This window comes from Phycicoccus sp. Soil803 (assembly GCF_001429685.1).
Classification (GTDB): Bacteria; Actinomycetota; Actinomycetes; order Actinomycetales; family Dermatophilaceae; genus Pedococcus.
The window spans coordinates 1-57,671 of the sequence record NZ_LMST01000005.1 but is presented as its reverse complement, the minus strand read 5'-3'; the positions used below and the strand labels follow the sequence as shown (position 1 = coordinate 57,671).

The 57,671-nt window shown below is 65.2% G+C and carries 40 protein-coding genes and 4 pseudogenes (1 of these 44 running past the window's edge); 19 read left to right on the top strand and 25 right to left on the bottom strand.

Annotation, left to right across the window (positions count from 1 at the left end; all coding sequences use genetic code 11):
* Positions 1–434: the 5' end (the start) of a xylose isomerase gene (gene xylA, locus ASG95_RS20600; protein ID WP_057379074.1), read on the bottom strand. It extends 745 nt beyond the left edge of the window; only the first 434 of its 1,179 coding nucleotides appear in the window; the start codon lies at positions 432–434; the stop codon falls past the left edge of the window.
* A 68-nt stretch (positions 435–502) separates the two neighbouring features.
* Positions 503–1,546 carry a Gfo/Idh/MocA family protein gene (locus ASG95_RS20595; protein ID WP_235544299.1) on the bottom strand — a complete coding sequence of 348 codons (1,044 nt, stop codon included), beginning with the start codon at positions 1,544–1,546 and terminating at the stop codon, positions 503–505.
* A 202-nt stretch (positions 1,547–1,748) separates the two neighbouring features.
* On the opposite strand from ASG95_RS20595, the gene ASG95_RS20590 reads away from it, so the two are divergent.
* The gene (locus ASG95_RS20590) at positions 1,749–3,383 is read left to right on the top strand and encodes a DUF5597 domain-containing protein (RefSeq protein ID WP_057379072.1); all 1,635 of its coding nucleotides are present in this window, start codon (positions 1,749–1,751) and stop codon (positions 3,381–3,383) included.
* 162 nt (positions 3,384–3,545) lie between these two features.
* On the opposite strand, the gene ASG95_RS20585 is transcribed toward ASG95_RS20590, so the two are convergent.
* The 5 genes from ASG95_RS20585 to ASG95_RS20565 all read right to left on the bottom strand — a co-directional run bounded on the left by ASG95_RS20585 (position 3,546) and on the right by ASG95_RS20565 (position 9,157).
* Positions 3,546–4,172, bottom strand: coding sequence for a TetR/AcrR family transcriptional regulator (locus ASG95_RS20585; protein ID WP_057379071.1), 627 nt, complete (start codon positions 4,170–4,172; stop codon positions 3,546–3,548).
* Positions 4,173–4,275: 103 nt separating this feature from the next.
* Positions 4,276–5,166 carry a carbohydrate ABC transporter permease gene (locus ASG95_RS20580; RefSeq protein WP_200962021.1) on the bottom strand — a complete coding sequence of 297 codons (891 nt, stop codon included), beginning with the start codon at positions 5,164–5,166 and terminating at the stop codon, positions 4,276–4,278.
* Positions 5,166–6,092 (bottom strand): carbohydrate ABC transporter permease, encoded by a 927-nt coding sequence (locus ASG95_RS20575; protein ID WP_057379069.1) that lies wholly within the window; start codon positions 6,090–6,092, stop codon positions 5,166–5,168. Before ASG95_RS20575 ends, ASG95_RS20580 begins: the two co-directional genes overlap by 1 nt.
* Positions 6,093–6,097: 5 nt before the next feature.
* Positions 6,098–7,435 carry a sugar ABC transporter substrate-binding protein gene (locus ASG95_RS20570; RefSeq protein WP_082593367.1) on the bottom strand — a complete coding sequence of 446 codons (1,338 nt, stop codon included), beginning with the start codon at positions 7,433–7,435 and terminating at the stop codon, positions 6,098–6,100.
* 198 nt (positions 7,436–7,633) lie between these two features.
* Complete coding sequence (locus ASG95_RS20565; protein ID WP_200962020.1) at positions 7,634–9,157, bottom strand: GH1 family beta-glucosidase; 1,524 nt, start codon at positions 9,155–9,157, stop codon at positions 7,634–7,636.
* Between the two features lie 237 nt (positions 9,158–9,394).
* Here ASG95_RS20565 and ASG95_RS20560 point away from each other — a divergent pair, with 237 nt between their 5' ends.
* The gene (locus ASG95_RS20560; protein WP_057379067.1) at positions 9,395–11,746 is read left to right on the top strand and encodes a glycoside hydrolase family 3 N-terminal domain-containing protein; all 2,352 of its coding nucleotides are present in this window, start codon (positions 9,395–9,397) and stop codon (positions 11,744–11,746) included.
* Between the two features lie 65 nt (positions 11,747–11,811).
* On the opposite strand, the gene ASG95_RS20555 is transcribed toward ASG95_RS20560, so the two are convergent.
* On the bottom strand, positions 11,812–12,444 hold the full coding sequence (locus ASG95_RS20555; RefSeq protein ID WP_057379066.1) for a TetR/AcrR family transcriptional regulator: 633 nt from the start codon (positions 12,442–12,444) through the stop codon (positions 11,812–11,814).
* Positions 12,445–12,805: 361 nt separating this feature from the next.
* Here ASG95_RS20555 and ASG95_RS20550 point away from each other — a divergent pair, with 361 nt between their 5' ends.
* The 4 genes from ASG95_RS20550 (at position 12,806) to ASG95_RS20540 (ending at position 18,231) form a co-directional block, all read left to right on the top strand.
* Positions 12,806–14,710 carry an alpha-L-rhamnosidase C-terminal domain-containing protein gene (locus tag ASG95_RS20550; protein ID WP_057379065.1) on the top strand — a complete coding sequence of 635 codons (1,905 nt, stop codon included), beginning with the start codon at positions 12,806–12,808 and terminating at the stop codon, positions 14,708–14,710.
* 878 nt (positions 14,711–15,588) lie between these two features.
* Positions 15,589–16,200: a TetR/AcrR family transcriptional regulator gene (locus ASG95_RS20545; RefSeq protein WP_057379064.1), complete on the top strand. Its 612-nt coding sequence runs from the start codon at positions 15,589–15,591 to the stop codon at positions 16,198–16,200.
* A 63-nt stretch (positions 16,201–16,263) separates the two neighbouring features.
* Positions 16,264–16,440: a hypothetical protein gene (locus ASG95_RS21540; RefSeq protein WP_157582514.1), complete on the top strand. Its 177-nt coding sequence runs from the start codon at positions 16,264–16,266 to the stop codon at positions 16,438–16,440.
* Between the two features lie 6 nt (positions 16,441–16,446).
* A complete protein-coding gene (locus ASG95_RS20540; protein ID WP_057379063.1) occupies positions 16,447–18,231 on the top strand; it encodes a family 43 glycosylhydrolase in 1,785 nt (594 codons plus the stop codon).
* Positions 18,232–19,279: 1,048 nt separating this feature from the next.
* On the opposite strand, the gene ASG95_RS20535 is transcribed toward ASG95_RS20540, so the two are convergent.
* The gene (locus ASG95_RS20535; RefSeq protein ID WP_235544292.1) at positions 19,280–20,410 is read right to left on the bottom strand and encodes an endo-1,4-beta-xylanase; all 1,131 of its coding nucleotides are present in this window, start codon (positions 20,408–20,410) and stop codon (positions 19,280–19,282) included.
* 513 nt (positions 20,411–20,923) lie between these two features.
* Here ASG95_RS20535 and ASG95_RS20530 point away from each other — a divergent pair.
* Both ASG95_RS20530 and ASG95_RS20525 read left to right on the top strand, forming a co-directional pair.
* Complete coding sequence (locus tag ASG95_RS20530) at positions 20,924–21,727, top strand: DeoR/GlpR family DNA-binding transcription regulator (protein ID WP_057379082.1); 804 nt, start codon at positions 20,924–20,926, stop codon at positions 21,725–21,727.
* Between the two features lie 40 nt (positions 21,728–21,767).
* Entirely contained in the window at positions 21,768–23,513 is a 1,746-nt protein-coding gene (locus ASG95_RS20525; protein ID WP_057379061.1) for a DUF5605 domain-containing protein, read from the top strand.
* A 373-nt stretch (positions 23,514–23,886) separates the two neighbouring features.
* Here ASG95_RS20525 and ASG95_RS20520 read toward each other — a convergent pair.
* The 7 genes and pseudogenes from ASG95_RS20520 to ASG95_RS20490 form a co-directional block, all read right to left on the bottom strand.
* Positions 23,887–25,400 (bottom strand): annotated as a pseudogene (locus ASG95_RS20520) (alpha-N-arabinofuranosidase).
* Positions 25,401–25,657: 257 nt separating this feature from the next.
* Positions 25,658–27,094: a cellulase family glycosylhydrolase gene (locus tag ASG95_RS20515; protein WP_162259444.1), complete on the bottom strand. Its 1,437-nt coding sequence runs from the start codon at positions 27,092–27,094 to the stop codon at positions 25,658–25,660.
* A 1,587-nt stretch (positions 27,095–28,681) separates the two neighbouring features.
* Positions 28,682–29,542, bottom strand: a complete 861-nt coding sequence (locus ASG95_RS20510; protein ID WP_235544290.1) for an ABC transporter ATP-binding protein — start codon at positions 29,540–29,542, stop codon at positions 28,682–28,684.
* Entirely contained in the window at positions 29,539–30,552 is a 1,014-nt protein-coding gene (locus ASG95_RS22180; protein WP_057379081.1) for an ABC transporter ATP-binding protein, read from the bottom strand. The genes ASG95_RS20510 and ASG95_RS22180 overlap by 4 nt, the downstream gene beginning before the upstream one ends.
* A 5-nt stretch (positions 30,553–30,557) precedes the next feature.
* Positions 30,558–31,418, bottom strand: a complete 861-nt coding sequence (locus tag ASG95_RS20500; protein ID WP_082593371.1) for an ABC transporter permease — start codon at positions 31,416–31,418, stop codon at positions 30,558–30,560.
* A 5-nt stretch (positions 31,419–31,423) separates the two neighbouring features.
* A complete protein-coding gene (locus ASG95_RS20495; RefSeq protein ID WP_157582511.1) occupies positions 31,424–32,470 on the bottom strand; it encodes an ABC transporter permease in 1,047 nt (348 codons plus the stop codon).
* Positions 32,471–32,528: 58 nt separating this feature from the next.
* Positions 32,529–34,148 carry a CocE/NonD family hydrolase gene (locus ASG95_RS20490; RefSeq protein ID WP_162259443.1) on the bottom strand — a complete coding sequence of 540 codons (1,620 nt, stop codon included), beginning with the start codon at positions 34,146–34,148 and terminating at the stop codon, positions 32,529–32,531.
* 254 nt (positions 34,149–34,402) lie between these two features.
* Between ASG95_RS20490 and ASG95_RS20485 the strand changes: the two genes are divergently transcribed.
* Positions 34,403–34,909 carry a TetR family transcriptional regulator C-terminal domain-containing protein gene (locus ASG95_RS20485; protein ID WP_162259442.1) on the top strand — a complete coding sequence of 169 codons (507 nt, stop codon included), beginning with the start codon at positions 34,403–34,405 and terminating at the stop codon, positions 34,907–34,909.
* A gap of 62 nt (positions 34,910–34,971) precedes the next feature.
* On the opposite strand, the gene ASG95_RS20480 is transcribed toward ASG95_RS20485, so the two are convergent.
* The 3 genes from ASG95_RS20480 to ASG95_RS20470 all read right to left on the bottom strand — a co-directional run bounded on the left by ASG95_RS20480 (position 34,972) and on the right by ASG95_RS20470 (position 40,018).
* Positions 34,972–36,672, bottom strand: coding sequence for an ABC transporter substrate-binding protein (locus ASG95_RS20480; protein WP_157582510.1), 1,701 nt, complete (start codon positions 36,670–36,672; stop codon positions 34,972–34,974).
* 254 nt (positions 36,673–36,926) lie between these two features.
* Positions 36,927–38,273 (bottom strand): AMP-binding protein, encoded by a 1,347-nt coding sequence (locus ASG95_RS20475; protein WP_255358360.1) that lies wholly within the window; start codon positions 38,271–38,273, stop codon positions 36,927–36,929.
* A 149-nt stretch (positions 38,274–38,422) separates the two neighbouring features.
* Positions 38,423–40,018, bottom strand: coding sequence for an amidohydrolase (locus tag ASG95_RS20470; RefSeq protein ID WP_235544283.1), 1,596 nt, complete (start codon positions 40,016–40,018; stop codon positions 38,423–38,425).
* A 236-nt stretch (positions 40,019–40,254) separates the two neighbouring features.
* Between ASG95_RS20470 and ASG95_RS20465 the strand changes: the two genes are divergently transcribed.
* The 6 genes and pseudogenes from ASG95_RS20465 (at position 40,255) to ASG95_RS21090 (ending at position 47,769) form a co-directional block, all read left to right on the top strand.
* Positions 40,255–40,887 (top strand): TetR/AcrR family transcriptional regulator, encoded by a 633-nt coding sequence (locus ASG95_RS20465; protein ID WP_057379052.1) that lies wholly within the window; start codon positions 40,255–40,257, stop codon positions 40,885–40,887.
* A 121-nt stretch (positions 40,888–41,008) separates the two neighbouring features.
* Positions 41,009–42,598 carry an amidohydrolase gene (locus ASG95_RS20460; protein ID WP_162259441.1) on the top strand — a complete coding sequence of 530 codons (1,590 nt, stop codon included), beginning with the start codon at positions 41,009–41,011 and terminating at the stop codon, positions 42,596–42,598.
* Positions 42,599–42,843: 245 nt separating this feature from the next.
* Complete coding sequence (locus ASG95_RS20455; protein ID WP_082593352.1) at positions 42,844–44,244, top strand: FAD-dependent oxidoreductase; 1,401 nt, start codon at positions 42,844–42,846, stop codon at positions 44,242–44,244.
* Between the two features lie 81 nt (positions 44,245–44,325).
* Positions 44,326–45,063, top strand: coding sequence for a cupin domain-containing protein (locus ASG95_RS21675; RefSeq protein ID WP_162259440.1), 738 nt, complete (start codon positions 44,326–44,328; stop codon positions 45,061–45,063).
* A gap of 11 nt (positions 45,064–45,074) precedes the next feature.
* Positions 45,075–46,502 (top strand): aminobutyraldehyde dehydrogenase, encoded by a 1,428-nt coding sequence (locus tag ASG95_RS20445; RefSeq protein ID WP_057379049.1) that lies wholly within the window; start codon positions 45,075–45,077, stop codon positions 46,500–46,502.
* A gap of 280 nt (positions 46,503–46,782) precedes the next feature.
* Positions 46,783–47,769, top strand: a pseudogene (locus ASG95_RS21090) (hypothetical protein).
* 664 nt (positions 47,770–48,433) lie between these two features.
* Here ASG95_RS21090 and ASG95_RS20425 read toward each other — a convergent pair.
* The 3 genes from ASG95_RS20425 to ASG95_RS20415 all read right to left on the bottom strand — a co-directional run bounded on the left by ASG95_RS20425 (position 48,434) and on the right by ASG95_RS20415 (position 51,778).
* Positions 48,434–48,826: a hypothetical protein gene (locus ASG95_RS20425; protein WP_057379045.1), complete on the bottom strand. Its 393-nt coding sequence runs from the start codon at positions 48,824–48,826 to the stop codon at positions 48,434–48,436.
* A 170-nt stretch (positions 48,827–48,996) separates the two neighbouring features.
* Positions 48,997–50,403: an NAD(P)/FAD-dependent oxidoreductase gene (locus ASG95_RS20420; RefSeq protein WP_255358358.1), complete on the bottom strand. Its 1,407-nt coding sequence runs from the start codon at positions 50,401–50,403 to the stop codon at positions 48,997–48,999.
* Positions 50,396–51,778, bottom strand: coding sequence for an FAD-binding oxidoreductase (locus ASG95_RS20415; protein WP_057379044.1), 1,383 nt, complete (start codon positions 51,776–51,778; stop codon positions 50,396–50,398). Before ASG95_RS20415 ends, ASG95_RS20420 begins: the two co-directional genes overlap by 8 nt.
* Positions 51,779–51,875: 97 nt before the next feature.
* Here ASG95_RS20415 and ASG95_RS20410 point away from each other — a divergent pair, with 97 nt between their 5' ends.
* From ASG95_RS20410 to ASG95_RS22500, 3 genes are all read left to right on the top strand, one after another.
* Positions 51,876–52,553, top strand: a complete 678-nt coding sequence (locus ASG95_RS20410; protein WP_082593349.1) for a TetR/AcrR family transcriptional regulator — start codon at positions 51,876–51,878, stop codon at positions 52,551–52,553.
* Positions 52,554–53,656: 1,103 nt separating this feature from the next.
* Positions 53,657–54,790: an endo-1,4-beta-xylanase gene (locus ASG95_RS20405; protein WP_082593347.1), complete on the top strand. Its 1,134-nt coding sequence runs from the start codon at positions 53,657–53,659 to the stop codon at positions 54,788–54,790.
* A 1,247-nt stretch (positions 54,791–56,037) separates the two neighbouring features.
* The gene (locus ASG95_RS22500) at positions 56,038–56,187 is read left to right on the top strand and encodes a LacI family DNA-binding transcriptional regulator (RefSeq protein WP_082593344.1); all 150 of its coding nucleotides are present in this window, start codon (positions 56,038–56,040) and stop codon (positions 56,185–56,187) included.
* Positions 56,188–56,430: 243 nt separating this feature from the next.
* Here ASG95_RS22500 and ASG95_RS22250 read toward each other — a convergent pair whose 3' ends face one another.
* The 3 genes and pseudogenes from ASG95_RS22250 to ASG95_RS22240 form a co-directional block, all read right to left on the bottom strand.
* Entirely contained in the window at positions 56,431–56,637 is a 207-nt protein-coding gene (locus tag ASG95_RS22250) for an NAD-dependent epimerase/dehydratase family protein (RefSeq protein WP_255358359.1), read from the bottom strand.
* A 59-nt stretch (positions 56,638–56,696) separates the two neighbouring features.
* Entirely contained in the window at positions 56,697–57,020 is a 324-nt protein-coding gene (locus tag ASG95_RS22245) for an NAD-dependent epimerase/dehydratase family protein (protein ID WP_255358357.1), read from the bottom strand.
* Between the two features lie 68 nt (positions 57,021–57,088).
* A pseudogene (locus ASG95_RS22240) lies at positions 57,089–57,190 on the bottom strand (NAD-dependent epimerase/dehydratase family protein); the annotation flags it as partial.
* A 215-nt stretch (positions 57,191–57,405) separates the two neighbouring features.
* Between ASG95_RS22240 and ASG95_RS22170 the strand changes: the two are divergent.
* A pseudogene (locus ASG95_RS22170) lies at positions 57,406–57,671 on the top strand (glycoside hydrolase family 3 protein); the annotation flags it as partial.

Here is a 57,671-nt window from a genome sequence, read left to right as displayed (position 1 = left end):
TACTCGCTGCCCTCGCGGCCGCCCCACATGACGAACGTGGTGGCACCGAGCTCGGCAGCGAGGTCGACGGCGCGCAGGATCTTGCGCAGCCCGAATCGGCGCACCCCACGATCATTTGACGTCAGGCCACCATCCTTGAACACCGGATGGCTGAACGTATTCGTGGTGACCATCTCGATCACGAGACCAGCCTTGTCGGTGGCTCCCCTGAACCTGTTGACGATCTTCGCAGCTGTAGCCGCGTCCGCGTCGAAGGGGAACACGTCGTTGTCGTGGAACGTGATACCCCATGCGCCCAGTTCGGCGAGCTTCTCGGCATACTCCCATGGGTCGAGCGACGGGCGACTGGCCGAGCCGAACGGGTCAATGCCGGTCCAACCGACGGTCCAGAGGCCGAATGAGAACTTGTCCTGGGCGGTGGGCTGGCGAACCATGTTGCGCTCCTTGAGTGATTGGTTGAGGACCGGGCCTGGTGAGAACGACGGATGAACGGGACTGGTCATCAGGCGTCCTTGCTCTCGCGATCGGAGCCCTGATTTCGGGCGGCGTTGCTCGCGAGGGCGACACGAGCGACATCGATCGTGTGCATCACGTCGACGATCTCTGCATGCGGATGCAAGGGTGACTCGAGCCTGCCCTCGGCCACGTACGAGGCGAATGCCGTGGCCTGCAGCCCTATCCCGCCGTTGGACTGAGCGAGTCGCTCATCGCTGAACACCCCCTGCTCGCCATCCCAGGCCGCGCCGCGGGTCACCGTCACGACAGATGGACCGAAGAACGGGGCATTGATCTTGATTCCGCCCTCGGACCCGCTGACGGCCGCAACAGTGGGGAGCTGCGAGGTGATAGAGGTGGACACGAGCGCGGCCGCGTCCCCCTTGGTAAGCAGGAGATGTGCACGGGCATCGACACCACCGGGACCAAGGGTTCCCGCTACGTCCATTCGATCCGGACTACCGAGAATGGAGGAGGCGAATGAGATCGGGTAGATGCCGGCGTCCAAAAGAGCGCCGCCTCCGAGGTCGGGCGCCCAGAGGCGACTCGAGGGATCGGACGGCGCGACGAATCCGAAATCGGCGGTGACGAGGTGCACGTCGCCGATGATCCCTTCCGCAATCACCCGCCTGATCAGGTCCGACTGCGCGAGATAGCGCGTCCACATTGCTTCCATCACCAGCACACTGGCTGCAACACCGGCTGCGCAGATCTCGTCCGCCTCGTTCGCGCTCATGGCAATGGGCTTTTCGATGAGAACGTGCTTTCCGGCGGCGATAGCCGCGAGAGCCTGCTCCTTGTGGCACGGATGCGGTGTTGCGACGTAGACGACGTCAACTTCAGGGTTGCTCACCAGTGCGTCGACGGTCGGGGCCACGGTCGCGATCCCGAGCTCTGACGCGAAGGCGCGAGTCTTTAGGTCGTCTCGAGCCGTCACGGCGACGACGCGTTGCCGCGTGTTCTGTGCGACTGCGCGCACAAATGAACGGGTGACTCCGGTTCCGATGACTCCCCAGCGCAACGAGGGCCAGACTGAGGGGTCTGGCAGCACAGGGACGGGAAGGGTGAGCGGCACGGTCAGCCTCTGGTGAGCGTAGGTGCGGTCGGAGCAGTCGGACGGTGGCTTCGCTAAGCGGATTGATGCTGAGTTCGTGGCTGATACTACAGCCAAAACTGTACGTCTGCTACATTTTCCAAGGACATGTTCGGCCGCCGACCAATCCCCGAGGCCGGACCGAGAGGAGTCGACGCCCGTGGAAAATCAGGAGACCACCCCGCCCATGGCAGAGCCCGACCCCCCGGTACCTCATCTGGCAACCATCGGCGGGCAACGACGTCTCATCGTTGACGGCAGACCATTCCTGATCTTGGGGGGCGAGCTGCACAACTCCTCGAGCGGCGGCCCACGAGCGATCAATGAAGCATTTGACGCCCTGGCCGGACGCAACTTCAACACCGTCCTGGCGCCGGTCACCTGGGAGACGATCGAGCCATCCGAAGGAGAGTACGACTTCGGACTCGTCGACGAACTGCTCATGTCCGCTCGCCGCTCAGGGCTCCGGCTCATCCCGCTGTGGTTCGGGGCTTGGAAGAATGGCACATCCGCCTACACGCCTTCGTGGATCAAGACCGATCCCGCGCGTTTTCCCCGGACCGAGCTGACGTCCGACGCCCCAGCCCTACAGGTTTCACCTTTCGGAGCAGCCATCCAGGAAGCCGACAGCAAGGCGTTTGCCGCCCTGATGCGCCACCTGCGCACGGCTGATGCGAAGACCAGAACAGTGATCATGGTGCAAGTGGAAAACGAGGTTGGCCTGCTCGGCGATTCTCGCGATCGGAGCCCCTCTGCCGCTCGACACTTCGATGGGGAGGTGCCTCAGGAGGTGTATGGGGCTCTCGAGTCTCATCCTGATCTTCGCCTCGCCTCCTTGTGGGATGAGCGCGGTTGCGAGCGACAGGGAAGCTGGAGCGCCGTATTCGGTGAGTCGACAACCACCGACGAGGCCTTCATGGCCGTCGGCTACGCCCTTCATATCCAAGCCGTCGCTGCCGCTGGAAAGGCGCAGTACCCACTCCCGATGTTCACCAACGCATGGCTGGACAGTGACATCGACGTCCCCGGGCTGCCGCTCACCGGCGGGCAGCAACCAGGTACGTATCCCAGCGGTGGCCCCCTCCCCCACGTCGCCGGACTATGGCGGCAGTTCGCCCCATCGCTGGACCTCATCGTCCCAGACATCTATTTCGGGAGTTTCACAGACATCTGCCGCAATTATTGTGGTGTCGCCGAAGGGCTGTTCATCCCCGAGATGAGGAGGGACGAGCAGGGTGCGGCGGACGTTTTCGTCGCCATCGGGACCCATGGCGCCATAGGAACCTCGCCTTTTGGCGTCGACTCCGTCCACGGGGACGAGGGCAAGGCACTGTCCGACGCGTACGGCCTGCTTGACTGCGTCGCTTCGCTCATCGTCCACCACGAAACAGTCGGCGTGCACTTGGATGACGACCACCCTGAAGCTGAGATGGCCTTCGGCAGCTATGTGCTGACTGCGCGACGTGAGACTGGCCCTGGTGCGTCCGTGCCGGTCAATCGGGGCTACGGCTTGATCATTCAGGTCGAAGCTGACGTCTTCATCGCAGCCGGCCGCGGCCTCCACCTCACCTTTCGGCACCGCGATGGGCAGCATGCGGAGCTTCTTCATACTGAGCAGATCGCAGGGCGATCCCCCAACTATGAGGCCATTCGGGTACTCAACGGCGACGAGACGCTAGGCGGCACGTCAGTCGTTCTCGACTCCCTCTCACCCTCCCCTCCGAATTCATTTCCGATTCCGCGCGCCCGACTAGGCGTTGGACTCGTCCGCTTTCGGCTGCACTCCTTGACCTAGGAGATGCAAAAAGACACTCCTTGACCTAGGAGATGCAAAAAGACGCTGACTACGGTGGGAATGTCGGGAGCGACTCGTCTCCGCAGTTGCGCCCCAACCCCGATCACGGGATTGCGTGAGTGGACGAGGTCTTGCCGGCCTGCAGGGACGGGTCCTCTACAGCTAGCTGTCGATCAAGGCTCCTGGTGACCACGAGGCGAAGAACATGCTCATGGCCTGCTCCATGTCCGTAGACGGATCGATTAGCCATTGGAGCTGGATTCCGTCCCACGCGCCGATGAGTAAGCGACTCAGGACGTGAGGATCACGTGAACGCTGTACACGACCGCGCATTTGGTCAAAGGCAAACGCGCGCGTGAGCGCGTCAACCTTCCTGGTGTACCGATCCACGAACCAGGCATGCGCCGGGTGGCCGGGTGCAGATGATTCTGTTGAAAGTATCGCAAACAGTCTGAGCAACTCGGGCCGACCCAGGTTTGAGCGCACTCGCTGCAAGGTGGCATGGGCGACCCCACGCTCCCTGCAGGCAGAGCCGAAGTCGAACTCCTCGTTGCCGTTCTCAGTGTTGTCCGCCCGTTCGAGCACCGCCTCCAGCAGCTCAAACTTGTGGCCGAAGTGATGAGCGATGCTCGTCAAGCTCAAGTCAAGCTCGGCGGCAATGTCTCGCAGCGACCCCGCGTGGTAGCCGTGAGTGGCGAAAACTGTTGTGGCAGCGTCGAGGATCTCAGTGGAGCGTTGCTCCGACTTGGCGTACCGGCCGCGGACACCGCTGCGGTTTCGCCTGGTCATGACCGCAGCTCAGACTTCTGAGCTGCGCGAGCTTCACCTTTCAGCGCCGAGGGGTTCCTATCACCCGCCGGGCGTTGGTCACAACGGCAGCGGTGGGGCGTCATCAGCCTTTAACCCCCGATCCCAACGAGCTGCGGATGAAGTAGCGCTGGGTGAAGAAGAAGATCAGCAGTACGGGAAGGATGTACAACGTCGCCGCAGCCGCCTGGACGGTAGGTATGACGTTTCCATGCGGATCTTGATACCAAGCCGTGATGGCGACGGACAGAGTCGTGCGGTCCAGATCGAGGAACAGGGCTGGCGCGATGTAGTCGCCCCACACCCAGGTGAAGGACAGCAAAAACGACGTGATGAGCACCGGACGAGAAAGAGGCAGGAAGATCTGGACGAAGATGCGAAGCCACCCGGCCCCGTCGACGATCGCTGCGTCCTCGAGCTCGCGGGGGATCGCGGCAAAGAACTGCCGGAACAGGAAGACCAAGTACGGCGATGCGGCCAGGCCCCAAAGCACCCAAGGCCAATACGTGTTGATGAGGCCGATCCGGGAGAACAGCACGTAGGTCGGAAGAAGCGTCAGAATTTGTGGAATCATCATCGTCGAAATCACGACGAGGAACAGAGCCTTCTTTCCAGGTGCCCTGAACCGGGCGAATCCGAAGCCAACCGCCGCGCTGGACAACGTGATCAGGATAGCGTACGTCAATGCCAAGAACATTGAGTTTCCTGCATAGCCAATGAAATCCATGTCATTGAGCGCGGACGTGAAGTTGTTCCACTGCGCATGCTCGGGGAGAATGGATGGCTGAGACCCCCATTCGGCCGGAGTCTTCAGTGCGGCGAGCACCAGCCAGAGAAATGGACCCACGAAGAAGGCCGAGAATACGAGGATCGCGACGTACGCCCAGACCTGTCGGTCCTTTGGCCTCGGCTTCATGGTCTTGGGCCTGCTGACAACTGTCGTTTTCACACCAGGCCGTCGATCAGTGATTGCCATCACGCAGCCCCTTCCGCCTCGGTGTCAACTTCGTAATAGACCAGGTTTCGGCTGAACCGCATCAGCAGAATGGTGAAACCGAGAACGACGAGGAAGAAGGTCCACAGCATCGCAGACCCGTAGCCGAATCGATTGTTCAGAAAGAACTGTTGATACACCTGAACCATGAATAGGCGATTACTGTCGGGGACTGTCCCGACCCCCGCGATGCCGCTGGCGCTGGTGAGCAGCAGCGGCTGGACGAGCACCTGCAACGCCGCGATGACGCCGGTGATCACCGCAAAGAGCACCACTGGCGAGATCATCGGCACCGTCACGTGACGGAATATTGTCCAGCGACCGGCGCCGTCCAATCTGGCGGCCTCCTCGAGCTCTACGGGGACTCCCTGAAGCGCGGCAAGCATGATGATCATGCCGCCCCCCACGCCCCACAGCATGAGGACGATGAGGGCGTAGAAGGCGGTCGGTCCGCCGAGCCAGTTGATCGGGCCGATCCCGCCGACACCCAAGATGGCATTGAGGATGCCGGAATCCTTGTTGAAGACGAGCTTCCACATGATGGCCATCGCGACCACCGGCACGACTGAGGGCAGGAAGAAGATGGTGCGCCACAATCCCACTGCCCTCAGTCGCCGGTTGATCAGAACGGCCAGGAATAGCGACCCGCCCACGCTGAGCGGCACCACGATCGCGGTAAAGGCAACCGTCCGTATGAGCGCCGCCAGGGCATCGCCGTCATGGAACAACTCCGAGTAGTTGCGCAGACCCACCCATTTCCAGCGCGGCGAGCTCCCATCGAAGTTAGTGAGGCTCACAAGGAACCCGTATGTCATCGGCGCCGCCGTGAGGAGCACGAAACCGATTACCCACGGGGAGACGAACGCATAGAACACCTTCTTCGGGGTTCGAGTCCACTTGCGCGCCATGGTCGTCAGCCGATCTGGTCTTTGCCCTGCTTGAGGGCCTTGTTCAACTCGTCGGTCAGGGCTGCACAGGCGTCCTGGACAGTCATCTTCTTGGTGATCGCAGCCTTGAGGTACTTGTCGATGGTGGTGTTGAGCAGGTCGACCGAGATGTAAGGCGAGTCAGGCAAGGCCACCGCATACTTAAGCTCGTTCTGCGCAGTGGCGTACGCGGCCTTCTGGTACGGCAGCTCCTGCGGCAGCTTGGACATCAGGGAGCTCAGTCCGGGCAGGCCCCATCCGCTAGCGGCTCGCGCCTGAGCAGGCGGTCCCGCCATGTAGTACTCCATGAGCTTCCACGCAGCATCCTTGTTCTTGGCCTTCTTCGGGATCCACCATCCCTGACCGGAGTACGTCGGGTTCGCTCGCGTGTCACCCATGACTGGTGCCGGCGCCATCTTGACGGTCTTCAGGGCATCTTTTGCGGCGAAGTTGCCGCCGAACCAATAGCCGTCCTGGGTGATGGCCATCCTCTTGGCTGCGAACGTGGAGAAGTCCGATCCGTCAGGCAACGGGTTCAGCGACGTCGGTCCGACCCCCGCTTGCGCGAAGTCGACATACCACTGGAAAGCTCGACGAGCCTCCGGAGAGTTGAAGTTGATCTCAGTCAGGTCATCGTTGTAGAGATGCCCACCCTGCTGGAGGATCATCGCCGACATCGGCCCGTACAAGGTCCATGCCCACTCCAGACCCAGACCGTACGTCTTGGTCTTGCCGCCTTCCTTGGCGGTCAGTTGCTTGGCGATCTTCAGGAGATCGTCATATGTCGTTGCCTCGGTCTCGCTGAGGTGGGGAACGTTCGCCTTGTCGAACAAGGCGGTGTTGTACCAGAGGGTGGCATCCTGGCTCCAGTCCTTGACGATGCCGAAGAGTGGACCCTTTCCGCTCTGCTTGCCGTCCCACCGGAAGCTGTTGTTCACCGGCGCGAGGTCGCTCTCCTTGAGAACGGTGCTCTTCTGGAGGTATGGCGTCAGGTCCGTAGCCAGTCCCCGCGCGTTGATGTTTGCGCTGCCCACCGCGCCACCGACGGCGACGTCGGGCGGGTTTCCGGCTGCGAGCATCGTGTTCAGGCGGGTCGCGTCGGTCAGGATGAGCTTGACCGTGATGCCGGGGTTCAGCTTCTCGAACTCGGCGATCTGCTCCTTGCTGAGGTCTTGCGCCCCAGCCATCAACGTGACCGTCGACGAGCCTGCCTGACCGGACTTCCCCGCTCCGCCGCCGCTGCTGGTGCATCCCGCGAGCATGGCTACGGTCGTGGCGCCTGCCATGACGGCGACGAACCCCCGACTCTTCACAGCCCTGTACATGTTGACCTCCTTGTGAACATGGAGGGCGGACCGGTGAGTCGCCCTACCGGAGGAGCGTAGACCCAAATTAGTACGACTGCAACAATTTTGTTCAACCAATTTTGTCGCGTCGTCCGATGCGCACACGTGGAGGCCAGCCGGTTCCGTAGCCCGGGGTCGCAAGGACTGCTCAGACCACTCTTCCGTTCGCGCTGGACGTCACACGGCAGCTGGCCGGCCATCCTCTCGGCCGACCAGCTCCGGAACGGTACGGGTCTCGCAGAACTCGGCCAGCCAGTGGGAACTGAGCTTCGGGATGCGCTCCAGCGTTTCGTAGTCGACCCGAACGATCCCGAAACGGGGACCGTACCCCTCGGCCCACTCGAAGTTGTCCAGCAGCGACCACACGAGGTATCCGACGACGTTCGCCCCTCTTTGCCGGGCACGATGAACAGCAGACGCGTGGTGGATGAGGTAATGCGTCCGGTCAAGATCGAGCACCGCGCGGACGTTGTCCGCCTCGATCTCCACATCGTCGAATGCAGCACCATTCTCCATCACCATGACGGGCAGGTCCGGATACTCCCGAGCGAGGTCCACGAGCAGGTCTTCGAGCCCGCGCGGTTCGATGCCCCAGTCCATCGCTGTCCGATCGAGACCCTCGCGCCGCACGATCTCGATTCGTTCCGAGGCCGGGAACGGCGTTCCGCCGGCGCTCTCGGACCCCGGCACGAAGTCGCGATTCAGGCGCACGTGCATGATCTCGTAGTAGTTGACCCCGAGCAGGTCGATCGGTTGGTGGCAGATGTCGAGATCGCCCGGTGACACAAAGCTCCAGTCGGTGAACGGGCGCATGTCCTCGATCAGGTCTGCGGGGTACTCCCCATGCAACATCGGGCCGGTGAACGCCCGGTTGGCCACGGCGTCCATACGGCGCACGGCCTCAGCGTCGTCCGGGGTCTGCGGCTCGATCCGAAAGATGTTGAGCACCACCGAAACCTGAGCCTCCGGGTTGCTCACGGTCCGGCGTAGCGCCGCCACGGCGAGCCCGTGTGCCAGGTTGAGGTGGTGCACCGCCTTGAGAGCGTCGGAATGCTTCTTCACCCCGGGCGCGAACGCCCCACTGCCGTAACCGGAGTACGAGTTGTTCCAAGGCTCATTGTGCGTTGACCAGATGGCGACGCGATCACCGAGGGCGGCACCAACGATCTCGGCGTACCTCTCGAAGGCGTATGCCGTCTCGCGACCCCGCCAGCCGCCGTAGCGATCTTCCAGCGCTTGAGGGAGGTCCCAGTGGTTGAGGGTCACAATCGGCTTGATGCCGCGGGCGATCAGGCCGTCCACGAGGTCGGAGTAGAAGGCAAGCCCCTCAGGGTTGATGCCCCCTTCGCCTGTTGGCATCACCCGGGACCACGAGATCGAGAATCGGTAGGCGTCGAGGTTCAGCGACGACATGAGATCCAGGTCGGCGCCTACTCGGTGGTAGTGGTCCGCGGCCACGTCCCCAGTCGCTCCGCCGGCGATGTTCCCGGGAGTGTGGCTAAAGGTGTCCCAGATCGACGGACCGCGGCCACCCTCATCAAATGCCCCCTCGATCTGATATGAGGCGGTCGAGGCGCCAACGATGAACGCGGGCGGGAACAGCAGCTCCCCACGCGTGATCCGGTCTTGATAAGGACGGGGTGGCAACGTCTCGAGCTCGGGACGCGCCGGAAGGGTCTCCGTCTGGGGCGGGGTGTTCATCGCTTCCTTCGCGTGTTGATGGCTGCACTGTGGCGGATCCGCATGAGCGACGGCGGCCCGAACAAAATGTAGCACTCGTCCGCATTTCGGGATCGCGAGTCCTCGCTGGCGTTACGATAAATGTAGCATCCGTACGGCTTTCGCCGTCAGGTCGCCCGGACTGCCGCCCGGCTGGATGCCGGATCATCGAGTTGAGCCACCTCGGCAGACCCGTACCACCAGGAAGGACGTTCACCGATGGAGCACCACCCCTACCGTGACCCCTCACTTTCCGTCGAGCTACGAGTCCAGGACTTGCTGGGCAGAATGACCCTCGAGGAGAAGGCGGCTCAGACGGCGGCCCCCTTCGGGGCGGTCGTTGATGTCCACACTCCTCCGGAGACGGGGTGGGGCAGCGCGACCGCTGCACTGTCCACACTCGGGCTGCCACCCCGCGAAGCGGCACGTATGGGCAACGAGCTGCAGCGAAAGCACATCGAGGAAACGCGCCTGGGTATTCCCATTCTCTTGGCGGAGGAGGCCTTGGTCGGTTTCAAGGTGCGCGACGCGACCATGTTTCCGGACGCGATCGCCCAGGCCGCGACCTGGGAGCCCGAGTTGATCGAGGAGATGGCCAACACAGTCGGCGCCCAGATGGCGAGCCTCGGTGTCCGTCAGGCTCTTTCTCCGCTGGCGGACGTGGCGCGGGACCCCCGGTGGGGTCGTGTGGAAGAGACCTATGGCGAGGAACCGTACTTGGTTGGGTCCATGGCCACCGCCTTCGTCCGTGGACTTCAGAACGCCACAGGCAACGCGCCGCTCATCGCCACCCTCAAGCACTTCATCGGCTACAGCGCGAGCGACGGCGGACGGAACACGGAGGCGGCGCAGCTGGGTCAGAACGAGTTGCGAGAAGTGCATGCAACGCCGTTCGAGAGGGCGATCCGCGTAGGAGGCGCGCAGGGTGTGATGCCCTCGTACAACGCCATCGACGGCGTTCCGGTGACAGGCTCGAGGGCCTACCTGACAGGCCTGCTGCGTGATGAACTTGGTTTCGACGGACTGGTGATCTCCGATCTCGCAGCTGTCTCGCAGCTCTTCAGCAAACACGGCACCGCTGAGGACGGCTCCCAGGCACTGGCCCAGGGGATACGAGCCGGAGTGGACCTGAATCTCGAGAACGGGGTCTCGTCGGACCAGATCGCGCAGGCCGTCCGATCGGGCCTACTCGCGGAAGCAGATCTCGACCGTGCCGTGGCCAACGTTCTGCGTGCGAAGTTCGCGATCGGCTTGTTCGAGCACCCCTATGTCGACGTTGACGAGGTGCCGGAGACGCTCGACTCAACGGAAGAGCGCCGGCTCGCGCGCACCATTGCTGAGAAGTCAGTTGTGCTCCTGCAGAACGACTTCGTCGACGGCGCACCGCTTCTTCCTCTGACAAACACCCCCCGTACGATCGCGGTGATCGGCCCGAACGCCGATCGGCCGATGGGTCAGCTGCCCAACTACAGCTATCAGGTGCTCGACAGCATCACAAAGCGGTTCGCCCTTGCTGCAGACCCGCAAGCGCGGATGGAGGACCCCAGCACTGCTGGCGCAGACGATGCGCAACTTCTCATCGAGTCCGTTCCGATCGTCACATTCGTCGAGGGCATCCGGCGACGGGCCGGCGACGACTCGACGGTGCTCTACCAGCGCGGCTGTCCTGTAGCCACGGAAGACCGGTCCGGGTTCGAGGCAGCCGTGAGGGATGCACGCGCCGCCGATGTCGCAGTGGTCGTCGTGGGTGATCAGGCCGGAATCAACTCACTCGGTACCGTTGGAGAGGGCCTTGACAGCACCGATTGCGAGCTCCCAGGCGTGCAGCGAGAACTGGTAGAGGCCGTCGTTGCGACCGGCACCCCGACGGTCGTCGTGCTCAGTCACGGTCGCCCGTATGTCCTGGGCTGGATGGCTGAGCAGGTGCCAGCGGTCCTGACTGCCTTCTTCGGCGGGGAAGAGGCTGGAAATGCAGTTGCATCCGTCCTCTTCGGAGACGTCAACCCAGCCGGACGGTTGCCGATCGCACTGCTCAGCTCGGTTGGGGCAGCGCCAATTCCATACTGGCGAACGCTGCAGCCTGAGGCATACGTCGACGGCTCGACTGCGTCGGTCTTCCCCTTCGGTCACGGATTGAGCTACACGCGCTTCGACTACCGTGACCTGGTCGTGGCCTCGGCTGACGTGCCGACGGACGGAGTGGTACGGCTTTCATTTACCGTCGCCAACACCGGTGAGCGCGCCGGTGACGAAGTGATTCAGGTGTACGGTCACGACGTCGCGGCGCGCACGGTCCGCCGGGGCCGGGTGCTGGTCGCCTTCCGTCGCCTCAGACTCGAACCCGGTGCGGCCGCAAGAGTGAGCGCCGATGTGCCGGCGAGCATGTTTGCACTGTGGGATGGCTCGAACGGTTGGGTCGTTGAACCAGGGGCCATCCAGTTCTTCGTCGGAGCCTCCTCGGCCGACATCCGGCTTCAAACCGCCGTGACCCTGACAGGGCAGGAGCACCTTCCGGGGGCCGATCGTGCCTTGGAGAGCCCTGTCACGATTGAGCAAGGCGAGTTCAGGTAGGCGCCTTCCGAGGCGATGTGTGCGCTGCGGCAGTTCGACAAGGCTCGACAACGACTCGGCGTCATTCAGGACTCTGCGGTCATGGCCTCGGGTATGCACCACATGAAGAATGCCTGCATAGCGCTCTCCATGTCGGCCGAAGGGTCGATGAGCCACTGCAGTTGGATCCCATCCCACGTGCCGATCAGCAACCTGCTGAGCAACTGGGGATCACGCGCACGGTCGATTCGCCCCTTCGACTGGTCGTAGGTGAATGCCGCGGCGAGCGACTCGACGTGACTTCGGTAGCGACCGATGAACCATTCGTGGGCGGGATGGTCGGGTGCGGACGACTCTGCCGCCAGGATCGCCAGGAGTCGGAGCAGCTCCGGGCGTTCGAGGTTGGACCGTACCCGCGACATCGTGGCCAGCGCGACCCCGCGCTCAGTGCAGTCGGCATCGAAGTCGAAGTCGGCGAATCCCGTGCCGACAGTCTCGTCGGCCCGCTCGAGGACAGCTTCGAGGAGCGCGAACTTGCTGCCGAAATGGTGGACGATGCTCGTCAAGCTCAAGTCGAGCTGACGTGCAATGTCCCGCAGGGACCCACCGTGGTAGCCGTTGGTCGCGAAGACTGTCGTAGCGGCCTGGATGATCTCCTTGGACCGTTGAGCGGACTTGGCGTACGGGCCCCGAACGCGGGGCGATTTCGTCGCAGTCATGTCAACGACGATAGTCGGCGGATCGCAGCCCGGGTGGTGTCACGAGGAAGTTGAAGGCGGCGGCGGTCAGCACGTGATCGTCAGGGCGCGGTCAGCCGTCTAACGGCCTTGCTGGAAATCGAGCAGGAAGTAGAACGGGTTGGCCGGCTCATCTTTGGTGCGCCCTTAGCCGAAAGCGACCGCAGTAGTCATCGCGCGAGCCGCGTTCGTAGCCGAGGCCTTCGGCGACCCGGCGGTCGTCAAGGGAGGCAGAGAACCACGAAGACGTGCAATCAAAACCCTTCACTTGACAGGTAATTGGCACTACGTTCCCTCCATGGCCCGCCTTCTCCCCCAGCTCCTGGTGTTCTCTCTCGCATCTGTGGTCGCCGCCTCAGGTCCGGCCCTGGGGGTCACGCCCGATGGTCACGGCGACTGGAGGACGTTCATCGAAGCGCCCGCGACCCGCGACCTCTCCCCGACCGGTGTGGTGTCAACCAGCGGAAACGTCCGGAACGCCACAGCCCTGACCACCGCGGACGATACCGACTCGATCACGCTGAGCTACGCCGAGGGCGGGCCCGCGCCGGTCATCGTCCTGGACTACGGAAAAAACGTCGGCGGGACGACCTCGTTCGACGTGGTGTCGAAGTCCGGTCTGCCGACGCTGCGTTCGTCGTACAGCGAAACACTGAAGAACCTCAGCGAGACCGGCGACTACACCAACCAATTCAGCCCGACGACCCTTCGCTACGACACCTTCCCGGTCACCAGGGTCGGGACGATTCAGGGCTCCGGGATCCAGGGTGCCGAGCGGTACCAGATGATCACCCTGCTGACCCCGGGAAGCGTGACGCTGAGTCGCGTCCGGATCCACTTCACCGGGGAACTCGGGACCGCCGATACCCTGCGCGGCCATTTCCTGTCCAGTGACGACACCCTCAACCGAGCGTGGTACGCCAGCGTGTATACCGTCAATCTGAACCAGATGATGCCGGGCGGGAGCAATGGTCCACTTCACCTGCTCCTCGACGGCGCCAAGCGCGACCGGTCGGTGTGGAGCGGCGACATCTTGGCTAGTGGCCCCACGGTGTACGCCGCCCTAGACCCGGTCTACGTGCGTGACTCCATCCAACTACTGGGCGAGCACCCGGCGACCGTGGCCGACTACCTTTTGCCGGCTGTCGGCACAAGCGCAGTCCCGGGCCCGATGCCGGGTGTCTGCCAACCCAACGTGGAGACCCCGGCCTGCATGACCTTCTCGATGTCCTACTCGACGGTGTTCGTGCCGGTACTCGCCGACTACGTCCGGTACACCGGCGACATGACGTTCGCCGCCGAGCAGTGGGCCAACGTCGTCCGCGTTCTCGCCTGGACCGGGCAGCAGCGCGACGCCAAGGGCCTGATCACCACCACCTCGACCAACGGCAAGGACTGGAAGGTCGACGACCACACCGGCGAGGCCACCTGGAACAACCTGATCTACTACGCGGCGCTCACCGACGGGGCGGAACTCGCGTCAGCGCTGGGTCGCGACGCAGCGGCATCCGCCTGGCGGACCCAAGCCGCGGCCCTGCGCACCGCGATCAACACCCACCTGTGGAACCCGACAACCGGGGTCTACGACATCAGCGATAGCAGCAACGGAGCCATCGCCCAAGACGCGAACACCTTCGCGGCGCTCACCGGCGTCGCCGACCCGGTCCGGTCAACACAAATCCTCGGCGTTCTCGACAAGCGCCTGCAGCATGCGCGCGGGCATCTCGCGTACGCCGAGCCCGCGCCAGCGGGAGAGGGGCAACAGCTCTCAACGATGATGTCTGGCTGGGAGGTCATGGCCGATCTCGACGCCGGCCGGACGACCGCGGCTCTGGACCTGATCCGCCGCGAGTGGGGATACATGCTGCGCCAGGACCCCGGCGGCACCACGTGGGAGAACATCCCGATGACCGGCGACCTCGACGGCGCCCACAGCGCCGCCCATTCGTGGGGCAGTCTGCCGGCTGCAGCGCTGTCCCGCTACGTGCTCGGCATTCGCCCCACCACCCCGGGCTTCGACACCTTCGTCGTCGCGCCGCAGCCGGGTGACCTGAGCTGGGCCGCGGGGGACGTGCCGACCCCTTACGGCCCGGTCAGCATCAACTGGAGTCAAGGGGCGGGCTGCCGCTACACCGTCGACGTGACCGTGCCGCCCGGCACCACAGCGACCGTGTCCATCCCCGGGGGCAAGACGATCTCCGGAGTGACGCCAGGCGACCACCGATATATGGGGCAGCCGGCCTGCTGATCACCGGACAGGGAACGCCCCGGCAGCCATCGAGGACGAAGGCGAGGACGTCGTGGTCGAGACCGAGCCACCCCCGCGCGGCCAGCGCCGCACGGCCCGCGCGGCATCGGACTCGCGCTGAACCCGACCTCGACCTTCGTTCTCGGCATTGACGTCAGGTCCCGGACCTTCCGACTATGGTCACCGACGCCTTGCATCGCGAGGTCGGGCACGCCGAGGACCGCCTCGCCCCAACCACACTTGAGAAGGATCCGCCACCGATCCCATCGCTCGCGGGACGGGCCCTCAAGCAGGCGGGCGCCCGCACCACCAACGCGGGGCCCGCATGGCGACGCGCGGTCATCGTCGTCCGCTCCTTTCCCCGCAGCGCTGCCATGGTGGATCCGATCCGCGAGGGGCTCGAACGTGGCGCCATTCCGGACACCATAGGGCCGCCTCGAGGTCATCCTGGGCGAACTCGGCGACCGTCCGAGGTCCGCTGAGCCGTGGCACTCGCCCGGGGAGGAGGGAGGGGTGGCCGCGGGTGCACCGGCCGGCGAGGTTACTAAGTCTGCCGTTCCGGCCATGATCTTGCCGGTCGTGGGTCCTCGCCCCTCGCTTCGTACTAGTCGGCCGATGAGGCGGGTAGCGCCGAGGAGTCCAAGAAGGTCGGACCGGTATTGGCGGCCATGAAGGTCCTGCCTATGGCCACGAACTGGTCCGCCTCATCACGACTGACCAGACATGACCCCGGTGGTGAGCAAGGCCGACCTCGCCGCGAGTTCTGGCCTGGCCAGCGTCGTCGGCGGTGCTCACGCCCTATTCCGCAAGCCTGCCAGAGCCATGGATTCAGTTCTTGCTTTCTCGCGTCCGTCACTCTCTGCGCTACCGTGTCGGCCGTGTCGTCACGTACGGGAGCCCGGGGCCCCTACCGCAAAGGGATCGAGCGACGTCGGGAGATCATCGCCGCCGCGGCCGAGTTGTTCGCCGAAGACGGCTACAAGAACTCCTCGGTGCGCGAGCTCGCCCGCCGGCTCGGGCTGACTCAGGCCGGCGTTCTGCACCACTTCTCCGACAAGGAGGAGTTGCTTGTGGAGGTGCTCGAGCTGCGCGACACCTCGGTCTCGGAGTACCTCGCCGCCCTACCGGACACCGATCTTCCTTCACGATCGCGCGCTGTCGGCCGCTACTCGGCCCAACATGAGGGCCTGACCTCACTGTTCATCATGCTTTCGGCCGAGGCGATCGACAGCGACCATCCGGCACACGACTACTTCACCGAGCACTACCGCGCCACGGCGGACGTCGCCAACCGACTGCCTGAGACCGACTTCCCCGATCCACACGACGGCGTCATCAGCGCCGATCTAATTGCCACGCTTGAGCGTGCCGTCCAGGACGGGCTGCAACTCCAGCGCCGCTACCGCGAGGACTTGGACGCCGAGGCGGCCCTTGACGCGTTCTGGCATCTGGTGGCGGCCGCACGCCACGCCTGGGTGATCCAAGATTGACCCGCCGGCAATTAACCTTTCAGGTGATAGGTTTTTGAATGTTCGCCGTCGAAAGGTCATCCCATGTCCCCTGAGGGGTTCACTGCCGGGGACGTTTCCCTACCCTTCGACTTCCTCCTGCGGGCGGTCACCGCGGCCTACCAGGACTTCCAGACCCTCGACCGGCTGCCGAGGCTGAGATCCCACTGGGTCGCCGAATCCTGCGCCAACCGTCGAGTCGCACTGCGCCCCGAGAGCTGAGCGGCAATGTGCGCCATCGTCTGCAACCCCGTCGACCTCCCCTACCGCTACCAGGACGTGCGCTCCGGTTCACCGGTGGAGGACACCGGCCTCCCGGCCATGACTCGGTCTGTCTACCGGGAGGGCGCGGACCCGTCCGTCGTTCTCTTCCGCGGCCGCTTCTTCATGTTCGTCTCCATGTCGCGCGGATTCTGGCACTCAGTCGATCTGGTCACCTGGGAGTACTTCCCCACCGACAAGCTGCCGGCGCTGGACTACGCGCCGGACGTGCGCGAGGTGGATGGCGCGCTCTTCATCTCAGCCTCGCGCCGCGACGATCCCTGCCCCTTCTTCCGCAGCACCGACCCGCTGGCCGACGACTTCGAGGAGGTGACGCCCGGGACGTTTCCGTTCTGGGATCCCAACCTCTTCTGCGATCACGACGGCCGCACCTATCTCTACTGGGGATGCGACAACATCACTCCCATCTTCGGTGTCGAGCTGGATCCAGCGACCTTCGAGGCGCGCACGGAGCCCGTGGCGCTCGTCTGGGCGGACACGTCCACTCACGGCTGGGAGCAGACCGGCGAGGACCGCGTGATCGGGGAGCCGAGCAACCAGTTCGAGCGGATCACACGCGATCGTTACGGCACCGACCCGTTCGTCGAGGGTGCGTGGATGACCCACCACGAGGGGCGCTACTACCTGCAGTACGCCGCCCCCGGGACCGAGTTCAACACCTACGCCGACGGCTACTACACGTCGGCCTCGCCGCTCGGCCCGTTCAGCTACGACCCGCACAGCCCGTTCTCCCTCAAGCCGGGTGGCTTCATCACTGGCGCCGGCCACGGGAGCACCTTCCAGGATCGCCACGGCAACTGGTGGCACGCCGCCACGATGCGGATCTCGATGAACCATCCCTTCGAGCGCCGCGTGGGCATCTTCCCCGCAGGGTTCGACAACGACGGGGTGCTCTTTTGCAACCAAAGCTTCGCCGATTACCCTATGGTCGTCCCCGACCGGAAGTTCGATCCGTGGACCGAGGCCAGTCCGCGCTGGATGCTGCTCTCCTTCAGGGCGGACGCGACCGCCTCCTCGTCCCTCGAGGGCCACGGCCCGAAGCTCGCGGTGAACGAGGACGCCCGCTCGTGGTGGGTCGCGGATGGTCCCGGCGAGGGCCAGTGGCTCCAGGTCGACCTCGGAGAGACGAAGATCGCATACGCCGTACAGATCAACCTCGCCGACCAGGCGCTCGGCGACCTGGCACCGGGCTGCGCCGACCTCGGTCCGGTGAGCGCGGAGGTGCGGGGGATCTACCCGGACTTCGAGCCGGCGATCGTCGACCTCGAGCTGTCCTTCGACGGGTCGACCTGGACCCGCGTTCACGACCCGCGAGGCGACGACCGGGACGCTCCCCACCGATTCGTAACTCTGGCCGAGCCGATGCGGGTGCGGCACGTCCGGATCACCGCGCGGCGGCTCCCGTTCGACGGCCCGTTCGCGGTCAGCGGGCTGCGCGTCTTCGGCGTCGGCAACGGGGTTGGCCCCGCCGCTGCCACGGTCTGCGCCACCCGGTCGGGCCCCACCACCGCAACGCTCGAGTGGGACGCGGTCGCCGGCGCCCACGGCTACAACGTGCGCTACGGCCTGGCGCCGACCAAGCTCTACAACAGCTGGATGGTGTACGACGAGACGCGGCTCGACCTGCGTAGCCTCAACGCGGGCTCGGACTACTGGGTCGCCGTCGACGCTTTCAACGAGAACGGCGTGACAGCGGGCGAGCCTCGGCAGGTGATCTGCCCGCACTCCTGAAGCACCCATGGACCTCTCGGGAATCCCGGGAGAGGCCCCTCGTGTCTGTGTCAGGGGGGCGGGTTGCGTCACGGGGCCGGTTCCCGCACCCGATGTCGAACGCGTGCACATCCGAGAGGTCGATGCTCACGTAGATGACCCGGCAACCATTGTCATGACACGACGGCATCGATGCAGACGACCGCCTCCTCGGTCGCACCGGTCCGTGGAGTCGCAGACACCAGCCGAGGAGTCGACCGGAGCGAGTTGCTCGGGTGCCATCGATGAGGAGGCCGGCTGACCCGGCCGGCGCACCGAGACAACCAGGACCGCTGATCGGCCGCCATCCCAACCGCCCATTAGCCAGTAGCCACCGGACTCGTATCGGAGGACCCCTCCGGTCGCGGAACTCCTTGCCCCCGAGGTCGACGACGGGGTCGCCGGGGTGACGATTCCAGGTGCGCCCGCAATAAAAACTGAACGCCACCATCTCCGCCTGGACGTCAGCGGCCGGGCCGACCGGGGCGCAGCGGCCGACCAGGCCCGCACGCGTGGGTTCCCCAGTTCGGTGTTGTCCTGGCCACGACGCTGCCTGAGAAGACGTGCTGGCCCTCCAGACGCGGGAAGACAGTCACGCACCGCCGTCACTGGCCCTGCCCTGTTCGCCCGTGGCCTAGGGTTCGAGACTCAGCCCCAGTGCCAAGAGCGAAGCCGGTCGTCGCCCTCAGCAACCGGGCCGCGGCGTCGCTCGCGCATGTATCGCGCGTCCAGATGTGGGCGAAATCGGTGCCGATGACGAGTGTCATGGTTCCTGCGAGAACCACCCACGCGTGGCTGAACGCCTCCCGACCCACCCCTACAAGCACCGTGTGCAAGCGTCTCGCCCGGGTCGCCGTATCCATCCAACGGACTGAGGCGCCGTACCCTCTCACCGCTCAACAAGGACGGGGACACCTGCCCCCCGGGCCGGCGGGAACCGGGTGTGGGGGGCAGTCCCCGGTCTTCGCAGAGCACTGCCACGCGCGGGATGGTAGGCCCTATGTCCGAGGGGCGGGTGACTCCAAGGGACTCATGGGGAGGCCTGCACCTTGCGGCCGTATGCCCGCAGGGCGTCGCGCACGGCGAAGTACGCCGGCTTGGGGTTGTAGTTCTCGTCGAAGAGGCACGGCTTTGCTCCCGGGAGCCACGTGTAGAGGTGCTTGTCCGTGAAGCCCCACGTGCTGATGTCACGGATCCCGGCGTTGAGGGCCTCGGTAACCACGTCACCGTAGATCTGCGCCTGGGTCACCGGGTCGAGGGTGTGCACGTCCAGCTCGGAGATCGACACCGCGAGCCCCTTGGCGTGGAAGTGGTCGGCCATTTCGATGATCACACCGGCCGGCGGCCCTTGAAGGGTCTCGTGCATCTGGAGTGCGACACCGTCGATCGGGACCTCGTCGGCGACGAGCCCATCGACTAGGTCGTAGAACTCCTTACGCTTTTCGGGGTAGGACTCGACAAGGTTCTCATTAACGTAGAGCTTCGCGGTCGGGTCCGCCCGGTGGGCGATCCGAAACGCCTCGGCGATGTAACCAGGGCCGAGGGCGTTGTAGAAGTCGGTGTGCTGGAGACCTTGGCCGCCCATCGTGGAGAGGGGCTCGACCACGACGTCCCAGCGGTCCATCTTGCCCTTGTAGCGCTTCATGATCGTGGTGATGTGCTTGGTCATCAGCGCCCGGAACGCCGCGGGGTCATTCACCTTGTCCACAAGGTACTGCGGGTCGCAGCAGGTGGTGATCAAGGCGTGGCCCTTTACCTGCATGCCCTGCTCCTGGGCGAACTTAACCAGGCGGTCAGGGCCGGTAAAGTCGAAGACGCCCTGCTGCGGCTCGACAAATCGGTACTTCATCTCGTTCTCGGAATGGACGCTGTCAAACTGCTCGGCCAGCACGCGGGCGAAGTCGGGGTCGGTCAGGTAGTTCGGCGGGCGACCGTCGTCAATTGAGTCCGATGCCTTGATGGCGCCGGAGCCGAACAGGATGCCGATCTTCGCCGCCTCCTCACGCAGCGATCCGATGTCGGAGTCACTGCCGACCGTCACCACGGGGTCGGAGGTGATCGGGTCGGTGACGGTGGAGCCGGAGGCCGGCTGGGTCGCGAAGGTCGACAGCGTCAACCCCATCATCGCCGCCAGGACCGCCTTTGTTCGTCCTATCTTCATGCCTGCATGTCCCTTCGATCGTCGGATGCTCGACACGAGCCACAGCCCAGATATGCCGGAATAACTCAGTACCCAGTAAAAACTTGTCGGGCGATAGGTATTCATCCTCGCAAGCTCCATGGCGACCTTCTCGCGCTCGACGAAGCTCCTCCGACACGTCGCTGACTTGCGGGCGGTTCGGTCCGCGGCTGGGGGCCTACCTGTGCCATGTGGAAGTCGGCAGCCTGTCGGGGGATCCAAAGCCGTATCCACGGAGCAGCAGAAGCACCCGCGTTGCCGCAACAGAGGTACGAGAAATCTCCAGTATGTCGAGCGCCGCCTGGGCGCGGAACAGTCCCTAGATCTAAACCAGTACATCTGCTATATTTTTGTCCTTACGTCACCGAGCCCCAGACTCGACGAGCCAGAGGAGGTCGCCGGAATGCGCGATCAGGTGAACTGCGAGCACGAGCTCAGCGATTGTGCCCCCGCGCTGCCGTGCGCGTCCGGGTCCAGCTGAAAGGGTCTGGTTTCGTGCTGGCCACCCAGCGTCGCGCCCGCATCTTGGATTTGGTGGAGCGCAGCGGCGGTATGAGGGTGACGGACATCGTCTGCACCGTAGGCGTCTCGGAAATCACGGTCAGACGAGACATCCGCCATTTGTCAGCACTGGGAGGGCTGAAACGAGTCCACGGAGGTGCGATGCCCGTGGGGGAAGCCCGGGCGTCAGCCAGGAGGCTTCACGCGGGGTCCTCTCTCAGAATCGAGGAAAAGCGCGCCATCGCCGAGGCCGCCGCGCGGGCGGTGAGGCCGGGCGCGTCGATCGGCATAGGCGCGGGAACTACGTGCTACGAGTTAGCCAAGGCAATTCGCGACGTGCCGGATCTCACGGTAGTGACAAATTCTCTTCCCGTTGCCCAGCTGTTGCACCAGCGCGCAAATCCAAGGCAAGAACTGGTGATCACCGGCGGCGTCGGGATCCGTGGTGATGCGCTCGGTGGTGCCATCGCCGTGGCGGCGGTGCGCTCCCTGCGTATCGATCTTCTCTTCCTCGGCGCCGATGGGGTGGACGTCCACGCCGGGCTCACCACCAACGACGTGGTCGAAGCCGAGACGAACCGGGCGTTTGTTGCCAGCGCGCGACGGACGCATGCTCTCGTCGACCATTCCAAGCTCGGCGTCGTCGGTCTCAGCACCTTCATGTCGCTAAGCGAGCTCAACTCGCTAGTCACAGACGACGGCCTCACCAGCGTGACGCGAGCCGCCCTGACCCAAGTGGTCTGCGATCTCCAGGTTGTCTCAACCCGAGAACCGGCAGCGCGCGGCCCAGCGCGATGAGAGTGGCCCTCTTCGGGCCCCGATGATTGGACTGGGACGCATGGCCGGATTCACTGCGAACTCCTTGCTCGGTGATGTGCTTGACAGCATTGATGGTTCGGACGTTCTCGGGCGCTACGTTCCTCACGTGCTCCAAGAGCCCTGGCTCTGGTCCCTTCGATCCATGCCCCTCGGGGAGGTCTTGCAACATTTCGGTGGCAGCACCTTGGATGCGGACAGGTTGGCGCGTTGCTGGAAAGAGCTCGGAGCGGTGGAAGCGCCCCCTCCGGCCCCACGGGACCATGATGAACCGCTCGAGCCCCGCGCGGACTACGAAGCTGACTCTGTGGCGAGCGCTTCCGCAGCGGTCTCTTACGCTCGTTCGGCCGAGTGCTGGAGCGTATTCGAGTTGCTGCTGGACGGACCAACCCACGGCAATCCGTTCGTCGACGTCGCGTTGGAGGGCGTATTCACCTCCGGCGACAACCGGATTCGCGCTGGTGGCTTCTATGACGGCGGGGGTCGGTACGTGGTCCGCTTCATGCCACCTTCGCCAGGCGACTGGTCCTTCGTCACCCAGTCCACGGCGCGATCGCTCGACGGCATCGTCGGCCATTTGACGGTCACGGAAGCTGGTGCTGACAATCATGGGCCAGTCAGAGTCGCGGACGCCTTTCACTTCTCCTACGCCGACGGCACCCGCTACCTACCGCTCGGGACCACCGCGTACGCATGGACACACCAGCCTGAGCCGCTCCAACAGAAAACGTTGGAACAACTGGCCAAGTCGCCGTTCACCAAGCTTCGCATGTGCCTCTTCCCTAAGTCATACATGCTAAACACGAACGAGCCAGACAAGTTCGTCTTTCCGGTGGGGGCACAAGGCCGGTTCGACACGAGGCGGTTCGACGTCGAACACTTTCGAACCTTGGAGCGGCGTATTCGTGAACTGCAACACCTAGGCATCGAAGCTGATCTGATCCTCTTTCACCCCTACGACCGTTGGGGCTTCTCGGACTTGGGCCGTCACACCGATGACCGCTATGTGCGCTACGTCGTTCGCCGGCTGTCCGCGTTCCGGAACATCTGGTGGTCACTCGGCAACGAGTATGACCTCCTTCGCTCCAAGACGGCCGATGACTGGGAGCGCCTCGCCGGTGTCATCGCGGACGAAGACCCAGCGGCCCACTTGAGATCGATCCACAACTGGATCGATCTCTACGATCACGGACAGCCCTGGGTGACCCACTGCAGCGTGCAGACGAGCGCGATTGAACGCATCGATTCTTGGCGGACCAAGTGGCACAAGCCGGTGGTGATCGACGAATGCGGGTACGAAGGTGATATTGATCAAGGCTGGGGAAACATGACCGGACAAGAGTTGACCCGACTCTTTTGGGAGGCTGCCGTGCGCGGCGCCTACGTCGGGCATGGCGAAGCCTTTCTGAACGACAGTGAAGAACTATGGTGGTCAAAGGGAGGCAGTCTCGTCGGCGACTGCCCGGAGCGCGTTAGGTTCCTCGCGTCCATCATCGAAGCCTCCCCCACTGGTGTTCTCGAACCGCTAGGGAGCGACTGGGATCTGCCGTGGGGCGGCGCCGAGGGCCAGTACCTGGTTGGCTACTTCGGCTCTCGGCAGCCACGCTACCGCCACATCGTGCGGCTGCCCGGAGTCCGGTATCACGTTGACGTGATCGATACCTGGAACATGACTGTCAACCGCCTACCGGGCTCCGTCGAGGGATCGGTGCGGGTCGATCTTCCCGGCCGTCCGTACATGGCCATACGGCTCGTCGCCGTTGTTTGACGATGGCCCCAGGCCGCGTTGCCAGCTCCGCGTGGTGAGTTCCGAAATGCGGATCGTCGTGCCGCGAGGACCGAGGCGGCTTCGGGTGCCAACACGATGATTCGCGGTTCGCAACTGTAGAAGGACCGGCGCAGATTGGCACCGTCCCTCGGCACGTCGCCCGAGGTCGCGAGTCCGTCCTCTGTGACCAGGATCGGCACGTCACCGCCCGCGTCGTGCGGGTGGCCAACGGCGATGCCGATTGCTCCGGGCGGTACGCCGAGTCCAGGAGGGTGTTGTCGGGGCGTGGCGGGTGGCGACAATGCCGTTCTCGTGGATGAGTTGGCTCAACTGCCATATTGATGTCCCCGCTGGGCCAACCAAATAGGGATCCTCACCTCCCGGCATCCACCTCACCCTGCGCGCCAGACGGTCGCAAGTGGATTACGGCCCACGAGACGGGCGGAAGTGTGGCGGTCAGCGTGCTGTGGGCCAGCGTCGCCCCTTGGAGCTCCTCGGGACGGACCCTATCCGGGTCGTCGGCGCTGTTGCGCGCGTAGGGGTCGGCGCCGCCCACCGTCCAAGCCTCGTCGACAAAGAGCTCGCCGAAGCCGGCGAGCCCGACAGTCAGCTCTACCGGCCCGTCGACACTTCGGTTCACGGCGAAGACCGCCACCACTCCGGTCGCGGGATGGTAGGTCGCAACCGCGTCAAGGATCGGGACAGCTCCGAACCGCTGCGTCTCGTAGGTCGCCGTCTGCGGTTCGACACGCAGGACGACGCCCTGGGCCAGCCGCGACGTCAATGCGAACGGGTGGAAGATCGTCTGCCGCCACGCCACGCCGCCGGGCTCGGTCATGATCGGGGCGATGACGTTGACAAGTTGTGCCTGGCACGCCACGGTCACTCGGTCACTGTGTCGCAGCAGGGAGATGAGCAGCCCGCCGACGACGACGGCATCCGCCGCGTTGTAGTGATCCTCGATGACCGGTTGCGCAATACCCCAGGTGGTGGGGGTCTCGGCGTTCTTGTACCGGCTGAGGTACCACACGTTCCACTCGTCGAACGAGATGTTGATGCGCTTGCTGCGGCGGTGGCGACCACGCTGTCGACGAAGTGGTCCATGTCGACCGCGGAGGCCAGGAAGCTGCCGAGGTCGTCATCCAGCTGCTCGTAGTAGGCGTGCGCGGAGATGTAGTCCACCTGGTCGTAGGCCAGCTCGAGGACGGTCGATTCCCAGGACCCGAACGTGGGCATGCTCGAGCTCGAGCTGCCGCAGGCCACGAGCTCCAGACCTGGCTCGGCCGAACGCAGAGCGCGGCCGACCTCCGCCGCGAGTCGGCCATACTCCTCGGGCGTCTTGTGACCGGTCTGCCAGGGACCGTCCATCTCGTTGCCCAGGCAGAAGAGGCGTATGCCGTGTGGCTCCTTCGTCCCGTTGCTGCGGCGCAGCTCGGCCAGATGCGTTCCCTCCGGTTGGTTGAGGTACTCATGGACGTCGAGCGCCTCCTGGACGCCGCGGGTGCCGAGGTTCAGCGCATACATGGTCTCGACCCCGGCCTTCGCGGCCCACCTGGCGAACTCGTCGATGCCGACCTCATTCGTCTCGAGGCCGTGCCACGCGAGGTCACGACGGACCGGTCGCTGCGTGACCGGTCCGATCCCGTCCTCCCACCGGTACCCCGAGACGAAGTTGCCTCCCGGATAACGGACCAAGGTCACCCCGAGCTCACGGGTCAGGGCGAGGACGTCCTCACGGAACCCGTCGCCGTCGGCTGTGGGATGTCCCGGCTCGTAGATGCCGGTGTAGACACAGCGTCCCATGTGTTCGACGAACGCCCCGAAGGTCCGCCGGTTGACCCGGGCAACCGTGAACGCAGGATCGAGTCGGAAGGAGGCAGACGTCATCAGGGATCCTTGGGAGAAGGTGAGGTGCCGGCGTGCTGGCTATCGGGGTGTGCCGTGGGGTTACTTCAATGAGCCGGGGCTGACCAGGTTGAAGAGCACCTGCGTCCTGGCTTCCTCTTTCGCAGTGTTGAGCCATGTCAGGCCCACCGTCAGCCGGTGCAGCAACTTGGCTCGCGCAGACCGGGCATCACGGCGACCAAACCTGTTCGCCCGGCGGGTTTCGCGGATCGCGAAGGCGGCCGACGGCGGCCTCGCGGCTACACCGGCCTGACGGTGACAGACACCTGCGCCGAGGAGGTTGGTAGGACCTTGAGGTATGTCGCGTTGGAGGGTGACGCGACACGTCCGTTGGTCACGGAGACCGTGTATCCGTGTGGTGCGTAGTAGGCCGGTACGACAATGCTCGTTGCCAGGGATGAATCACTCGAGGGCTGGTATCGGTAGGTGAGCACCCGTGTCTCATCGTCGAACGCGTAAGAGACAGGGGTCCCGGCCGTGGCCTGCGCGTAGGGCTTGATGAGGACGTCGGCACGGGGGCTATGGGTGTTGAAGCAGACACACTCCTCATCTTGCTTGGTGGCGAACAATCCGACTCGCCATGCGTCGTCGAAGCCCTTGTACATCCAGTAGGCCCAGCTGATGAAGCGCGGATCCGCGAGGTCGAGGGTGTCATCGATGACGGTGGCGTCCATCGAAGAGCCGAACTCGCTCATGAGCTGGGGCGCCGGATCGCGGCTCGGGTCGCGGTCCGCGCCGGTTAGATGGGCGGCATTGCGCGCGGAGCCACCCCGGCCAGCCGTACCTTCGAAAGCAGGGAGCATCATGTCCTTGCACATGCGCGTGCCCGGTACGGGTTGTTCGAAGTTGCCGCAGTAGACATGGAAGCTCCAAGCGGCCTGCGGGTCGGCTACCGGGAGGTTCCCGAATCCGGTGGCAGCGCCGCTGGTGCCCGACAGGGTCGGGGGCTCAAAGACGCCGATGCCAGCCCGTTTCGTGGCCGTGGAAACGGCGATGGGGTCCGCCTCACGGATTCCTGCCAGTGCGTTCTCCTCGAAGGCCTGGATCTTCTCCTCGGCAAGCGGGCATCCAACGGCCGGGTCGTCACATTCCAGCAGATGGCTGGTACCGGGCTCATTGATGATGTTGTAGCCCATCATGTAGTGGGTGTCACGGAACCTCGTGGCCACTTGGCGCCAGGCCTCACGGAAGGCTCCCCACACCTCAGCCACGGGAATGACCGCCGAGCTCCCTCCGGGCAGCAGCGGATTGTCGGGGTCAACGGGGTCCTTGAACAGGTTGTCGTAGGCCTTACTCGTCCCGCTCGGAACGAGGTGGCAGGTGGGGAACTCGTCGTTGCTCGTGCCTTCCCCGATGACCTTGTCCCAAGGGATCGCCCAGGCAGGCCACTGGTGGAAGCAGCCTTGGTGGAAGTCGAGCATGAAGTAGATCTTCCGCTTGGCCAGCATGTCTGCCACCCGCGCGATCTTCTCGAGAGAGGCCTGATCAACCGTGAAATGGGTCGGATCCGTCGGCCGCGTCGGGACCAGCTGACTCCAGTTCACGGCCAGCCGCGCAAAGTTGAACCCGCTGGCTGCCAGGAAGTCGGCGTCCTTGTCGGTGAAGCCAAGAGGGTTCAGGTCGGTGTCGGGATACTGAAACACGTCGGCGTTCAGGTTGACCCCGTGCAGGATCACCACCCGCCCCTGCGAATCCCGGAAGTACCCACCGCCGGTTTGGAGTCGGACCGGCACACGAGACGACATCCCGACCTGGGACTGCGCGGCACTCGCTGCCTCCGAGAGCCCAGACGTCGTGATGGCGCCCAAGAAGAGTAGGACAGTAAAAGCTCCAGCCTGTAGGGATCGTTGCTTGCGCACCGCAGCTCCTAGTGAACACCTCGTCGTTGAGCGTGACTCCCGGGGGGAGGGCAAATACGCTACTACTAAATTGTTCCGCTTGCTACATTTTGCAACGGAGTCTCGGCGCCCACCCGGCCGCCCGTCGTCGAACGACGGCTCCAACACGCGGAGCTGGCGCTGACCCGCGCGAAAGCCTCTGTCTGATATCGGAGAATCAACGGCAGGAGCGGTACAGCACGGGAGTACAACAGTCGCTGCTATGGAGCTTGCCGCTCTACGCAGGCTGATGGGGGGCGGCAAGCACAATCACATCTCCCCGACGCCGATGCCTGAAGTTCGGGACGAAGAGGCCGCAGGTTCAAATCCTGTCACCCCGACACATTCGCGCAGGTCAGAGGCCTGTGCGCACACTCCGTCGCGCTCGTTCGAGCCGAAAGTACCCCAGTAGGCGTACAGCAGCCGACACTTCTCGGACTAGATTTCGGGCCATCGCCACGCTTGGAGCCCGGCCTCGAGCGCCCAGACCTCTTCGCTCATTGCTATCGGTCATTCCCAGTCGTACTGAAGGTCGCGATCGCGGATGAAGAGGGAGTCAGGTCAGGGATCTACTCGTGGCCCCCCACCCCCTGCGCCGCCGCCTTACGTTCATGGGCAACGCCGGATTCTGAACCCCGATCTCCCCAATGGCCAACTGGCGAGGCGCCAGCAGCGCCATGTGGCACGAGATGTTGCACGCCGCGTCGGTCAAGCCACACACGCTCCGAGTTCGCGTCCGCCTGAAGATCGGAAGGTCAGACCTACGGCCCTCCCGGGGCCTGACGCCCAGACCACGGCTGATCGTGCCCTCTTCCAGGCCGGACAGGGCACCGGCGCCCCGATCTCGGCGACACCACACCTGCACTCGGGCCTAGTGAGGGAATCCTGTCGTGTTCTCGCGACGGATACGCAGTCCCTCGTGTGCCGCCCCTTTCACGGGTCGCCAGGTGGCGAACGGGCTGGAGGAACTCGGCCCCGAGGATCAGTCACCCATGCCCATCGCCAAGACTGACCTCTCGCCACTTCCTGCCAAGGGGACGTCACGACGGGCCGCTCACGAGCCCCGCGTGACGTGCAGGTGGCAGCACGTGGGAGAGCATTGAGCCGGTCAGGTGGCGGGCCCTGCGGGCGAGCGACGTGAGGACATGGTCGCCCTCAATGCGTCGGCGAATGCGACCGTCGCGGGACTCGCCGTCGATGGATACGCGAGGGCGAGGCCGGCAGGCGCCGCGTTCCGCAGTCGGACGTATCGCACCTGGGGCCACGGTAGTAATGAGCGATGTGCGAAGGTGCCGTGTCAATCCCGCGGATCCAAATCCTCGACGAAGCCGCCGCCCTGCCCGTGGCTGTACACCTTGTACCCGTTGCGCCAGCTCCTGACGGCAGTTAGCTGACGGCGGCCTGGTCGCCGAGTTCGCGTCGGTCTCGGGCGAGTTGGTCGAGGTCCCAGCCGGGCGCTGGCACCGAGTCGAGCAAGAGCCTGGTGTAGGGGTGTGCGGGCGAGGCCAGGAGATGTTCGGTGTCTCCCTGCTCGACCACGACTCCGTGGCGCATGACCAGGGTGCGGTCGGTCATGTAGCGGACCACACCTAGGTCGTGGCTGACGAACACGAACGCGACACCGGTCTCCGACCGGATCGTGTTGAGGACCTCCATCACCTGCGCCTGGATGGACACGTCGAGCGCAGCAACAGCCTCGTCGAGCACAAGGATTCGGGGGTTGATTCCGAGCGCACGAGCGATCGCTGCTCGCTGCCGCTGCCCACCCGAAAGCTCTCTGGGCAACGACTTTCCCTGACGGCCGGTCAGGCCTACCTGGTCGAGCAGACGTGCAACTTCTGCGTTCCGTTCAGGCCGCGTCATCTTCGTGTGCAGTCGCAGCGGCTCCTCGACCGCGTGCGCGACCGTCAGCCGCGAGTCGAAGGACTGGTACGGGTCCTGGAAGATCATCTGGATGACCTTGGCCCGGTGCAGCCGCGCGGCTCGGGTGTTGGTGGGCGTCGGGTTACCGAAAAACTCGATGGTGCCTTCGCTCGGTGTTTCTAGGCCGACCAGCATCCGTGCAGTAGTCGACTTGCCCGACCCGGACTCGCCGACGATGCCGAGCGACTCCCCGGCAGCCAAGTCGAACGAGACGTGCGAGACGGCGACGTTGTCACCGAACCGCTTGGCCAGGCCGGCGGCCCGCAGCACGAGCTCCCCCGTGTAGCCCGGAGCCGGTAGTGTCTGTTGAGGTTCGATGCTCACAGGACAGCACCTTCTTGTGGGTGATGGCAGGCGACCAGGCGTTGGCTGCTCGGGCTCACCAGTTCGGGCTCGTGGGCGGCGCACTCTTCCGACGCCAGCGGACAGCGGTCGCGAAACGAGCACCCATCCGGGGCGTCGACGAGCGCGAGCGGGCGGCCTGCAATCGGCTTGATCGCTTGGCGCTCTCCTCGCACCGAGGGGCTGGAGGCAATCAGCCCGTGGGTGTACGGATGAAGAGGCTTGCCGAACAGCTCGGCGCTAGGCGCTGACTCGACGATTCGACCGGCGTACATGACGTATACCCGGTCGCAGGTCGCGGCTGCCAGCTCCAGGTCGTGCGTGACCAGCAAGGTGCCTGTCCCGTGAGACTGCTGCAGACGGGCAAGCAGCCCGAGCACCTCGGCCTGGGTGGTCACGTCGAGAGCCGTGGTGGCCTCGTCGGCCAGCAGCAGGCTCGGGGAGTTCATCAGAGCCGACGCGATCATGACGCGTTGGAGCATTCCGCCGGAGAACTGGTGCGGGAAGGCGCGCATCGCCCTCTCGGGTTCACGGATGCCCACTTCTCTCAGGAGTTCGACTGCTCGGCCCCCCGCATCCTTGCCGGACATACCCAGCATCCGGGTGCCTTCGGTCAGGAAGTCGCCGATGCGCCTGACTGGGTTGATCGAGGCCCGTGGATCCTGGAAGACCATGGCCGCGTGGCGAGTGCGGACCTCACGGACCCGCTTCTTCGACGCGCCGACCACCTCCAGGCCATTGACGTCGACGCTGCCGGAAACCTTCGCTCCGGTCGGGAACAGCCCGATTGCCGAGCGGCTGGTCAAGGACTTGCCCGAGCCGGACTCGCCGACCAGGCCGATGGTCTCGCCACGGCGGACAACCAAGGAGACCTCGTCGAGCAGCGGCCGCGATTCACCTCGTCGCTTCAGCGTCATGCTGAGCCTTTCGACTCGCAGAGCTTCAACGGCGCGGGTGTCGGCTTCGACGTTCGGCCGTTCCGTCAGACTCATCGTCTTCACTCCTCCACCGCGTCGCGCTTGGAAAGTCGCGCACCGAGCCGTTCGCCGAGGACGTTGACGGCGATGACAGTGAGCACGATGACGGCGCCAGGAACGATCGCGCTCCACGGTTCGCCCTGCAGAATGGCGCTCTGCGCCTGGTTGATCATCGTGCCCCAGTCCGCGTCGGGCGGCTGCACACCCAGGCCCAGGTAGGAAAGGGATGCCAAGTCGATCATGCTGTAGCCGAACGCCAACGCACTCTGGGTCAGGATGAGTGGCATCAGGTTGGGAAGCACCCGCCGGATGACGACGTACATCGACCCGAAGCCCATGACCTGGTAGGAGCCGACGTAGGGCCGGGCGAGCTCCTGGAGTGCAACGCCGCGGACGATACGTCCCATGAACGGGGCGTAGGCTATGGCCAACGCGATGATGGGCGCCTTCAACCCGGTGCCGAAGATTGCAACTGCCAGCAGAGCCAACAGGAGGCTGGGGAACGCATATACGACGTCCATGCTCCTGGAGATGAGGGCATCGACCCATCCACCTCGGCGAGCAGCGACGAGGCCGAGGATGGTTCCAGTCACCACGGACAGGATAACCACGCCCAGCGGCGCGACAAGGCTGAGGCGCGCACCGTAGACGAGGCGCGAAAGAGTGTCGCGGCCTGTGGAGTCAGTGCCCAGGAGGTGGTCTGCGGATCCTGGAGGGAGCAGAGCGTCGAGAAGGGAGGTCCTCGTCGGCGAATGCGGCGCGACGACTGGGGCCAAGATCGCCGCGAATACCAATGCGGCGAGGAAGACGCTCAGAATGACGATAGTCACCCGGCCGCTCTTCCTGCCCCAGCGCAGACGCTTACTGGCGTCCATGGCCATCAACGTCACGCTGCGACCTCATTCTTCAGACGCGGGTCGATTTTGGGCATCGCAATCTCGACGAGGGTCGAGGTCACCACAAAGATGAAGACCGACCAGAAGGCGATGCCCTGGACCACGGGCATGTCCCGCTTCCCGACCGAGTCGACCAACAGGTTGCCGATTCCATCGATCCCAAAGGCTGTCTCCACCACCGCGGTGCCGACGAACAGCGTCGATACGAGCATCGCGGTTAGGGTCAGGAGTGGGCCCAGCGAGTTGCGGACGACGTGCTTTCGCAGCACGGTCATCCGCGGAACCCCACGACTGGTGGCGACCTCCACGTGCTCACGACTGAGCTGCTCGAGAAAACTGGTCCGGCTCAAGCGGGCCAGCACTCCGAACGACGACAGCGCGAGAGCCACAGCGGGCAGGGTCAGGTGGTAGACGCGGTCACCGAATCCTTCGCCGGCGCCGAGCGCCGGGAACCAGCCCAGCATGACGACGAACACCGACAAGAGCACGACCGCAGACACGAAGGGCGGCGTGGCAGTGGCGATGCTGCTGAGGATGATGAGGGACTTGTCGGTCTTCCCTCCGCGAGACGCCGCGATCAGCGCAGCGCCGTACCCGGCGACGATGCTGATGACCGCTGCGTAGGCGATGAGCAGCCCGGAGACTGTCATGCGTGCGCCGATGAGCTCGTTGACCGGCGTCTTGAAGTTGAGCGACTCCCCGAAGTCCAGGTGGATGACACCTTGCAGCCAATGGAAGTAGCTGGTGAAGAACGGCTCGTTCAGGCCGTACTCGCCGCGCAGCGCCTCGATCTGCCCCGGCGTCAAGCGCCGCCCGGCCGTCAGGGCAAGGACCGGGTCGCCGGGGACCAACCGGATGGCGCTGAAGATGATGAATGACGAAACAAGGAGCGTGAGCAGCCCGAGGCCGACCTTCTTCGCTGCAATCAACACCGTGCCAGCCCCCCTCACGATCGTGAATCCGGGCCAACTCAGCACCGCTGGGGGTCCGGACTGATGCTGTTGTTTATCGGTTCGGACAAACAACCGCAGCGCCATGCTAACCCTGCTTGCCGTGACCGTCACAGCTTCCAGCTTCGCGCTCAACACAGGCCCGTCAGCCTTCGCTGGCCGAAGCGATCGTGACCCTCACTCGGGCTGGCTGGGCGTCGTCAGTGTGCAGGTCCTGGATGCTCGACTTGCGCTGCGCCGCCGTCCAGCGGCTCTCGCTGGTGCCGGAGTTCGGCGGGAACTCCGGGTAGTCGCTGCTGGCGATCTGCAGGTGGAGGCGCTGGCCAGGCTGGAGCCGGTACCCGGTGTGCCCGACCTCGATACGGACGACATCGTCACGCGAGGGCGCGCGCAGGATGCCCTGCCCGCGAGAGATCTGCATGATGCGACCGTCCTCGTGCCGTACGCAGAGGCGGGCGTAGACGTCGGTTGTCGGAGCCGTCGAGTCGACGCGCACGAACAGGTCGACGGGGCCGGCCAGGTCGATCGCCTCGGTCAGCACTGGCGTCTCGAAGGTCAGCACGTCGGGGTGCTCGACCCACTCTCGCTCGTCGGGGTTCTCCCACAGGTAGGCGAACGAGTTGGTCACCGTCGAACGGACAAGGTTGTCTGGGTCGTAGGCCCACTGGGTCGAGTCGGCGTCGGCAGGGTGGCTACGCGTGAGCACGCCTCCCTCGTTCGCCGCCTTGGACAGTTCGGTGAGGTAGAAGTCGACTTGCTGGGCCCCCTTGGGCGGCCACTGGTCGGCGGTCTGCCATCCCACGTTGCCCAGGTGCCACTGCACCTTCGAGACAGAGGCGAGAGGCGCGGTGCGGAGGAGGAAGATGTCGAGGAAGTCGATTGCCGGATCGAGGTAGCTGATCATGAGCCGCTGCAGTGCCTCGTCGCTGACGCCGTGGTCGTCCTCGGGCTGCACAGGAACCTGTGTGAGGTGGTAGTTCTCGTGGTCGATGGAGTCCACCCAAAGGTAGTGGAAGGGGCTCGTCGACGCCTGGGATGCGAACCGCACATAGTCACGCATGGAGTAGTTAGCCAGGTTGTCGTACCAGCCGACGCAGTGCAGCGTCGGCACTGGGCGGGCTGCGAAGGGGTCCTTCGCGGGGAAGACGGGCAGCGGGACGGAGGTGGGGATCATCAAGTCGTACCACTGGGACCGGGCGCCGGTGGTGGCGAAGTACTTCTCGAAGATGTCGGTTATGGGCGCGATCTCCCAGTCGGGCTCGTCGGTCCAGACGTAGGGGCCGGCCCAGCACTGTGCGTGGTACTTGAGCTCGGTCAGCCAAGGAACGTCGATAACGGTGCCGTGCTCGACCGGCTTGTTCGCCATGAGGTCAACGCTCGTCACGCGCGGCACGATTGCGCAAAGTGCGGGGTGCTCGGAGGCGACGGCCGCCCATTGGGTGAAGCCGTAGTAGGAGTCGCCGAACATCCCGACTCTCTGGTTCGACCAGTCCTGCCGGACGATCCAGTCGATGGTGTCGTGGCCGTCGTTGACCTCGTTGGTGGGGCCGAGCGGATTGCCTTCAGAGCGGTACTTTCCTCGGACGTCCTGGATGACGACTGCGTAGCCGCGGTCTGTCAGCCGGCCGGCAATCGTTTCCATGAAGACGTATCGGCTGTTCTTGTCGTAGGGCAGGCGGACCAGGACCGCGCACAGCCCCTCGGTGGCGCCCTGCGGTAGGTAGACGTCGGTGGCAAGTCGCACGCGGTCGCGCATGGCGACCATGTGCTGCGAAGCCTGACTCGGAACGGGGCCGGGAGCTTGCTGATCAGGTCCGGGAGCCATCGTGGCTTAGCCTTTCTTCCGACTCAGGAAGCCGGGTCTTGGTTGTCGTTGATACGTGAGCCGCAAAGGGCTGAGAGCAGTGAGGTGGAGCGGTGGGACGAAATAGTGAGGCCGAGGTTCGTTCGGCGCAGATGCTTGCGGGCATTACGCGCTGCATCGCACTGCACGGCTTGGCAGCGTCGACCTTGGAGCGTATGGCTGAGTATTCTGGGTTCTCGCGGTCGCACATTCGGCACTACCTGGGAAACCGGGACGCTGTCATCGACTCGGTCTGGAGCTACTTGCTGACGCCGTACGAGGAGCGTTTCGCGGACCTTCTTTCCTTGGGTTCTCCTGATGAGCAGGTAGCCAATCTGCTGGACTTCTTGTTCGGCCCCGAGATGGAGACGGCGCCGGAGGATGCCGCGATTCAGGCACTCATCAACGAGTCGTTGAACGACCCTGCCCTTTCTGCGAAGGTTTCGGACACCTACGACCGCCTGATAAAGGCATTTGCTGACGGATTGCGGCGAACCGGCCGGTTCAGCTCTGCGTCACAGGCCGACCGTGCAGCCTTCTCTGTTATTTCGATGGCGCTCGGTGCCTCGACGCTCTCGCTTCTGCCCGCGCAGGGCGTTCGCAGAACCGCGGCCAGGGCCAACGCTGCCGAGCTTGTCCTCCTGCCGGCGGCGTCTGGGTCGAGATCTGCGAAGAGGCGCTGAGATTGGCTCCGGTCCGGCCCGACCCCGCGCCTCGGAGCAGCCGGAGCCGGACCGGTTCCCCGTCAGGAGCCGCCGAGCTGAGCCGCCCACGGCGTGTAATAGAAGCTCTGGCTGGGCACGAGGCCGCCGAGGCTCTTGTTGTAATACACGCCGGTGAACGTCGTCAGGATCGGGGTTACCTGCAGGTCCTTGCCGATAATGGCCTGCGCCTTCGAGGTCAGCTCCGCCTTCTTTGCCGGGTCCTGCTCGTTAAACGCCGCCTTGATGTGGTCGGTGTACTCCTGGTTCTTGTAGTTCGAGAAGTTGTAATACGACCCGATCGCTAAGTAGCCGTAGTACGGCAGCGGGTCCGGGAAGTCCAGGTAGCCGGAGACGAGGAACATGTCGACACCGGCGCGCGCCTCTTCGGAGGAGAACAGAGCGTTGTAGTCGGCGCCAGTGAGCGGCTTGAGCTTGATGTTGAGCCCGATCGAGTTCGCGCTGTCAGCGATAGCCGTAGCGATCTTGGTCTCCTCCCCGGATGCGGTGGCGTAGGCGAACACGATCTCCTTTTTGGCGTCCGGGGAGTCAGCGATGAGCTTCTTGGCTCCGCCGAGGTCCTGCTTGGCTTCAGGCAGCTCGTTGTAGGCCCTCTCGTAGACGGCCTTCTGCGGGCCCTCACCCCATGCGTTCGGCGGCACTAGGGCGCGAAGCGGGTCGGCTGCGCCGAGGTAAACCGACTTCACGATGCCTTCGTAGTCGATGGACTTCTGGATCGCCTGGCGGACCTTCTGGTCACCGAGTGCGCCGTCCGACTTCAGAACGTCGAGGTAGACGGGTGCGAGGCTGCGGGCGAACAGCAGGCGGCCGCCGGCCTTGGAGAGCTGCTTGTAGGAGCCGACCTGCAGGTTGAACTGGCCGTCGATGTCCCCGCTGACCAGGCCCGCGGTCTGAGCTGCCGGATCGGAGACGAAGACGAACTTGACGTTCTTGACCTTGGGAGCGTTGTCCTTATCCCACCAGAGGTCATTACGGGTGATGGTCAGGCTCTCGCCGGTGTTCCAGGAGGCGATCTTGTAGGCGCCGGTGCACATGACGCCGCCCTTGTCGGTTCCAAACGCCTTACCGGCCTTCGCGGCGAACTTCTTGCTCACGACGCTGAACGCCGGAGTCGCGAAATAGCCTTCTGCGGTCGAGTTGAACTTGGTGACCTTGAGCTCGACGGTCTTGTCGTCGATCGCGCGAGCGGTGGCGCCGTCGGGGGCCCAGGCCGCCCAGGAGGATCCGAGCTTGGGGTCGAGGATCCGCTCGATGCTGTATACGACGTCCGCGGCCGTGACGGGCGAGCCGTCCCAGAACGTGACGCCTTCACGGAGGTGGAAGATCCAGGTGAGGGAGTCGGGGTGCTGGACCGACGAAGCAAGCGCGGGCTCGACGGCATAGTTGGAGCCGTAGCGCATGAGGCTCTCGCACAGGTTGCCGTTGATGGTAGAGATGGAGTCGTTGGCCGACATGGCCGGGTCCATGCTGTCGGGCTCGCCGGCACCGACGTTCCAGGTGATGGAGTCGACCTGCTTGTCGCCAGCCGGCGCCGAGGTGGCGATCTCCGGCTTGAACGAGGCCTTCGAGCTCTTCGAGCCGCCACCACAGCCGGCAGCCATGCCGACGACTGCGATGCAAGCTGCGAACTTCAAGATAGTTCCACGCTTCACGTTCGTTCCTTCCTGCTGTTGCTGATTGCGATCACTCGGCCCGAAGCCATGTGCTGTTTGAAAGTGCTGCAAACATGCCGCCTGTTGGCTCCTAGGACGTCGTGTCGAATGGCCGTCAGCAACCCCTCGGTTTGTTTGATCTTCAAGGGATCGCCATTGATTGTCAATGATGACAAACTATCGTTTTCACTTCTGTTACATCCTCGGCGCGGAAAGCCTGGTCTGGCGCCGGGCGTGGGTCCTTTCTGTTGACCTGTCGAGGGTGTGCGCGACTCGCCGGTGCGGATGCGGGGGCCCGTGGTTAGCCGACGGTGCGCAGATCCGGATTACTCGAGCTCACGCTTGAGAATCTTTCCGGTCGCCGTCATCGGCAGAGCAGCCACGACGTCCACGACACGGGGGTACTTGTAGCTGGCCATCTGGTCTCGTGACCAGTCCACCAGCGTTGCCGGGTCGAGGTCCTGGCCAGGTTCGAGAACGACCACGGCTTTGATCTCCTCGCCGTGGGTCGGGTGGGGCACACCGATGACGGCGGCGAGCGAGACTGCCGGATGGGTCATGAGGACTTCCTCGATTTCTCGCGGGTACACGTTGAAGCCACCGCGGATGATCATGTCCTTGGACCGGTCGACGATGAAGTAGTGTCCGTCCTCGTCACGGCGGGCCAGGTCGCCTGAGCGGAACCAGCCGTCCTTGATAACCTCCGCGGTTGCCTCGGGCCTCCTGTAGTAGCCCTTCATGACGTTGTGCCCGCGGATGGCGATTTCGCCAATGGTGCCGGGCTCATCAGCGACGTCGTCCCAGCTGGAGACACCGAGCAGCTTCATCTCCACCCCGGGAATCGGACGGCCGATGGACCCGACCTTAGGTGTGGTGCCGAGCACGCAGAAACTCGCGACGGGCGAGGTCTCGGAAAGTCCGTACCCTTCGAGGATTTCGACGCCGAAACGTTCCCGGACCTTGCTGTGGAGATCCACGGAGAGAGCCGCGCCGCCGACGACCGCTATGCGGAGGTTCGTGGCGATCGTCTCGACGTCGGTGGCCTCGGTCAATGAACCCAGCAGCCCCCAGTACATGGTCGGAACTCCGGCGAAGAACGTGACCTTCTCCCGAAGCAGGAGCTCGAGTGCTGCGTTCGGCTCGAACCGGGTCTGCATGACGACGGTGCAGCCGAAGGCGAAGCTGGCGTTGTGGATCACCGTCTGCCCGAAGGAGTGGAAAAGCGGCAGCACGCACAGGTAGGTGTCGGGGCGTGCCGGGTCCATGCCGAACAGATCGGTGCCGGCCAAGGCGTTCTGGCGCATGTTGCGGTGGCGCAGCTCCGCGCCCTTCGGCTGGCCGGTGGTTCCGGAGGTGTACAGGATGACGGCGGTGTCGTCGTCGTCAGTTTCGATGGTTTCGAACTCGGTGGACTGCTCCGCCAGGGCCGGGCCGAGCAGCCGTACGTCTCCATCCTCTTCGACCGGCTGGCCGGTGGGGCTCGCGCCGATGACGAACATGAGCTCGGTCGACGGGCATCCGCGGAACCCTGCGAGGCCTTCGGCGAGCATCGGCAGCTCGGGGGTGCCCTCGAAGCAGAACAGCGCCCGGGCATCGGAGTCCTGCAGGTGGTAGGCGACCTCGCGGGACTTGAAGAGGATGTTGAGGGGGACCACGGTGGCGCCGGCCTTCAGGATGCCCNCCCCCGAAGAGAGGAGAAGGTTGGCGATCTGGTTCGACTTCGACTCGACCTCCGCGAAGGTGTAGCGCGAGTCGCCGAAGACGAGCGAGGTGCGGTCGGGGAATTTCGCTGCACTGTCGGTGAGGAACGCTGCAAGGTTAGTCATCGGTGGTCCCCTCGGAGTCGGGTGAAGACTAGTTCGCCGTCGACGAACGTATGGTCGACCTTGATGTCGCCGATCTGGTGGCTCTCGACTGCGAACGGGTCTCGGTCGAGGACGACGAGGTCGGCGGCTGCCCCTACTCGGACTTCGCCGGTCTCGTCGTCTTGGCGGGTCACGAATGCTGAGCCGGCGGTGTAGGCGAGCAGCGCCGTCTCCAGTGTGAGCGCCTGGTCGGTGCCGAGCGGTTCGGTTCCTGCGGGCTGTCCTGGATCGAACCGGTTGACGGCGACATGGATGGCGGCGATCGGATCCGGGAGGCTGACCGGCCAGTCGCTGCCCGTCGCGAACGCGGCGCCGGCACGGTCGAGCTCGCCGAACGGGTACTGGCGGTCGCCTCGTTCAGAGCCGACGAACGGAAACGTGAGCTCTTCGACGTCGGCGTCCTGCGTGGCCCAGAGCGCTTGAGCGTTGGCGACTACACCGAACTCGGCGAATCGCGGCACATCGGTGTCGTCGATGAACTGGGTGTGGACGAGGTGGTGGCGACGGTCGCGGCGTCCGTCGACTGCTTGGGCGAGCTCGATGGCGTCGAGGCAGTCGCGGACGGCCCGGTCGCCCAGGGCGTGGAAGTGGACCTGGAAGTGGTTGCGGTCCAGCTCGCCGGTGACGTTGATGAGGTTCTTCCGGTCGAGGAACGAGATTCCCTCGTTCTCAGTCCGCCAGCCGCACCCTTCGAGGTACGGGTCAAGCATCGCTGCGGTGAAGGTCTCGGCTATGCCGTCCTGCATGACCTTGACGGTGTGGATGCGGTACCGCTCGTAGCCCAGGTCGTGCCTGATGGACCTCTCCCACCACAACGCTGCGGTGACCTTGGCTGTCAGCCAGCCTTCGCGTGCCGCTCGGAGGTAGGCGGCGTGATTGCTGGGCTTGCTGGTGTCCGTGGTGACCCAGGCGTCCTGCCAGCTGGCGACACCGACCGAGTGCATGTTGGCCAGGGCGGTACGCAGCCCTGCGTCGAAGTCGTCCTGGGTGTCCGCCGGAACGTGGGCCTCTACCAAGTGCATCGCGCCTTCGTGGAGGACCCCTGAGGGTGTGCCGTTCTCCTCGCGCTCGATGCGGCCATCCTCGGGATCGGCAGTGTCGGCGTCGATGCCGGCCAGCCGCAGCGCTGCGCTGCTCACCCATGCGGAGTGGTGATCGCGGTTGGGCAGGTAGACGGGTCGGTCGCCGATCCATTCGTCTAACGTCTGCCGGGTGGGCAGCCCAGCCGGGAATGCCGATATGGCCCAGCCCGCGCCGAGGATCCACGAATTGTCCTGGTTGGCAGCGGCGTAGCCGACCACCGTCGCTCGGTAGTCGGCCGGCTCGGTGGTCTCCGACAGGTCGCACCTGTTGCGTTCGATGCCTCCCATCACGGAGTGGGCGTGCGCGTCGATGAACGCCGGCGCTAGGAAGAGTCCGGCCAGGTCGATCACGTCGTCGCCCTCCGCACGATAGGCCTCCACGTCCGCGTCGGTTCCGAAGGCGGCGATCCGCCCGTCAACGACGACCAGAGCAGTCGTTCGACCTGCCTGGTAGCCGCGTCCCGTGAACACGCTTCCGTTGTGGAAGACCGTGGTTGGCATACGCCCTCTCGTCCCGCTCGTCGTCAATTCGTGACATGGAACACCATTCACAACAGTGTTGTCAACAGTGTAGACAGCGGCGAGGCTATAGTTCTGCTGACATCGAGAGGGGTAGGGGAATGCACGCAGCTAAGGGTGGCGCGCGACCGGCCGGTAAGGGCGCCAGAGGTTCGACACTCACAGCCGACGTATTCATCGATGCAGCCATGACACTGCTCGAGCGAGAGGGCGTCAGCGCACTCTCGGTCCGCAGGCTCGGCACCGAGGTCGGAGTCGACGGCACGGCGTTCTACCGTCACTTCGGCGACAAGGACGACCTGGTCCTCGCCGTTGGCGGCCGCGTCATGGCCTGGATCAGGGACCGGGTCGAGGAGACGACGGCTCCTGACGCCGTATGGCAGGACCGTGTCCGGGCAATCATGCGCGCCGGTTTCGCCGCGGGCGTCGAGTTTCCCGCCGCCGCGTCGCTGATGTTCCACCGCACCACCGGCACCATCGCCGAACGCCAGGTGGTCGAGCTGATGCTCGACATGCTCGCGCCCTTGGAGCTGGAGGCGAGGCAGACCGTGCTGGTATACCGCATGGTCGGCGACGTGACGCTGGCGATGGCGCTCGCGTCTGCCTCGACGCTCGCGATGCCCGAGGAAGCTCGCGGGAAGGACGCCACGGCGTGGTCGCGCATATACGCCGCCCAGTCCCCCGAGTCGTTCCCCCGTATCCACCAGTACGTGCAGGAGCTCGTCGCCGTCGACGAGGCCGAGATCTTCGCCTTCACCGTCGAGACGCTCATCGCCGGCATCGAACGCCTTGTCGGGGCCTCCCGCGGCAACGCGGCCTGACCAACCGTCGACCTGCTCATACCGGGCTCCTGCTGCCGAGATGGCGTTGCATGCTTGAACACTCGCGTCTATGTTTTGTTTGTCAGTCTCGACAAACTATTTCTTCAAATGGGAGCAGACGGTGAGTAGAGCCAGGACAGCGTTCGTCGGTGGGAGCGTCTGGACGGCCGGCTACTCGGCTCCTCGAGACCTCGACGTGCTCGTCGAAGGCAACCGCATCCTCGACGTCACGCGAAGCGGAGACCTCGACACCGACGGCGCGGAGCTCGTCGACACGCGCGGCCGTGTACTGATTCCCGGGTTCCAGGACGCTCACATCCACCCGCCCGCGGCAGGCGCCACCCTCCTCAGCTGCGACCTGACTGCTGCACGTACCGCCGAGGGCTTCTTCGCCGCCGTATCCAAATACGCCGAGACCCTGCCTCCTGATGCTTGGGTGCAGGGCGGCGGATGGGACCGCGACCTCTTCCCCATGACCGGCCCGACCAAGGAGCAGCTCGATGCGGTGACCGGTGGCCGTCCGGCCCTCCTGCGTTCGTACGACTGCCACGGGGCATGCGCCAACTCCCGCGCTTTTGAGCTCGCCGGCATCGACCGAAGCACGACCGACCCCGCCCACGGCCGCATCATCCGCGACGGCGACGGCGCCCCTGCGGGAATGCTCGAGGAGCGCGCAGTGGCGCTGGTCGCCGACGTCTGCCCTCCCCCGAGCATGGAGTTCCTCAAGAAGGCTCTGATCGCGGCGAACCAGACCCTCCTCTCCCTCGGCGTCACCTCGGTCCAGGACGCCATCGTCGGCGGCGGCCTGTCCATCCCTGACCAGCTCCCGGCATACCGCGAACTTCTGAGCGAAGGCGCGTGGCACGGCAGGGTAACCGCCGCCCTGTGGTGGGACGCCGACCACGGCGTCGACCAAGTCGCGCAACTCCTCGAGAGCCGGCGACTCCTGGAAGACTCAGCTGGCCCCGACCGGATCCTCGCCGACACCGTCAAGGTCATGGTCGACGGCAACCAGACTGTGTTCTTGGACCAGGAAGCCGTGCACGCCGCAACCCACGCGGCTGCTGCCGCCGGCTTCTCCTGCCACTACCACTCCTACAGTGACGTAGCCACAGGCTGGATCCTCGACGCCGTCGAGAAGACCCGCCAGGAGCAGGGGCCGAGCGCTCACCGTCACCAGATCGCGCACCTCATGGTTGTCGCCCAGGGAGACTTCTCACGCTTCGCCGAACTCGACGTGACCGCAACCCTGCAAGCGGTCTGGGGTGGCTCCACCGTGTACCACGACATGCTGCAACTGGGCTCCTGCAGCCACGACCCTCAGCTGCGGGAGTACGCGTTCGGCCGCCTAGTCGCCGCAGGCGCACGACTTGCTGCAGGAAGCGACTGGCCGGTGACAACTCCCGACCCGCTCGAAGCGCTGCGCTCCGAGGCCGGCCGCGGCCGGGACCGACAGCCGACCGGATCGGTCGGTGACCCCGACGAGCTCGACCGGCTCGACGCGGTGGCCCTGGCGACCGCGTACACCACGGGATCTGCCTACGTGAACGGACGAGCCGGGTACACGGGTCGTGTCGTCCCCGGCTTCCGCGCCGACCTGACCCTTCTCAGCCAGGACATCTTCGCCGGCGAGCAGGAGCTCCAGGGCGCCGTGGTGGACCAGACCTGGGTCGACGGCGTCCGGGAGTACCAGCGCGACGAGAGCAACTGAACTCTCAGCCGACCGGGGTCTGCGAACCTGCAGCGATGGTTGTGCGCGCTGCCTTGCGGACACTTCCCTTCGGGCTTTCGGGAACGAAATACGCGCGAGGGGCCCACACTGGCCGCTTGCGGAGCGTCGGCGGACATCTTCATGGCTCATTCGGCGCTGGACGCTACAGTGTTGTCAACATCGTTGCGCATCTGCTCTGATGGACCCTCGACCGGGCCCGAGAACTGAGGCACCCGATCACCTACATGACCTTCCGAGGAGCACCCGTGCCAGCGACCCAGCCCACTCCCAGCGCCTCGCTGAGAGCCTCAAAGCTGCAGCCGCTGTGGCTGGACAGCCCCCAACGCCCCACACCGCGGCCGCCCCTGGTCGGCGACCAACCCGTCGATCTACTGGTGGTCGGCGGAGGGTTCACGGGGCTGTGGACCGCTCTGCGGGCCAGGGAGCGCAACCCAAAACGCTCGGTTCTGCTCATTGAACGTGACCGCATCGCGGAGCACGCCAGCGGACGCAACGGCGGTTTCTGCGAAGCGAGCCTGACTCACGGCGAATCGAACGGCCGCACCCGCTGGCCGGCTGAATACGAGCAGCTGGACAGGCTGGGGTTGCAGAACCTCCACGAGATCGAGCAAACCCTGACCCGCTACGGCATCGACTGCGGCTTCGTCAGAGGTGGAGTTCTCAAAGTCGCGACAAGCGAACACCAGGTCGGCTACCTCGAACCTGACCGGGAAGGGTTCCTCGACGCGAAAGCCGTGCGTCAGATGGTCGACTCGCCGACCTACCTGGGTGGACGTCACGAGAAAGACCATGCCGCCCTGGTCGACCCAGCACGCCTGGCCTGGGGGCTGGCCGCCTCGGCCGAGTCCCTGGGTGTCACCATCGCCGAGGGCACCGAGCTGACCGCCATCCGGCGTCGCGGTACCGGCGTAGAGGTGACCACCCCCGGCGGTGTCATTCACGCCGGTCAGGTCGTACTCGCCACCAACGTGTTCAAAAACCCGCTGCGTCGTCTGCGGAACTACGTCGTCCCGGTCTACGACTACGTCCTCGCCACCGAGCCACTTTCGTCAGAGCAGCTGCAGGCCATCCGGTGGGACCCGAGTATCGGTCTGGCCGACTCAGCAAACCACTTCCAGTACTACCGGATTACCTCCGACAACCGGATCCTGTGGGGCGGGTACGACGCCATCTACCACTTCGGCCGCGCCATCCGTCCCGACCTCGAAGACCGCGACAGGACGTACACGAAGCTTGCCGAGCACTTCTTCGCCACATTCCCCCAGCTCGCGGGCATCCGTTTCACCCACCGATGGGCAGGCGTCATCGACACCTCCACCCGCTTCAACGCCTTCTACGGCTCTGCGCACCGAGGCAGGACCGTGTATGCCCTCGGGTTCACCGGACTCGGAGTCGGCGCCTCGCGCTTCGCAGCCGACGTCCTGCTCGATCTGCTCGGGGCGGTCCGAACCGAACGCACCCGGCTCGAGATGGTCCGCAAGAAGCCGCTTCCCTTCCCGCCCGAGCCTCTCGCGTACGCAGGGATCGGCCTGACGCAGCTCGCCATGTCACGAGAGGACCGAACGGGCAATCGTGGCCTTTGGCTCCGCCTGCTGGACAAGCTCGGCCTCGGATTCGACTCGTGACCCAGCCATCCCGCCCGCCAAAGACCGCTACGACCACCTCCAGGTCCAGGGTCCCGTCGTTCCCGGGCGATCCTGCCCAGCTTGGCCCTAGCCACCCCTTGCTCCACCCACCATCGAAGGACTTCACATGAGCACAGTCGAGACGTTCCTTGCCTCCCTCGCACCGCAGACGGCATTTTCGTCCGCGGAACGTGGCGCGAGAGCGAGTGGGGTTTCGCCGTCCATGACCCAGCAGCTACCACGTTGATCGCCGAGGTCGCCGACGGCAGCGCCCAGGACGCCACGCACGCGGTGGACGCGACTGATGCAGCTCTTCACGATTGGCAGGCCACGGCGCCGCGTGCGCGTGCGCAGATTCTGCGGACCACCTTCGACCTGATGCATGCCGAGCATGACCAGGTGGCGGCGCTCCCCACGTTGGAGAACGGCAAGTCGCTGGCCGACTCCCATTCGGAGATCGTCTACGCCGCAGATTTCCGCGACACACTGGTGGCTATGCACCGTGACCTCGAAGTGGGCGAACCCGTCGCGCTCACCCCGCTGCCCGTCTCCACCGTCCAGCAAGGCAGCCCCGAAGCCGGTTCCCGGAAGCTTGCGGCCCTCGGCGTCGCTGAGGTCGGCCTCTGGGAGATGACTCCTGGCGCTGCCACCGACGTGGAGGTCGACGAGGTCTTCGTCGTACTCAGAGGCGACGCAACTGTCGCGTTCGACGACGGCGAAAGCATCGAGCTCGGCCCAGGGTCGGTGGTGCGGCTACGCGCGGGCGATCGGACCGTATGGACTGTTCGGGAAACCCTCCGCAAGATCTACATCTCCTGAAGGAGAGACCCATGGCTGAGACCATCAAGAACTTCATCAACGGGCGTCTGGTCGAGTCCGCGTCCGACCAATTCATCGACCTCATCGACCCGACCACCGGCCAACCCGACGGCCGCTCTCCCATCTCCCTGCCTGAGGAGATCGACGCCGCCTACGCCGCGGCCGAGGCCGCGTTCGACGTGTGGAAAAAACTCGCCCCTAGGGTCCGCCAGAAGCACCTTCTCGACCTGGCCGACATAATCTCTGCGCACCGCGACGAGCTCAGCGAGCTTCAGAGCCGCGACACCGGCCAGCCGATCCATTACGTTGCCAGCGAGGAGGTCGACCAGGGCGTCGACCAGTTGCGGTTCTTCGCAGGAGCTGCACGCCTGCTCGAAGGAAAGTCGACCGGTGAGTACCTCGAAGGTCACACCTCTTCGATTCGCCGCGAACCTATCGGCGTGGTCGGCCAGGTGACCCCGTGGAACTACCCGTTCGCCATGGCAATCTGGAAGATCGCACCGGCGCTGGCAGCCGGCAACACCATCGTGCTCAAGCCCAGCGACACCACCCCCCGCTCCACCGTGCGGCTCGCTGAGCTGGCTGGCCAGGTCCTTCCCGCCGGGGTTTTCAACGTCGTCAACGGCGATGCCTCCACCGGCCGGCTCCTCGTCGAGCACCCCACCCCCGGCCTGATCGCCATCACCGGCTCGGTACGCGCAGGAATCGAGGTCGCGAAGTCAGCAGCCGCGTCACTGAAACGTGCACACCTCGAGCTGGGTGGAAAGGCACCTGCGGTCGTGTTCCCTGACGCGGACCTAGCCGCCGCTGCGGCCGGTATCACCGGCGCTGCATTCTTCAACGCCGGCCAGGACTGCACCGCCGCCACCCGAGTGCTGGTCCACGAGTCGGTGCACGACGAGTTCCTCGCCCTGCTCCTCGACGAGACCAAGCAGGTCACCCCGGGTGCGCCAAACGATCCCGATGCCGCCTACGGGCCGCTGAACAACGCCAAGCACCTGGCCAAGGTTGAAGGCTTTTTCGCCGACCTTCCCGACCACGCGCACGTCGCGACCGGCGGCACCCGCACGAGCGACACCGGCTACTACTTCCAGCCGACGATCGTGACAGGTACCCGGCAGGACGACCGCATCGTGCAGGAAGAGGTATTCGCACCGGTGCTGACGGTGCAGACGTTTTCCGACGAGGAGGAGGCCGTAGCGATGGCAAACGGAGTCCCGTACGGCCTAGCGGCCAGTGTGTGGAGCCGCGACCACGGCACCGCCGACCGGCTCACGCGTGTGCTCGACTTCGGCTGCGTGTGGGTCAACACCCACATACCCTTTGTCTCCGAGATGCCGCACGGCGGTTTCGGAGCCTCAGGGTACGGAAAGGACCTGGCCGGATACGGGTTCGACGAGTACACCCGCATCAAGCACGTCATGAGCGCCCACTACTGACGACGGCACCACCTGACAGTCGTGCCATCCACCCTCAGGATCTTTGGAAGGAGCGCGGCGTGGCACCGGGTTGAGGATCGGCTACTGCTCCGGTCAGTCGGCTCGTATCGGAGACCCAGGCCGACACGACGGGAGAGAGTGATCGGACTACCTATCCGATCACGGGCCGGTGGCGTTGATATCGGAGATCTGATCCAACTGGCGCACGCGGACACGGGACGAGCTCGCAGATGCCACGCTTGTCGCGACCTGGGCGCGCGCCGCCCGCAACGCCCACGAGCTGCGCGCGCTGCGGCTCGCCCGGTTCGGCGACAACATGCGCGAGGTCGCCGTCACCGAGGGTGACAAGGGCGACGCCCAGCTGCGGATCGGCGTCTCGGTCAACACCTACGGCGTGAACGACCTCGTCACGGTCGTCGACCAGATCGGCGACGGCGCGGCCGACGACCTCGTCGCGGCATACCTCGACGAGTACGACGTCGCGTCCGAGCTGCGCCCCGACGGGGACCGGCACGAGTCGCTCGTTACGGCGCGCGGATCGAGGCCGGGCCTGCGAGCCTTCCTCGATGACGGTGGGTTCGGCGCGTTCACCACAACTTCGAAGACCTCGACGCGCTGAGGCAGCTGCCCGGCCTCGCGGTCCAGCGGGTCATGGACGACGGCTACGGGTTCGGCGGTGTGGGTGACTGGAAGACCTCCGTCATGCTCCGCACCACCAAGGCGATGGCAGCGGTCAGCCCGGCGGCACGAGCTTCATGGAGGACTACACGTACCACCTCGTGCCGGGACAGGAGATGATTCTCGGCGCCCACATGCTCGAGGTGTGTCCCACCATTGCGGGCGGCAGGCCGACCCTCGAGATCCATCCGCTCGGCATCGGAGCTCGCGAGGCCCCGCTGCGGCTGCGATTCACTGCCGCTCCGGGGCCGGCCGTGGTGATCGGCATCAGCGACATGGGCGACCGGTTCCGGTTGACCCTCAACGAGATCGACGTCGTCGAACCCCACAGGCGCTGCCCCGGCTGTCCGTCGCATGCGCGGTGTGGGAGCCCCGCCCCAGCCTGGCCACCTCCGCCGAGTCGTGGCTGCTGGCAGGCGGACCACACCACACCGTGCTGTCCAAGGCAATCGGCACCCAGGAGTTCCGCGACCTTGCCGACATCCTGCGCACCGAGCTGGTCGTCATCGACGCGGACACCGCGGTGCCCGGCCTCCAGCAGGAGCTCCGCTGGAGCGCGGCCTGCCACCGCCTCGCAGCCAGGCTCTGACCCACCCGCTCCGGCGGCGCGGGTGCCGATCACGACCCCCCGCTCCGCCGGCCTCCACCCTCCACCGACCCCGGCGGTGCGAGCGTTACTCTCGTCGCCCGCGCCACCTGCCACCAACTCCTCGACACCCGAGGAGAACGTTGGGCGCGCACCCGCACCTTCGGTGAGCTTCCCGACGGCCGATAGTGAAGGCCAACGAGCCATGGGGCGGCGTTGGGGGTCGCGCGGAACACGGTGATCAAGGCGGTGGCCTCTGACGCACCGCCGCGGTATGTAGCGTTCGCCGTCGCCGACGTCGATCGCGGTGTTCAGCCGCGGGTCCGGGCGTTGTTGAAGCAGACCCCGATCGCCCCTCACCCATACTCAAAGGAGCATGCCCAGACTGGTCACGTTCGCACTCCCAGCCGCATAGGCCCGCAACGCCGAGAGCAGGCTGGCGTGACAGCAGCACTGACAGAAACGCGACCAGACAGAACCAGCCGGCGCTGGATTTGATACCGCCCAACGCCCGTGCCGCGGTCCCGTACAGACCCTCGACCCCGACCGCCGACATCTGAAAATCGGAACGTCGGCAGATCGACCCCAGTAGCCAACGTCGGTGACACTGTGCGGCCCTCCCGTCTACCGCATTAAGGTCGCCGGCGATGGCCCGGGCCTGATGACGTCACTCCGGCTGGGGACCCTGCTCGGGCGCGACCCGTGGCTCGTACTTCGTCCACTGTTCTCGCGCGTGGCGGGTTTCGTGGTCGGTGGTCCAGGCCGCTAGGCCTGCCTCTACACGCGCGAGAAGGGGATGGCTGGGGGTCTCCAGTTGTCGAGCGGTCTGGAGGGCAGTGGGCAGGTCGAGGCCGAGCTGTTCGGCGCGTTGCATCCGAGCCAGGAGTGGCCGCCATCGGTCGGCCTCCGCGAGCACACGGGCGCACTGATTGGCGAGCCCGTCGAGCTCGCGGTACGCGATCCGGTGGCGGCCGAAAACGATGGCCTCCCGGCCCGGGGGCTCTGCCGCGGACCGCTGGAGAAGCTCGGCAAGGTTGCAGGTGGTGATGAAACTTGCCACCCGAGCTCGGCCTGGATTCGCTGCATTGTGTGTGTCTCCTCGGTCGCATCGTTGGCGAGAGGCTAGGCGCCTGGAGCGCGCCGACCATGGGGCGAAATCGACAAGCGGTGGAGCACCGCGTCTGCACCTGCCTGACGAGCCTCAGGTCGAGCTCGCCTGCGCTGTGTCTGTCAGCCGAGCTCCGCAACGATGCGCTCTGCCATGCGCCTGCCAACGCGCAGTCCGCCGTCGACGTGCAGGTATCCCGGGCCTAGGACATCGCTGCTTCCGAACTGCAGCGGACCGATGGCATCGTCCACGTGTGGTCCGTAGCGGGTCAGGGACCCGATGGCGAAGGTGGTGCCGTAAGCGCCGCCCGTCCATTCCTCGTGGAGCCAGGGACTCTCGGAGTAGGCGACAGGCTCCAGCGCTCCGGGTCCGAAGTACGCCGCGAGCGACGAGAGCACTGCCGCCCGGCGGTCTGCCGGCGACATCTGGATGATCGCGTCGACATTCACGTCCGAGACGAACCCGACGATGACGCCACGCGGGTCCGAGACATCGTCGTTGGTGTTGTCGTAGGCCTCGTGCACCAGTTCGTAGGGGCTCATCGCGGTGCCCGAGAGTCCTTGGACGCGCCAGAATGGCGTCTTGTAGGCGACGTTGATTTTGATAACTGAGCCAATGGACTGGTGATCGCGGAGCTGGAGCTGGAGCGGCGGCAGGGGTGGGCTGAATCGAACGCGGTTCACGAGCGTGGGAGATATGGCGACGACGACGCGACGCGCGCGATAGACAGCGGACTTCGTGGAGACGGTCGCGCGGTCGGCCGACCACTCGATCGCCGCTACCGGTGCGTCGAGAAGGACAGCGTCGCCGAGGTGGCGTGCCAGCAGCTTCGGCACCTGAGCCAGGCCGCCTGAGACCCGCAGGTCGAGGACGACATTCTCGTCGAACAGGTTGCTGAAGCCGCCCACGCTCGCTGCCAGGGCGACGGCCGAGAGTGCCGAGAAGGAGCACGCCGGCTTCGTCAGCATCGCGGCTCCTACGCACATCGTGAAGTTGTCGCGGGCTTCTGCATTGTCGCTGTGCGCGCGCAGCCAGCCGTCGAAGGAAATCCCGTCGAGCTGGAGCGCATCCGGATGGTCCCAGGGAGCGCCGGGGTCGATCGCGGCCGCGAGGTCGTCCAACATGCCCATGAGCCGGTCGATCTCCGCGGCAGTCTCGCCGTCGACCGGGAACGAGTCCCCGGCGTAGGTCTTTCGCACGCCGTCCCGACCCACGTAGAGGTTGGCGCCGTCGCGGTAGCGCGGGAAGGTTTCGATCTGGAGGTCCTCCAGCACAGCGAGGACCTCGTCCTGATCGGCCGAGATCCACTGGCCTCCGAGCTCGACCCGCAACCCGTCGATGGTGTCGGTCAGCAGCCTGCCGCCGACTCGGTCGCGCGCCTCGAGCACGAGGACCGAGAGCCCGGCCCGGGAGAGTCGCGTTGCCGCCGCCAAGCCCGTGACGCCGGCACCGACAACCACGACGTCAACATCGCGGCGTACTTCTTCCATCATGTCGTCCTCACATCTCTCGTTCATCGGCTCACGCACCGCGGCCCGCCACTGCGTCTGCAATTCGGGCCCATCTGGACGTACTCGGCCTGCCGTCGCGTTCGGCGCGATCGGCGGCGCGGTATGCGGCGTAGATCGCCGCGACGCCGAGCCACCGCAGCGGCTCGACTTCCCATCGCTGGGCGCGATGACCGACCCAGGGAAGGGTCGTGAGATCCGACTCGCGTCCAAGGATCAGGTCGGCGAGGGTTCGACCTGCGAGGTTCGTTGCCGTGACGCCCGTTCCGACGTAGCCGCCCGCGTGACCGAAACCGGTTGCGGGGTCGTAAGTGACCGTCGATGACCAGTCTCTGGGCACCGCGAGCACGCCGGACCACGCTTGAGCCACCGGCACCCGCTGGGCGGCCGGGAAGAGCGTGGCCAGCACTCGCTGCAGAGCGGCGACTGTCGAAGCCGGCGTCTGCCCGTCGACATCGAAGCGGGAAGCGAATCTGTACGGGATGCCGCGACCGCCGAGCGCGATCCGGTCGTCGGCCGTTCGTTGCGCATACATGTAGACGTGCGACGCGTCTGCGAGCGCCTCCCTGCGGTGCCACCCGATCTCCTGCCAGACCTCTGGCGGCAGGGGCTGCGTGGCGATCATCGAGGAGTTCATGGGCAGCCAGGTGCGCCGTTGACCCTGCAGACGCGTGGTGAAGCCTTCTGTCGCGCGGATCACTGACACCGCTCGCACCGACCCAATGGCGGTCCGGGCCGAGCCTGGCCTGATCTCCTCGACCGGGCTGTCCTCGTAGATCCGTACCCCCAGCCCTTCGACGACCGACGCGAGGCCAGCGACCAGCTTGGCTGGGTGGATCGTGGCGCAGTGCGGATGCCACATTCCGCCCAGCACTCCGGGGATGTCGACTCTTGCGGTGACGTCGGGCGCGCTCAGCGCCTCCCAGTCGGTCCCAGGCGATCGAGAGCTTGCCGCGAGCTCGGCCTTCACGCGGCCCAGCTGTGCTCTGTTCGTTGCGACGATGAGCTCCCCGCCGGGGTTGATGTCGGCCTCGATCGCCTCGCGGCGAGCCACCGTCATGACCTCGTAGACCGACTTGGTGAGTGCCGCCTGTTGCCGGGCTGCAGCATCCTCGCCGTGAGTGGCCAGGTACTGGTCGAGGCCGCCCGTTACAGAGTTGGTCAACCACCCGCCATTGCGACCCGATGCTCCGAAGCCAGCGAAGCGTGCCTCGAGGACTGCGACCCGCAGCGACATGTCGAGCTTCTTGAGGTAGTAGGCCGTCCAGAGCCCCGTCAGCCCGGCGCCGACCACGCACACATCCGCTTCGATCGTCGAGTCCAGTTGCGGACGCCGAGCCGTCAGACCGACCTCTCGCCACCAGTGCGAGACGCGACGGTGCGTCGGCTCAGACATTCGTTCCACGACCGTTCCTCCCCATACGCTTGGTTGACGAGAGAGTAGGGTCCTGTCGCGACCGGACCATGGGAAGAAATGTGAGCAAGGCACCCCGATGAAGGACTCGCCGACGCCGCGGCGCGGCCGCGGCAGACCGCGCGAGGTGGAGCGACGACGGCCCGGGGTGGGCACACCCCTCGCGAAAGGGCCGGCCGACTATCCCCCGACGACCAGGGCGATCCTGGACGCGGCGCACAGGGTTGTGTTGAAGCGAGGCGCCCAGGGGCTGACTCTGGTCGCGGTCGCGCGCGAAGCGCACGTCGATGTCACCACGGTCTCTTACCACTTCGGCACCCGCGCCGGGCTCATCGAGGGCCTGATGGACCACCTGTACGGCGGGCTGGTCGCGGAGTGGATCGAGGAGCTCCAGCACCTCGAATCGATCGAAGAGCGGGTCGATGCGTACTTCCGCAGCATCCGGGCTATGTACGCCGACCCGGAGTCGAGCCAGGCCTACTTCGAGATCGTGACCCTGGCCATGCGGGACCCGGCCCTCCGCGCACGGCTCGCGCGGCTGAACCAGTGGATCGTCGAGTCCTACATCGAGGCAATGCTCGGACCGGCAACACCAGGTTGGAGGACCGTCGCAGAGCTCACCTTTGCAGTGGTCGACGGCATCGACCTCCACCGCGCCATCGGCACCGACCTCGACTATCCCGTCGAGGACGTGCTTCAGCTCTATGAGCGGCTGGTGCGCCCCCTCTGGGCCGTCGAGGGGGCTGCTGGGGAATGACCAAGTGGTGCCGGACACGGCCCCACCCGGCCCGCCGTGACTATCTAGAAAGTGGTCGGGATCTAGATCAATCTAGGCACGCTGGTCCGGCTCAAGGTGCCCGCTGAAGGAGAGCCTGTTACAACTCCGGTACAAACAGCCGGCCGCTCTCGACGTTTGCGCAGGTCAGCATGGGTCAGTCAGTCAGTACTTCGATATCTGAGCGAGCGAGGAACGAGCGAGCCAGATCTTGTCCAGCGAGTCCGCTCGCGCTGCCATCACTGCACCAACGGCGGCGCGGCCGGACTCGTCTGCGTCGTGCCACGTGTGCCCGTACGGATGGGGACCTCGAGGAAGTGGACATGCTGGCAGCCCGCTCTGTNCGACCCGGGCATCGTGTCCCTCCTGCGCCCGGGCCGCGGAGCCCCTGCAAGGCCGCGACCCGAAGGACCGGATTCTGGCTTGGCTTCCGCCGAAGTTCGGTGTCGCCACCACGCGGACTGTCTGTCGGTCAAACCCCGCCGCGGCATCGGCCATGGGCAACGCCCATGAAGCCACCCGAGACGGACGATCGCACTGGGTACTTGGAGCTTGGGCCTGGGACGACACAGTGGGAACGGCGAAGAACCCAATGACTAGTGCGAGGCCGTAAACGAGACGGCGGACCACCGTAGGACTCAAGGGAACATGCTGCTTGCCGCAGTGCATGCGTGTCATGAGCTCTCGCGTTGGGCGCAAGTTCTTCATTGGACCTCCTGAGACGTTGATGAGCTGAACGTGCCCCGAGTGACGGCGCGCGACCGGACCGCTAAACTTGTACGACCGATACACTTTGGAAGGGTGGGCCCGCGAGATCAACAGGACGGGGCCGAGGCATTCGCTGCAGCACCCCCGAACGGACACCTTCTCTCTCGCCGCGCCTGTGCGACTCCCATAGGAGAGGCTGCGATGCGCGGGCCGCCTGGGCCGCCGGATCGACCCCAAAGAGGCCTCGCGCCCAAGCAGTGAAATTGTTGCAGGCGTGCTAGATTCGGTTTACTCTCTATTTGAGGGCCACTTGGGTCGGCGTGCGGATCCCGGCCCACTCGCCCCGAGCACTCCGCGATTGGAAGGGACATTCAGGCATGAAGAGACGACGTAGAACGGCTGCCCTGGCGGCCGCGATGCTGGGCTTGACGTTGGCAGCCGTCTCGCCCCAAACCGCCGCCCACGCGACCTTGACTGATCCAATCACTGTCGACCCGGTGCTACCTATCGGCAGTGACTCCGACATCGGCTCGCTGCGTGAGGAGGCCGCGAAGGTCGGCATCTTGTTCGGCTCTGGCGCCATCAAGGCGTCGGACTCGATCGACGACGGTCGCCCACCGAACTACCTGGCCGACCCAGACTTCGCCCGGGTGCTCGCCGAGCAGTTCAACAGCCTGCATGCCGAGAACGAGATGAAGTACGAATTCATCGAGCCGCAGGAGGGCGTCTTCGACTTCACTGGCCCTGACCGGCTGGTGGCGTTCGCCAAGCAGCACGGCATGCAGGTCAAGGGCCACGCCCTGATCACGACCTGCTGCAACCCGCAGTACCTCACTGACAAGGTCAATGACCCCCTGGCCTTCCGGGCACTGATGACCAGGCACATCACCGCAATCATGAAGCGCTACAAGGGCAAGATGGACCGCTGGGACGTCGTGGTCGAGCCCCTCGCCACGATGGGCGGCCAAGGCCTCCAGCACACCGACTTCTACAACGCCCTCGGCCCGGGATACATCGCCGAGGCGTTCCGGATCGCGCACCGGGCCGACCCGACCGCGAAGCTCTACATCAACGAGAACCTAGTCGAGTCCTACCCCGACAAGCGCAAGGAGTTCTACGACCTGGTCGATGGACTGGTCGCCGACGGGGTCCCGATCGACGGTGTCGCGCTCCAGATGCACGAAACCCTGCAGGGGCCCCCCGCCGGTGTAATCACCGAGATGGCCGACCACTTCCACGCCGAGGGCCTCGCAGTGTCGATCTCCGAACTCGACGTGCACACCCTCGACCCAGTGACGCAGGCGCAAATCTACGGCGATGTGGTCAGTGAGGCCCTAAACGCCGGCATCCGTGACATCAGCACGTGGGGTTTCACCGACAAGCACCTGTACACGTGGCTCCCCGGAGCCAAGCCCTTGATGTTCGACGAGAACTACAATGCCAAGCCCGCGTACTTCGCCGTACGCGACGCCCTGCGGACCTACGTCGGCAAGGTGCAGGCCTCCTCGTAGGCTTTGACCGAAACCCCGCAGTGGTCTGCAAAAGCCCGTCGTGGGCAAATGGCGAGGGTGCGGACTTCACATGACGGCCGACCGCCCGCGTGCCCGGGTCCGGCAACCGAAACTAGCGTAGACAATCGATGGACCCCTCGCGAGATCGGGAGGGGTCCATCGATGCATCGCGGGTGCGGGCAGATCCTCTGCCAGAGCTCGCGTGGCACGGCGTTCCGTAACGCCTCGACGGCAACCCAGTAGTCCCCAGCCCGCATTGAGGCAGCACAACGCAGGTCGATCCGGGTCCCGTGGTACACCATCCTGCTGCTGTGAAGCTTGGTCGGCGCCAGGCCAAAGCGCACGTTTTAGAAGCACCTGCAGTTCGCTGACTGGAGGCATTGGCTCCCCAGATAGCATCGGACACCACGACATAGTTGGCAGCTGTCACGGGACATGGTTGGCACCTGGCCCCGCAGGTGGCCATGTCGTTGGCTGAGCTCGTCATCGTGTCGGTCAAGCTGGAGGAACGCTCCAAGATCGAGGTCGCCCGGGGACTACCGGATCTCCCGGTACTGGGTGCAGCAGCTGGTCAAACGCTTCGAGCGCGAGGCCCCAGCCGCCTTCCAGCCCCGGTCCCGGCGGCCGCCCTCGAACCCCGCGGGCCGTCGGGCTGGACGTTGAGGACCTATCGTCCGGCTGGGCAAGACGCTGACGAAGAAGGGCGTGGACGCCGGCGCCGACACGATCCGGGTGCACCTGCAGCGAGACCCCTGCCCTACTCGGGTGCCGGCCACGTTGACGGTCTGGCGGATTCTGACCCGGCGCGGGTTCGTCATCCCGCAGCCGCGCAAACGCCCCAAGAGCGCGGGCAGGGGGTCGAACTCCTCCCACGGCCCACTTTGGTTCGTAGGCGAGGAGTAGCGGCGTACAACTTGCCAAGACCTTGGCATGTCAAGGGAAGCGTCCAACGCACCGACGCCTTTCAGGCACACCCGAGCCATCAGACGCCAAGATCGAGCCGAGGGCCTGCGGCGCCTGGCATGGCTGGCATCCGGCATTGTTGTTGAAATGGATCCACATGCTCGGCCTCGAGGATGGCCTGGATCAGCTCCACCACGGCTTGCCGGGCGTTGTCGCTCCGGAACGGCCGTGCCCTCGTCATAAGTGCTTGCGCCCACGCCGAAGACCAGCGGCCGCGTCGTTCCTTTCGTAGCCCAACATGACGATGGCCCTATTCACCCGCTGCCGAGTCTCCGCCCGGACATTTGCCTTGGCATTCACCCTCTGTCAGGTTTGCTGCTCCGCCAACGATCAAGGACGTTGCGCGTTTGGCGGGGGTGAGCTTTGCGACGGTGTCACGCGTGACGTCGCCTCCAGGAGCCGGTGAACCGCCGCCTTCCACCTCACCGCCGTGACTGCCGAAGGCGGGCACGTGATGGCCATCCGTGATCAACTGTTCCTCCATGCGTGAGACCGGGCCTGCGTGAATGCCCAGGCATCGGCAACGATGTCGTGCAGGCTCGCCTTGGGCGACCAGCCCAGCTCTGCTGCAATGCGCTCGTTCGACGCGACGAGCCTCGCCGGGTCCCCCGCCCTCTGTGGCGCAAGGGCGCTCGGGATGTCGTGGCCCGTGACCGCGCGGCACACCTGCACCACCTTCAGACCGAGTAGCCGCGACCCGACCCGAGGTTGTAGATGCTGTGGGTCGCGGGTCGTGCCGCCCCCAACGCAAGGAGGTGTGCCCTGCCGAGGTCGACGACGTGCCCGTAGTCGCGGACCGCCGACCGGTCCTCGGTGGGGAAGTCGGTGCCGGAGACGGACACCGCCGGTTTCTGCCCGCTGGCGACGGCAAGGACGTTGGGGATGAGGTGGGTCTCGGTTCCGTGCCGCTCACCCTGGGCTCCCAGGGCTCCCCCACGTTGAACTAGCGCAACGAGACGGCCGCCAGCCCGTGGGCCCGCGCCGCACCGGCCAGTATGAAGTCGATGGCCAGGTTGGAGTGCCCGTACGGGTTGATGGGCACCGCGGGCGTCAGCTCCTCGATGGTGCGGACGGCCGGTTCGCCGTAGCCCGCCGCCGTGGAGGAGAAGACGATGCGGGGCACGCCGTGGACGCGCATGGCCTCGACCAGGGCCAGGCCCTCGACCACGTTGTTGCGCCAGTAGAGCTCCGGCCGCTCGACGGACTCGCCGACCAGTGACTTGGCCGCGAAGTGCAGGACGGCGACGCTCCGCCTGTCCCCGAGCACAGACCCGGCGTCGGACACCGGCGCCCGCAGGAACCGCGACCAAGAGGGACTGCATCCTCGTGGCCTGTCGAGAGGTCGTCGAGGACGGTCACCTCGTGCCCCTCCTGCAGGAGCATCGCCGTGACTACCGAGCCGATGTACCCGGCGCCACCGGTGACAAGAAGCTTCATCCGCTACACCTCCACTGCTCATTGGTCAGGTACGACAGGCCCGACGCTCACCGTGAAGCACTCGGGCAGTCCACACTCCCCCAAGGCTGGCGAGGTCACGAGCAGCTCGCGGGTGCCGCCGTGTAGAAGACTCAGTCGGCGCGCATGAAGGGGCCGACAGTTCGGACCGACCATGAGGAGAGCCACCCAACGACGCCAACAACGGCCTGAGCATCATGGGCCGAGTCGATGACGTGCGGCCGCGAGTCGTCGGCCTCATGTTTCAAACTGTCATCGAGGCAGGAGCCGACGGTAGCGTCGTGAGGCGCCCGGGCTGATCAGTAAGTCCCCCGCGTCGACCGTCGTCTTAGCCAAGCGGATGAACCACTTCAACGTGCACGCGCTGGTCGACGCACGATTGGCGGCGCGGTGGAACAACGCTCTTCAGAAGCTTGCGGAGCAGACGCCCCACGGTATTCCGGTGACGATCTCCACAGACCCA

Coding starts and splice junctions, on each gene's coding strand:
- ASG95_RS20490 (WP_162259443.1), bottom strand. CDS start 34,148: ATGGTCGCCATGCGCGACCGCGTGCGACTTGCCACCGACGTCTACCTA.
- ASG95_RS20565 (WP_200962020.1), bottom strand. CDS start 9,157: ATGAACACCCCGCCCCAGACGGAGACCCTTCCGGCGCGTCCCGAGCTC.
- ASG95_RS20415 (WP_057379044.1), bottom strand. CDS start 51,778: ATGTCTGAGCCGACGCACCGTCGCGTCTCGCACTGGTGGCGAGAGGTC.
- ASG95_RS20540 (WP_057379063.1), top strand. CDS start 16,447: ATGTGCGCCATCGTCTGCAACCCCGTCGACCTCCCCTACCGCTACCAG.
- ASG95_RS20455 (WP_082593352.1), top strand. CDS start 42,844: ATGACCTTCCGAGGAGCACCCGTGCCAGCGACCCAGCCCACTCCCAGC.
- ASG95_RS20525 (WP_057379061.1), top strand. CDS start 21,768: ATGGCCGGATTCACTGCGAACTCCTTGCTCGGTGATGTGCTTGACAGC.
- ASG95_RS20535 (WP_235544292.1), bottom strand. CDS start 20,410: ATGAAGATAGGACGAACAAAGGCGGTCCTGGCGGCGATGATGGGGTTG.
- ASG95_RS20560 (WP_057379067.1), top strand. CDS start 9,395: ATGGAGCACCACCCCTACCGTGACCCCTCACTTTCCGTCGAGCTACGA.
- ASG95_RS20465 (WP_057379052.1), top strand. CDS start 40,255: ATGACACTGCTCGAGCGAGAGGGCGTCAGCGCACTCTCGGTCCGCAGG.
- ASG95_RS20410 (WP_082593349.1), top strand. CDS start 51,876: ATGAAGGACTCGCCGACGCCGCGGCGCGGCCGCGGCAGACCGCGCGAG.
- ASG95_RS20445 (WP_057379049.1), top strand. CDS start 45,075: ATGGCTGAGACCATCAAGAACTTCATCAACGGGCGTCTGGTCGAGTCC.
- ASG95_RS20580 (WP_200962021.1), bottom strand. CDS start 5,166: ATGGCAATCACTGATCGACGGCCTGGTGTGAAAACGACAGTTGTCAGC.
- ASG95_RS20500 (WP_082593371.1), bottom strand. CDS start 31,418: ATGGCCATGGACGCCAGTAAGCGTCTGCGCTGGGGCAGGAAGAGCGGC.
- ASG95_RS20485 (WP_162259442.1), top strand. CDS start 34,403: ATGGCTGAGTATTCTGGGTTCTCGCGGTCGCACATTCGGCACTACCTG.
- ASG95_RS22180 (WP_057379081.1), bottom strand. CDS start 30,552: ATGAGTCTGACGGAACGGCCGAACGTCGAAGCCGACACCCGCGCCGTT.
- ASG95_RS20495 (WP_157582511.1), bottom strand. CDS start 32,470: ATGGCGCTGCGGTTGTTTGTCCGAACCGATAAACAACAGCATCAGTCC.
- ASG95_RS20585 (WP_057379071.1), bottom strand. CDS start 4,172: ATGACCAGGCGAAACCGCAGCGGTGTCCGCGGCCGGTACGCCAAGTCG.
- ASG95_RS21540 (WP_157582514.1), top strand. CDS start 16,264: ATGTCCCCTGAGGGGTTCACTGCCGGGGACGTTTCCCTACCCTTCGAC.
- ASG95_RS20405 (WP_082593347.1), top strand. CDS start 53,657: ATGAAGAGACGACGTAGAACGGCTGCCCTGGCGGCCGCGATGCTGGGC.
- ASG95_RS20570 (WP_082593367.1), bottom strand. CDS start 7,435: ATGTACAGGGCTGTGAAGAGTCGGGGGTTCGTCGCCGTCATGGCAGGC.
- ASG95_RS20555 (WP_057379066.1), bottom strand. CDS start 12,444: ATGACTGCGACGAAATCGCCCCGCGTTCGGGGCCCGTACGCCAAGTCC.
- ASG95_RS20575 (WP_057379069.1), bottom strand. CDS start 6,092: ATGGCGCGCAAGTGGACTCGAACCCCGAAGAAGGTGTTCTATGCGTTC.